Genomic DNA, 56,084 nt, shown 5'->3' with positions numbered 1-56,084 from the left:
GCCGGGTTGGTCGCCGCCGGGCTGCACCCATCGCCGGTGCCGCACGCCCAGGTGGTCTCGACCACCGTGCACAAGACCCTCGGCGGGCCGCGCTCCGGGCTGATCGTCGGCAAGAAGGAGTTCGCCAAGCAGATCAACTCGGCGGTCTTCCCCGGTCAGCAAGGCGGTCCGCTGATGCACGTGATCGCCGCCAAGGCCGTCGCGCTGAAGATCGCCGGCACCCCCGAGTTCGCCGAGCGCCAGCAGCGGGTGCTCTCCGGCGCCAGGATCATCGCCGAGCGGCTGCTGGCCGCCGACGTGGCCAAGGCCGGGGTGTCGGTGGTCAGCGGCGGCACCGACGTGCACCTGGTGCTCGTCGACCTGCGGGACTCGCCGCTGGACGGCCAGATGGCCGAGGATCTGCTGCACGAGGTCGGCATCACCGTCAACCGCAACGCCGTCCCCAACGACCCGCGCCCGCCGATGGTCACCTCCGGGCTGCGGGTCGGCACCCCGGCGCTGGCGGCCCGCGGTTTCGGCGACACCGAATTCACCGAGGTCGCCGATATCATCGCCACCGCACTGGCGGCTGGATCGGGTGCCGACATCTCGGCGCTGCGGTCCCGGGTCACCAAGCTGGCGCAGGACTTCCCGCTCTATGACGGCCTGGAGGACTGGAAGCTCGCCTGAGCGGGTGCGCGCGGTTCCGGACACGCCGCACCCGAGTTGACAAGATAGTGTGAATTCGGGTTACAGTTACTTTTATGGCTGAACGTCCCGTTGCTAACGCGCTGATTCGCGAGCTGGAGCCGGTTGTCGCCGCGAACATGGTCCGCCACATCGACACCGTGGACCCCTGGTACGCGCACGACTTCGTGCCGTTCGAGCAGGGCGAGAACTTCGCCTTCCTCGGCGGCAAGGACTGGGACCCGTCGCAGGTGAGCCTGCCCACGGTGATCACCGACGCCTGCGAGATCCTGCTCATCGAGAAGGACAGCCTGGCCGGCTACCACCGCGAATTCGTCGAGCACTTCATCCTCGAGGACAAGTGGGGGCGCTGGATCGGCCGGTGGACCGCCGAAGAGCACCTGCACGCCATCGCACTTCGCGAATACCTGATGGTCACCCGGGAGATCGACCCGGACGCCAACGAGCGCGTCCGCATGGAGCATGTGCAGAAGGGCTACCGCGCCGACCGGTACAGCCAGGTCGAGACGCTGGTGTTCATGGCCTTCTACGAGCGCTCCTGCGCCGAGTTCTGCCGCAACCTGGCCGAACAGATCGAGGAACCGGTACTCAAGGGCCTGATCAACCGGATCGCTGGTGACGAGGAGCGCCACGAGGAGTTTTTCGCCAACCTGGTCGCGCACTGCCTGGACTACGTGCACGACGAGACGGTGGCCGCCATCGCCGCCCGGGCCGGCGAGTTGAAGGTCATCGGCGCCGATATCGACGCCTACGCCGACCGGCAGGCCGGAATCGCCGAAGCCGGGATCTTCGGGCCCGACCAACTGCGCCGGGTGATCTCGGACCGGATCAGCGCCTGGGGCCTGGCCGCGCACCCCGATTTGAAGGCGTTCGCCGTCAGCTGACGGGCTCCGGCGCGCCTGCGCGGCGCGCACGCGCCGACGGGGGTACCGTCGCAAGCGATGGCTAGCCACACGCTCTGCCGTCTAGGCGGCACCACCGGTCGTGACCACGACAGGACCGGCCCCGGTTCTGGTGCTGCGTTCCCCGTCGATCTGCTCGCGCGGGGTCGCGCGCGCCCTCACCGCTGGAGCGCTCAGTGCCTGATATCCGGACGTACGTGCTCGACACCTCTGTGCTGCTGTCGGACCCGTGGGCCTGCACCCGGTTCGCCGAACACGAGGTCGTCGTCCCGCTGGTGGTGATCAGCGAGCTGGAGGCCAAACGCCACCACCATGAGCTCGGCTGGTTCGCTCGCCAGGCGCTGCGCCTGTTCGACGACATGCGATTGGAGCACGGTCGTCTTGATCAGCCCATCCCCGTTGGGACACAGGGCGGTACGTTGCACGTCGAACTCAACCACAGCGATCCTGCGGTGTTGCCCTCAGGGTTTCGCACCGAGGACAACGACTCGCGGATCCTGACCTGCGCCGCCAACCTCGCCGCCGAGGGACGGCGAGTTACGTTGGTGAGCAAGGACATTCCGTTGCGGGTCAAGGCCGCTGCGGTGGGTCTGGCCGCTGACGAATACCACGCCCAGGACGTCATCGTCTCCGGCTGGACCGGGATGGACGAGGTCGAGGCATCCGTCGACGACATCGACGCGCTGTTCGACGAGGGCGAGATCGACCTGGCCGCGGCGCGAGACCTGCCGTGCCATACCGGGGTACGGCTGCTCGGCGGCAGCTCGCACGCCTTGGGCCGGGTCAATGCCGCCAAGCGGGTGCAGTTGGTCCGGGGTGACCGGGAGGCCTTCGGCCTGCGCGGGCGCTCCGCCGAGCAGCGCGTCGCGCTGGATCTGCTGCTCGACGAATCGGTCGGCATCGTCTCGCTCGGCGGCAAGGCGGGCACCGGCAAATCCGCGCTGGCGCTGTGCGCCGGCCTGGAGGCCGTCCTGGAGCGGCGGACCCAGCGCAAGGTCGTGGTGTTCCGTCCGCTCTACGCCGTCGGCGGCCAGGAACTGGGCTACCTGCCCGGCAGCGAGAACGAGAAGATGGGGCCGTGGGCCCAGGCGGTGTTCGACACCCTGGAGGGCCTGGCCAGTCCGGCGGTGCTCGAGGAGGTGCTGTCGCGCGGCATGCTCGAGGTGCTGCCGCTGACCCACATCCGGGGCCGCTCACTGCACGACTCGTTCGTGATCGTCGACGAGGCACAGTCGCTGGAACGCAACGTGCTGCTGACGGTGTTGTCGCGGCTGGGAACCGGGTCGCGGGTGGTGCTCACCCACGACGTCGCCCAGCGCGACAACCTTCGGGTCGGCCGCCACGACGGCATCGCGGCGGTGATCGAGAAGCTCAAGGGTCACCCGCTGTTCGCGCACATCACGTTGCTGCGCAGTGAGCGTTCGCCGATCGCCGCACTGGTCACCGAGATGCTTGAGGAGATCAACGGCCCCGATCTGCGTTGACGTCCCGGCGGGGCCCAGGACAGTTGTCACGCACATCGGGCGGCGGGAAAGCGCAGCGGCACCCGCTGAATGGCCCCGGGTATTGATCCACATGTTGGGCGGTTACCCAGCTGAAATGCGATCATAGGGGCGAAGATCCATTTCCGTACCGGGCAGGGGCGCAACTGATACCGACCGCTCACTGCCGGACCAGTGATTAACGGAGGCTGCATGGCCCGGTCTGACATCAAGCATCGACTGGGCCCTTACCGTGACCCGGAGATCGACCCGGCAGTGTTTGCAGCAACGCGCCGACTGCTCATCGAACGCGGTTACCGCGGAACCTCAATCGATGCGATCGCCGATGCGGCCGGGGTTAGCCGACCGACGATCTACCGACGGTGGCCGTCAAAGGCCCACGTTGTCTATGACGCTGTGTACCCTGCCAGCGCTCCGCACGTAGAGCCTTCAGCGGAACCGTTCTCGGAGATCACCGGCGCGATCGCCGGCATCCTCGCGTTCATGTCGCAGCCGGAGGCCAGGGAGGCGTTTCCGGGTCTCTTGGCCGACATGCGCTCCGACCCTGAGCTGAAGTCCAAACTCGGTGAGCGACATTCGGTCGGCGTCAGCGCGGCATTCGAATCGCTCGTGGAGCGCAACGCCGAAACGTTACGCCACGTTGACGCAGGCACGTTGCTCGACGTCGTCTCGGGTGCGGCGATCCACGCGATGTGTATTCGAGACGTGTCCGATCTGGATGCCTACATCGATTCGCTGACCGACCTTCTTTTGTACGGCATCCTGAAACGCTGATTCGGTTGTGCGGCACATCAACTCCGCGCCGCCAGGTGCGCTAGAAGCCGAGTAACTGATCAACGAGGTCTATCCCCATCGCAAAGTCATGGCTGAACATCGCGGTGATCTGGGCCAGAGATTCCTGCGCTTCCGTCGCCAGCTGCCAAAGGCCGGGGGTATCGTGCACGCCGGTTACCAAGGCGAACTGAATGGCGTCGCGCGCGTTCAGAAGACCCGCCGTGATGCTGGTGCCGGGATCGAAGAGGGTCTGCGCAAACACCGACGCCAAGCCGTCTGGGTCCGCGAAGGATTGAATCAACGCGGAGAACAGATCGAAGCCGTTGCCGGAAGACATACCGCCGTCCATCGACTGCAGGGTGTCGGCTAGTGCTTTCGCGCCACGCGCCATGGCCAAAATCAGGGGGTACTCGAGCTCCTTGAAAGCCTGCGGTAGGGATTGCACGACCGCGCTCATACTGCCCAGCGGGTTGTTGATGATGTTCTGCACGGCAGTCGAGGGATCGAAGACATCGGTGAATCGCTCGGCCAGCGGGGCGTAGGAATCTTGTGTCCCGAACAGCTGATCGAAGGTTCCCGACCCTATTGCAGCCTTGATGTCGTCGATCTGGAGAGTGGTGGTGATCCAGCTGGAGTCTTTGCTCAACGACAGCAGGTTTTGCAGGGAGAAGGCGCGCAAGTCGAGTTGCGCAGCGAACTGCTCCGGTGTGACGACTGGAGTGTCGGTCGGCAAGTAGTCCCTGATGTCGGCTACCGGAACCAGTTCGGCTTGAAGTGGGCCGGTCGGTATCGGGCCCTCCGGTCCTTGTATGCGGAGGAATATCCCGCCACTGCTGAGGCCTCCTGTGTCCAGCCAGTTCGGGACACCCGGATTGGTGGCGCTGATTACGTAGTAGGTGTTTCCATCTGATGCTTGGAACGATTGGATATCGTTAAGACTGGTCTGCGCGTATTGGAATGGCAACAAACGACCCAGCGGGTCAGAGAGTTGGATGTTGTAGTACGTGGCATCAATCTCGGGGGCCTTGAGGATCAGGGCTTGCCCAGGTTCCAGATTGAAATTTCCGAATGACATGAATTGCCCTGGCAGGCCACCATTGATGTTCGTCGGTATAAACGGAATAACGCCGTTGTCGGGGGTGGGCAAGTTGGGAGGAGGGGTGTAGAAGACCTGCGAATTGAGGTTGTGTTCGGGCAGTTCGTCGGCGATCCGGCTGAGTAGGGCTGCGACGTCGCTGTCAGAGAGCGGGGTGTAGATGGGATCGGTTGCGGCAATGTCGGTGCGGTCGATGGTTACGACGCCAGGACTGGTAGTCCAGTCGTGGACGGTATCGCGAATCCAGATCCCGGTGGCGCCGTCAGAATCAATCCAGTTGCCCTCATGCGGTGTGGGGCTGACGGTTATCGTATAACTTCCGTCGGCATTCGGGGTCAGATCGGCAAGCTGAAGCCCACCGCCGGGCGGTGAGTTTACATTGCTGGGTGAGAAATCGTACTGTGAAGTGATGTTGAAGTCGACGGTGCCGGACCCCGGAGCGAAGTGAATGACATAGGTTCCGTTAGGTTGGGTGAAGACGAAATTGAATATGTTGTCCGGGTTGGCCTGGCCTTCGATCTGAATCGGGTTTCCGCCGACTTCGGTGGTGATGTAGGGGAACCGCACCGTGGGGTCGGTCGGATTCATTTGGGCGAGAGTGCCAAGAAGTTGAAAATACGATATGTCCTGGATGTAACTGGGCAGTCCGGCGATGCGTTCGGGCGTCATGAACGGCAGCGCACCATTGACGCCGATGAGTTGATTCTGAATCTCTGCGATCACATTGCTCACGTCGATCGCGGACATCGATCCCGCTGATGCCAACATGACCGGCGGACTGGTGGTTTGGCCGGCGAGTGCCGGTGGCGGACTCGCGAGCGCGAGAGAACCGACCACTACGGCGATCAGGGTGCCATGACTACGACTGCCGCCGCGAGTTCTCGTCTCTGCCGCTCGTAGGACTGCCATGGTCGCGACCTCCTGTGCAATAGAGTTATCGGATTGTCATTACAACCTGTAACGTCATGTGACTGTAACCACACTGTGGATCCCGGCGCAAGGGGAAGCTGAGGAAACTATCGGAAATGCCCGTGAGTCCGGCGGACCCACCGTTGCCTCGGTCCGCGTTGACCGCCTCACCGCCGCGACCGCGGTAGACAAGTTCCGCCAGGCCGGCTGATATGTCACCAAGGGGCTGTTCCGCTTGATGGTTAAGAAGTGGGGCCGTAGTCTGCGTGCTGGCCAAGCCGACCTGCGGACCGAGGAGTGGTTCAACGGGGGCGGCCTGCACCGGGTTCGCGGCACCATCCGTTACCCGAAGGCAGCGTGACAATGCATGAAGATCATCGGTGAGCCATGTGCGGGAAAGCCGCACGCATGAATTGAAAGGGGACGGGGAACCGGGTCTGCTCTGCGGACGCCGCGCCCCTGACTACTAATGGCAAAACGTGTGCGTGCCGGTGTCATTGCGATGGTCGTTGCGGTGCTCGGCGCCTGCACCAGTCACGCGCACCAGGCCGCGGCGAACCCGGTCGACTGCGCCGTCGTCAAGTGTGTGGCACTGACCTTCGACGACGGGCCCTCGCCTTACACCGACCGGCTGCTGCGGGTCCTCGGCGACGCCGACGCGCACGCCACCTTCTTCTTGATCGGCAACAAGGTCGCGGCCGACCCCGCGGGCGCCAAGCGGATCGCCGAGGCCGGGATGGAGATCGGCAGCCACACCTGGGAACACCCGAACATGACCGAGATCCCGGCCGCCGACGTGCCCGCGCAGTTCGCGAAGGCCAACGACGCCATCCGCTCGGCCACCGGGGTCACGCCGACGCTGTGGCGCCCACCGGGCGGGCTGACCGACGATGCGGTGAATCAGCAGGCTGCCAGCTTCGGGCTCGCCGGCATCCTCTGGGACGTCATCCCATTCGACTGGATCAACGACGCCGACACCGCCGCCACCCGCTACATGCTCATGACCCAGATCAAGCCCGGCGCGGTGGTGCTGTTTCACGACACCTATTCGTCCACGGTCGATCTGGTGTATCAGTTCCTGCCGGTGCTCAAAGCCAATGGCTACCACATGGTTACCGTCGGCGAGCTGCTCGGCCCGCGCGCACCCGGCAGCGTGTACGGCGGCCGGGAGAACGGGCCGCCGGTCAATGACCTACACGACATCCCGGCCGCCGACATCCCGTCGCTGCCGGCGACGCCGTCGCCGCCGCCGATGCCGAACTTCCCGATCACCGATATTGCCGGGGCGAATTCGGGGGGCCCGAACAACGGAGCGTGACAGAATCGGCACGCATGACTGGCTTCACCAGACGTGCGATTCTCGGTCGTTTCGCTGCCGTCGGCGCCACCGCTGCGGCAGCGTCCGCGCTAGCCGCTGCATGCGAGGACAAATTATCTGTCGGCGGGGCCGTGATGACCGACAACAAGGTTAAGCCGGCCACGGCGGCGACCAAGGCCGCCAACGCCGGGGTCAGCAACGCGCTGCCGTTCAACGACCGCGGCGACTTCGAGGACGCCCAGCGCAATCTCATCGCGCGCCCCGAAACCCTGACCATCAAAGATGCCGACGGCAGGGTCGTCTGGGAGTTGGAGAGCTACAAGAAATTCATCGGTGACGACAAGCCGGCGCCCGACACCGTCAACCCCAGCTTGTGGCGCAATGCGCAGCTGTGCATGAACTACGGCCTGTTCAAGGTCGTCGACCGCGTCTATCAGGTGCGCGGCTACGACCTGTCGAACATCACCTTCATCCAAGGCGACACCGGCTGGATCGTGTTCGACACGTTGATCTCCCCGGAGACCGCGCATGCCGCACTGGATCTGGCGAACCAGCACCTGGGGGAGCGGCCGATCGTCGCCGTCGTGCACAGCCATTCGCACACCGATCACTACGGAGGGGTGCGCGGCATCATCAGCCAGGGCGACGTCGACACCGGCAAGGTCAAGGTGATCGCGCCAGCGAACTTCGTCGAAGACGTCGTCGACGAGAACGTGATCGCCGGCAACGCCATGTCGCGCCGCGCGGTCTACATGTACGGCGCGCTGCTGCCGCGCGACGCCCAGGGCGGGGTCAATGCAGGCCTGGGGCAGACCATTTCGACCGGCAAACCCACCTTGGTGATCCCGACCGACATCATCAGCACGACCGGGACGAAGCTGACCGTCGACGGCGTCGAGATGGTGTTTCAGATGACGCCCGGCACCGAGGCGCCCACCGAGATGAACACCTTCTTCCCACAGTTCAAGGCGATGTGGATGGCGGAGAACACCACCAACACCATGCACAACCTGCTCACGTTAAGGGGCGCGCAGGTGCGCAACCCGCTCATCTGGGCGGCGTTCATCGACGAAACGATCCGCCTTTTCGGCGCGCAGGCCGAGGTCAAGTTCCAGAGCCACCACTGGCCGATGTGGGGCAACGCCAAGATCATCGACTACTTCAAACGCCAGCGTGACCTCTACAAGTACACCCACGACCAGTCGGTAAGGCTGATGAACCACGGATACATCGGCTCGGAGATCGCCGAAGAGATCGCGCTGCCTCCCGAACTGAACGAGTTCTGGCCGAACCGCGGCTATTACGGCACACTGCGCCACAATTCCCGTGCCGTCTACCAGCGCTACATGGGCTGGTATGACAGCAATCCGTCCGACCTGAACGACCTCCCGCCAGCCGACGCCGCCGTCAAGTACCTCGAATACATGGGCGGAGAGGACGCCGTGCTCCGGAAAGCCAAGGGCGACTTCGACGCCGGCAACTACCGCTGGGCGGCAACGGTGCTCAAGCACGTCGTGTTCGCCAACCCCGACAGCGTCGACGGCAAGAACCTGCTGGCGGACTGCTACGAGCAACTCGGCTACCAGGCCGAGTCCGGGCCGTGGCGTTCTGAGTATCTGCAGGGGGCGGCCGAACTACGCAACGGGGTACCCGACATCGCCGCCACCGACACCGCCAGCCCGGACACCATCCGGGCGATGCCCCCGGAGAAGTTGTTCGACTATCTGGCGGTCCGCCTCAACGGGCCCAGGGCCGCCGGCAAGAAGATCACCCTCAACATGAAGTTCACCGATCTGAAGTCCGAGTACGGCCTCACGGTGGAGAACGCGGTGCTCAACTACGCGCCCGAACCGGTACCCGGCGCCGACGCCAACTTGACCCTGACCAAAACGACGCTCGATGACATCGAGCTGGGGTACCTCACCCTGGACGAGGCCATCGCGACGAACCGGATCACCATCGACGGCAACCGCGGCGCCTACGACGAGTTCATGGGGCTGCTGGATACGTTCCCGTTCTGGTTCAACATCGTCACGCCTTGATCTCCCCAGCACCGCGCGACCCTTGACACTTTGACACAAAAATATAGTCTTTGTGTCATCAGAGTCGAGGAGGCCTCAGATGACGGCAGTGGCCGGCAAAGTCACCAGCATCGACCGCGCCACCCGCGTTCGCCCCAACGTGATGGCCGAGTTCCGCCGGCATTCCGGCAGCGTGCTCACCGGGCTGTTCGGCGCCGCGGCCTTCGACGAGGTGGCGCTGGTTCCGGTGGCTGCCGCGGTCGACAAGACGGGGCGCTTCGAGCGCAACTTCACCGATCGCGCCATCCGCAGCGGATTCTCTGCGCTGCTTGCCATCTGGGGTGATGCCGAGGATCGCGCCGCCGAGGGGGAACGGCTCAAGCGGATGCATCGTGAGGTCCATGGCCACGGCAAAGGCGACTTCGCCGGCGTGCGCTACAGCGCGCTGAGCCCGCGGCTGTGGAACTGGATCGCCGTCAGCGGCATGTTCGTGACGCTCAATTCGTTCACCCCCGTCACCGGAATCGAGTGGAACGACGCCGAACGGGAGGCCGCCTACCAACAGTTGCTGGAGGCGTTCCGGGCCATCGAGCTACCCGGCAAAGCCGCCAAGTTCCCGCCGACCTACGCCGAGGCCGCCGCCTACTACGACGAGATGGTGCGGACCGGCCTGCAGGCCAACCCATTCCTGGACCGGGTCACCGCCGGCCTGGGCAGGCTGCCGCTGCCGTCGGCGCTGCCGGCCCCGGTCCGGGCCGCCGCAGGCCCGCTGTGGTCGGTGGTCAGCGCGGGAGCCGGCCGGGTGGTGAAGATCTGTTCGTTCGGGATCATGCACCCCGGCGTCCGCGAGCTGACCGGCTTCCGTTGGCAGCCCCGCCACGACGTGGAATTCGACTTCTACACGCACTTGGCGCAATTGGCGTGGCGGGTGCTGCCCGATCGACTCGTGCTGGTGCCGCTGGCCTACAACCGTTTGCAGTACGAGAAGCTGGTGAAGCTGCACCGGTCGGTGGCGCTGGACTCTTTCGCGGCACCCGGCTGCCCGATGGGATGACACACTGGTTCCGATGTCATCGCGACGAAGTACCGCGAGTCCGGCCGAGCAGGAGGCCGCCATTCTCAAGGCGGCCGCAGAAGAGGTGGGCCTGGTCGGGGTGGGGCGCGCCAGCCTCGACGTCATCGCCCGCCAGGCCGGAGTCAGCCGCAGCACCCTGTACCGGCGTTTCCCCACCCGGGACGCGCTGATCACCGAGCTGGGCCGCCGGGCCTTCGACAACGCGATGACTCAGCTGCGCACGGTCGCGGTGGACTCCGGGCCGCGCGATGCCGCGGTCGCGGCGTTCTGCGCCGGATTGCGATTGCTCACCACCGATCCTGTGGTGCGAAAGCTGCTCCGGCTCGACGGCGGCGTACCGATGATGGCCGGGATGTACCGGGAGGCGGAGACCTTCCTGTCCGGCGCCTCGAGCGCGATGGCCAAGGCGTTGCGCGCCGCCGGTGCCACCATGCCCGACGCCGACCTGGTGGCCGCCGCCGAACTGCATGTGCGCCTGGCCGCTTCGATCGCGCAGGTGTCGACGTCGGTGCTCGATCCGCGAGATGACAAGGCGGTCAGCGGTTACGCGATGAAGTTTCTGGCACCGCTGGTCTGGTAGGGGCGGAACCGAGCGCAACCACCATCGCGGCCGCGGCGAGGGACATCGCCCCGATCACCCACAATCCGGCCTTGCTGTCGCCGGTCAGATCGGTCAGCCAGCCCGTCACATATGGGCCGCCGAAACCGCTGAGGTTGCCCAGCGAGTTGATCAAAGCGATGCCCCCGGCCGCTGCCGCTCCGGTCAGGAACGTCGACGGCAGCGCCCAGAACACCGGCATGGCACACATGATCGAGCAGGTCGACACCGTGATTGCGGCCATCGCCAGATACGGGTTGGCCATGTAGAGCGCCGCGGGGATGCTGACGCCGCCGATGATCGCCGGGATCGCCACATGCCAGACGCGTTCGCCGGTCCGGTCGGCGTGCCGTGCCCACGGCACCATCACGACGGCGGCCACAGCCCAGGGGATCGCGGTCACGATACCGCGCCCGATCAAACTCAGCCGGCTGCCGTACTGCTGCTCGAACCCGGCGACAATGCTGGGCAGAAAGAACCCGACGGCGTACAACCCGTAGACGATCCCGAAGTAGACGAACGCCAGCGCCAGCATCCGGGGATGACTGAGTGCCTTCTTGAGCCCCCAGTGCCGACCGGCCTCAGTCGCGGCGCGCTCGTTCGCCAATGTCGTTTCCAGCCAGTGCTTCTCGTCGTTGGAGAGCCAGTGTGCGTCCGCCGGGCGGTCGGTGAGATAGAACCAGCACACGAACGCAAGAGCGATCGCCGGCAGGCCTTCGGCCAAGAACATGAAACGCCACCCGGCGAGACCGAAAACCCCTTGCCCCCAGTCGATGACGAGCGAGGACAAGGTCGATCCGATCGCCGTCGAGACCGGCACCGCCACCATGAAAAGTGAGATGGCCCGCGACCGCTGCTTCGCCGGGAACCAGAACGTGAGATACAGGATGATGCCCGGGAAGAAGCCGGCCTCGGCCACCCCGAGCAGGAACCGCAACACCACCAGCGTTGTCGCGTTGGGGACGAAAGCGATTGCGGTGCTCACGATCCCCCACGTCAGCATGATCCGGGCCAGCCAGCGCCGGCCGCCGAACCTATGCAGCGCGATGTTGCTGGGAACCTCCAGCAACAGGTAGCCGAGAAAGAAGATCCCCGACGCGAACCCGAACATCGTCGCGGTCATGCCGAGCTCGTCGTTCATGCCGTTGGGGCCGGCGAAGCCGATGTTGACGCGGTCGAGGTAATTGATGAAGTAGAGCAGCGCCAGAAACGGGATCAGGCGACGAGTCACCTTCGCCATCGCCGCCCGGCCCACCACGGGCCCAGCGGACCCGACCGGTTCGGCGGCCATGAGGTTGCTTAGGCGTCCTTCACCTTGGCCATCGCCAACACATCGAGACGCTTGTCGAGCTCGGCCTCCGACAGCTTGTCGCCGATCAGGCCGCGGTCGATCACGGTCTGGCGGATCGTCTTGCGCTCCTTGAGCGCCTGCTTGGCCACCGCGGCGGCCTCCTCGTAGCCGATCGCGGAGTTCAGCGGCGTCACGATCGACGGGCTCGACTCGGCCAGCTCGCGCAAGTGCTCCTCATTGGCGACCAGCCCGACGATGCAGCGCTCGGCGAACAACCGCGAGACGTTGGTCAGCAGCGTGAAGGACTCCAGCGTGTTGCGGGCCATCATCGGGATGTAGACGTTGAGCTCGAAGGCGCCGTTGCCACCGCCCCAGGCGATCGCTGCGTCGTTGCCGATCACCTGCGCCGCCACCTGGGTGACCGCTTCGGGCAGCACCGGATTCACCTTCCCCGGCATGATCGAGCTGCCCGGCTGCAGGTCGGGCAGCTGAATCTCGGCCAGGCCGGTCAGCGGGCCCGAGCCCATCCAGCGAACATCGTTGGCGATCTTGGTCAGCGACACCGCAATGGTGCGCAGCGCCCCGGACGCCTCGACCAGGCCGTCGCGCGCCGCCTGGGCCTCGAACGAGTTCGCCGCGGTGCGCAGCTCGGGGATCCCGGTCTCGGCGACCAGCACCTCGACCACCTTGGCGCCGAAGCCCTCCGGGGCGTTGAGGCCGGTGCCGACGGCGGTGCCGCCGATCGCGAGCTCACCCAGCCGGGGAAGGCAGGCGCGCACCCTTTCGATGCCCGCCTCGATCTGGCGGGCGTAGCCGGAGAACTCCTGGCCCAGCGTCACCGGCACCGCGTCCATCAGGTGGGTGCGGCCCGACTTCACCACGGTGCGCCACTGCGTGGCCTTGGCAGCCAGCGCGTCGTGCAGCTCCTGCAGTGCCGGGATCAGGTGGCGCACCGCGGCTTCGGTGGCCGCGATGTGGGTGGCGGTGGGGAAGGTGTCGTTGGACGACTGCGACATGTTCACGTCGTCGTTGGGGTGCACCGTCACCCCGTTGGCGGCCGCGATCGAGGCGATCACCTCGTTGGTGTTCATGTTGGAGCTGGTGCCCGAACCGGTCTGGAACACGTCGATGGGGAACTGGTCGTCGTGTTTGCCGTCGGCGATCTCGGCGGCCGCGGCCTTGATCGCGTCGGCCTTCTCCCGGTCCAGCAGGCCCAGGTCGGCGTTGACCTGCGCGCACGCGCCCTTCAGTAGGCCGAGCGCCCGGATCTGGGTGCGCTCCAAGCCGCGGCCGGAGATCGGGAAGTTCTCCACCGCGCGCTGGGTCTGTGCGCGCCACAATGCGTTCACCGGCACCCGGACCTCGCCCATGGTGTCGTGTTCGATGCGGTATTCGGTGTCGCTCATAGGTTCTTCAGTCCTCGCTTGACGTCGTCAGGGCAGGGGGTAGGCGGCGTGGGCGTCGCCGGTGAAGTCGACCGCCGAATACTCGTTGAGCTTCGACAGCCGGTGATAGGCCTCGATCATCCGGACGGTGCCGGACTTCGAGCGCATCACGATCGATTGGGTGGTGCAGCCGCCGGGGTAGTAGCGCACCCCGTTGAGCAGGTCGCCGTCGGTGACCCCGGTGGCGCAGAAGAACACGTTGTCGCCGGAGACCAGGTGTTCGGTGGTCAGCACCTCGTCGAGGTCATAGCCGGCATCCAGGGCCTTCTGGCGTTCGGCGTCGTCGGTGGGCGCCAGCTGGGCCTGGATCTCCCCGCCCATGCAGCGGATCGCCGCGGCGGCGATGATGCCCTCGGGGGTGCCGCCGATCCCGGCCAGCATGTCGGTGCCCGACTCGGGCCGGCACGCCGCGATCGCCCCGGCCACGTCGCCGTCGGTGATCAGCCGGATCCGCGCCCCGGCGGCCCGCACATCGTGGATGAGCTGCGCGTGTCGCGGCCGGTCCAGGATGCACACCGTCATATCGCGCGGGGACAGGCCCTTGACCTTGGCGACGGCCTTGATGTTCTCGGCGATCGGTTTGGTGATGTCCAAGACGTCGGCGGCTTCGGGGCCGACCGCGATCTTGTTCATGTAGAACACCGCCGACGGGTCGAACATCGCGCCGCGCTCGGCCACGGCCAGCACCGAGATGGCGTTCGGCATGCCCTTGCTCATCAAGGTCGTGCCGTCGATCGGGTCGACGGCGAAGTCGCAGTCGGGTCCGTCGCCGTTGCCGACCTCTTCGCCGTTGTAGAGCATCGGCGCGTGGTCCTTCTCGCCCTCGCCGATGACCACCACGCCACGCATCGACACCGAGTTCACCAGTTCGCGCATCGCGTCGACGGCCGCGCCGTCGCCGCCCTCCTTGTCGCCGCGACCCACCCACCGGCCGGCGGCCATGGCGCCGGCCTCGGTCACCCGCACCAGCTCCAAGGCCAGGTTGCGGTCCGGAGCTTCTCGTCGAGATGGTCCCGTCATGCCAGTCACGGCTGTTGATTCTCCCAGAGCCGGATCAACACCACTGAGCTGGGATACTGGCAACGTGACCTCTGAGCCCCCGCAGCCGGCCGTTCCGGCATCCCGCCCTGGCCCAAGGCCCGCCAAGCCCCGTCTGTTGCAGGACGGCCGCGACATGTTCTGGTCGATCGCCCCGCTGGTCCTGGCCTGCTTGCTGCTGGCCGGACTGGCCGGGACCTGCTCCTTTCGCCCCGGTGGCATGTCGGCCGGACCGGTGCCGTCCTACGACGCCGTCGCCGCGCTGAACGCCGACGCCCAGACGCTGGGATTCCCGGTCCGGCTGCCGGCGCTGCCGGAAGGCTGGCAACCCAACTCCGGCAGCCGCGGCAGCATCACCGACGGGCGCACCGACCCGGCCGGCCAGCGGCTGCGGGCCGTCACCTCGCGGGTCGGTTACGTCGGCCCGACCGGGATGTACATCAGCCTGACCCAGAGCAACGCCGACGAGGCCGCGTTGGTCGAGTCGATCCGTCCGGGGCTGCATCCGACCGGCACCGAGGACGTCGACGGCACCCGCTGGGTGGTGTACCAGGGTGACGGCGACCCGGTGTGGACCACCCGACTGACCGGAAAGGCCGGAGCCGCCCAGCTCGCGATCACCGGCGCGGGGGGAGCTGAGCAGTTCCGCGTGCTGGCGGGCGCCACCCAGTCGCAGGCACCGTTGTCCGACCACCGAAGGGATCGCCCGTAACCGCACCCGAAGCCGACCTGACCGGCTGGACCCCGACCCCGTTCACCGGCGGCGGATTCACCCACGACGTGTACCGCAAGGGGCAGGGGCCGGGCGTGGTGCTGATTCCCGAGATCCCCGGCATCCACCCGGCGGTGCTCGGGTTGGGTAACCACCTGGTGGACAACGGGTTCACCGTGGCGATTCCCTCGCTGTTCGGCACGCCGGGCAAAGCGATCACCCCCGGCTATGCGGCGTCCACGCTGGCGCGGGTCTGCGTGACCCGGGAGTTCACCGCGTTTGCGACCAACGCGCAACGCCCGGTGACCGCGTTCCTGCGGGCGCTGGCCCGCGACCTCAACGAGCACACCCCCGGCAAGGGCGTCGGGGTGATCGGACAGTGCTTCACCGGGGGCTTCGCGTTGGCCGCCGCCGTCGACGACGCGGTGTTGGCGCCGGTGCTCAGCCAACCGTCGGTACCGTTTCCGTTGACACCCAAGCAGCGCCGTGACGCCGGACTCTCCGACGTCGAGTTGGGGGTCATCGCCGACCGCGCCGCCAATGAGGGACTGTGCGCGATCGGGTTGCGGTTCAGCGAGGACTGGATGGTGCCGCGGGACCGCTTCGGCACGCTGAAGGCCCGTCTCGGTGACGCATTCGAAGTCATCGAGATCGATTCGTCACCCGGCAACCCGGACGGTATCTCCCGGTTGGCGCACTCGGTGCTCACCGATCAGGTACGGGAGGTCGAGGGGCACCCGGCGTACGAGGCCCGCAAGCGGGTCGTCGAGTTCCTCACCGAGCGGCTGGCTCCGTAGCGGCCTTGCGTCGCAGCCGCCACTTTCGGCGGCTCTTCGGCTCCTCGTCGCCGGTCTGCATCTCCACACCGTGATACACGGCCAGATAGACGTCGATGGTGGTGACGATGATGATCATCAGCACCGGACCGATCACGATGCCCCAGAAGCCGAACATGCCGATCCCGGCGAACACGGCCAGCAGCATCAGCGCCGAATTGAGCCGGGCATCGCGCGGCACCAGGATCGGGCGCAACACATTGTCGATGTTGGTGACCACGATCAGGTGGAACGCCACCACGAACACCCCGCCGACGACGTTGCCGAACAGCGCCATGCCGATACCGAACGGCATGGTCACGATGCCCCCGCCCAGCGGAATGACCGACAACGCGGTCAGCAGGATCGCGAAGATGAAGAACGCCTGGTGGAATCCGCCGATGTAGATCGAGGCCGCCCCGGCCACCCCCTGGCAGAACGCGATCACGAACTGCCCGCCGACGGTGCCGCGCACCATCGACCCCATCTTGGCCAGGTACAGATCGGTGACCTCGGCGCCGAGCGGGTTGAGTTGGCGGATCAGGGTCTGTAGTTCCTCGCGGTGGGTCAGCAACGCCAGGAACACGTACAAGAAGATGATCGCCGCGGTGATCGCCCCGACGACGCCCCCCACGGCGCCCTGCAGGACCTGCAGCAGCAGCTCCCCGCCGCGCTGCGCCACGTTCACCATCGCCTCACGCAACGTGTCCATGGTCAGCTGGACGTGCACGAACGGAATCCGCTCCAGCAGCCCGTTGACGAACTTGAGCACCTTGTCGCCGAGCGCGTTGGGGTCGGTGGCCTGCACCCAGTCCGCGACGTCATTGGCGGTGCGGGTGATCTGCACGACGGCCAAAAAGATCGTCAGCCCGACCGGCACGATGACGGCGACCAACGCCGCCAGCAGCGTTCCGGTGGCCGCCAGCCCCGCCGGCAGTCGCCGGCACAGCACCCGGAACAGCGGAGTGAACAGGTAGGCGCCCACCGCGGCCACCACGATCAGCACGAAAAAGGTGCGCAGGAAATACGCGCCGAACGCCAGCGCGATGACGGTGAAGACCGCCAGCGCACGTCGCTGGGTGGGGCTGAAGTCGGAGTTCACGGGCGCGGGTCACCCCACTTGGCGGTGATGGCTCCCCACGGGTCGGCGAACTTCTTGCCGGAGCGGTAGTAGGGGGCCCGCCACCCCAGTACCAGCCGGGCCAGCGGGGCGACCACCCGCAGCAGGTAGCGCGCCGGGCCGGCCTGCGCCGCCGTCTCCGCCAACATCTGTGGCCACGAGTGGTGTTGGAAGCCGAGAACGTCCTGGGCGCGACTGGAATCCATCCAGTCGGTGCTGAACCAGTCGTCGTCGCTGTCGGGGTCGCCGGGCAGCCCCGCGGGCAGCCCGTTGACCAAGCCCATCGCGGCGGCCATCGCCGGTGCCACGTCGCGCTGGAGCCGGCGGTGGGTGTCGTCACCGCCGATCAGCAGGGTCTCGCCGATGACCGGTGCGGTGGTGGCTGCCACGAATGCCGCGGCGACGTCACGGACGTCGACGGTTTGCAGTCTGCCGTCGGCCGGCAGCAACTGCTCGAAGTAGAGGTTGTCGAGCTTGGCGTAGGGCCCGGGGTCGGCGGTGAGCACTCCGCCGAGCCGCAGGATCACCCAGTCCAGCTGCGAGTCGCGGACCAGCCGCTCGGCCTGCACCTTGTGGTCGCCGTAGCTGTCGGCGGGGTCGGTAGGGGTGTCGGCGGTCAGCACCCCGGAGACCGTGTGCGGGTTGCGCGAGCCGTACACCGCGATGCTGGAGGCCTGCACGAAGCGGGGCGGGTCGGGCTGGGCGGTCGCCGCGGCCAGCAGATGACCGGTGGCCTCGACGTTGACTTTGCGGGCCAGCTCGCGGCGCAGATAGATCAGCGGCGGGATCACCGCGGCCAAGTGGATGATCGCGGCGGGCTGGACGGCGCTGACCAGGTCGTCGACCGCTGCCGGGTCGGTGAGGTCGGCGTAGCGCACTTCTACCGACTTCGGCAGCTTGGCCGCTGCTTCGCGGTTGGCCGCGATATCGAGATCGGTCGCCACCACGCCGCGGCCGTCGGCAGCCAGCCGTCGTACCACCGCCGAACCGACCAGGCCGAATGCGCCGGTCACCAGCACCGTATTCACGGGCACCTCCTCAACCCACGCGATCTTTCCGTGAAAGTGCGGTCGGCGGTACCTGTTGGGAGAAACTGGCCGGTGAGCCGATGGTTACTCCGGATGCGGCTCGGCCACCACGGTCGCCAGGTGCGGATGCGCTTCGGCCTTGACCCGCTCGAAGAGTTCTTTGTAGTAGGGCAGGCAGTCGGCCATCGCCTGCTCGGTGGTGAACAGCGGCTGATAACCGAGCTCGCGGCGGGCCTTGCCGATCGAGAAGTAGTTGTTGAGGTAAAGCCGTTCCACCGCACCGGGTTCCAGCAGCGGTTGCGGAAACCCGAACCGGAAGTGCAGCCACTGCCACGCCACCATCACATCGCGCACCATCCGCCCGGAAACCCGCAATCGCGGCCAGCGCTCGCCGCACGCCTCCATGACCGGGCGGGCGAACTCGAACATGTTGATCGGTTCACCGTCGTTGACGAAGTAAGCCTGGCCGGGCGCCGTTCCACCCGGAACAAGATGTTGTGCGGCCAGAATGAAACCGTGAATCAGGTTGTGCACGTAGGAGTTGTCGAGTTTGGCGTTCTTGCTGCCGATGAGCACCTTGACGTGACCGGCCACCACGCTTTCGAACAGCTTGCGGAACATGGTCTGATCGCCGTTGCCCCAGATGCCCGACGGCCGGATCGAACACGTCAGCATGCCCTGGCCGTCCGGGCCGCCGTTCTCGCCCAGCACGAACTTCTCGGCGACCACCTTGGTCTCGGTGTAGAGGTCGTTGAACTTGGTGGTGTAGGCCATGTTCTCGTCGCCACCGGAGATGGCTTTATCGCCCATCACGACACTGTTGGACGCGGTGTAGACGAAGCGCTTCACCCCGGCCCGCTGTCCGGCCTGAACCAGATTCCTGGTGCCGTCGACGTTGACCGCGAAGCTGCGGCGCCGGATCTCGTCGGTGACCTTGGCGCCGCCCTGCAGATCGATGATCGCGGCGGTGTGGAAGACGGTGTCGATGTCGGTGACCGCCTGGGCGACGGTCTGCGGGTCGCAGATGTCGCCTTGGAGCTTCTGCAGGCCGGGGTGGTCGGGCAGCGGCGACGGCGCCCGGTCGAAGGACCGCACCTGGTAGCCCTGGTCAAGCAGCGTCTTGACGAAATTGGTCCCGACGAAACCGGAGCCCCCGGTGACCAGGACCCGGCCGAGCTCGGTCGTCAGCGATGGATCACCCATCGGGCGAGCATAACTGAACGTGTTTCAGTTCTTGTGGGCTTCCCGCGCGCAGGTCATGTCGCTTCGTCCTCGCCGTTCTCGGCGGCCAGGGCGTCCTGCACCCGGCGGCGGGCCCCGGCCAGGTGCTCTTCACACCGCTTAGCCAGCTGTTCGCCCCGTTCCCAAAGGCTCAGGGAGGCATCGAGATCTAAGCCGCCCTGCTCCAGCCGTTGCACCACCTCGATCAGCTCGTCGCGGCAATGCTCGTAGCCGAGGTCACTAACGGGCCTCGTGGCGGCGGGTTCCTCAGTTGTCATCGTGGCGCCCTTCACTGGTAGCGGCGATCGCTCCATCGGCGACCCGGATCCGCAGCCGGGTGCCGGCCGGAGCGCTTCGCACCGACCGCAACACCTGCGGCGGCCCGTCGGCGCCGCTGACGGTCTGGACGACCGCATAGCCGCGGGCCAGGGTGGCGGCCGGGCCCAGGGTAGCCAGCCGCGCCGACAGGTGCCCGACCCGCTCGGTCTGTACGGCGATCAATCGGGTGATATCGCGGCGCACCGCGGCCAGGGCGCGCCCCACCTCCTCGGCGCGCTCGGTCAGCGCCCGCAGCGGATCGGCCAGCACCGGGCGACTGCGCAACTGCGCCAGCACGCGCTCCTCGCGCACCACCCAGTTGCGCACGGCCTGTGCGCTGCGCCGGCGCAGGTCATCGACCAGTGCCTGCTCGGCGGACGCGTCCGGGACGATCATCTTCGCCGCGTCGGTGGGAGTGGCTGCCCGCAGGTCGGCGACCAGGTCACACAGCGGGTTGTCGGGCTCGTGGCCGACCGCGCTCACCACCGGGGTGCGACAGGCCGAGATCGCCCGGCACAGCGTCTCGTCGGAGAACGGCAGCAGATCCTCCACGCTGCCGCCGCCGCGGGCCAGCACGATCACGTCGACGTCCGGGTCGGCGTCCAACTCGCCTAGTGCTTCGACCATCTGGGCGACGGCGCTGGGCCCCTGCACGGCGGTGTTGCGCACCGCGAAACGCACCGCCGGCCACCGCGTGCCGGCGACCGTCAACACGTCCCGCTCGGCGGCACTGGCCCGGCCGGTGATCAGGCCGATGGTGGCCGGCAGGAACGGCAGGGGCCGTTTGAGCCGCGGGTCGAACAACCCCTCGGCGTCGAGCAGTCGACGCAGCCGTTCGATGCGGGCCAGCAGCTCGCCGATCCCGACGGCGCGAATCTCGCTGAGCCGCAAGCTGAAAGTGCCCCGTGCGGTGTAGAAATTGGGTTTCCCGCAGACCACCACCTGGGTGCCCTCGGTGAGTTTGACCGGGGCGCCGGCCACCAGCTCGGGGGTGCACGTCACCGTCAGTGACATGTCGGCGGCGGGATCGCGCAACACCATGAAGACCGTGCGGACCCCGGGGCGCAGGTTGATCTGGGTCAGCTGGCCTTCCACCCACACCGAGCCGAGCCGGTCGATCCAGCCTTTGACCCGGATCGCAACCGCGCGGACCGGAAACGGGTGCTCGGCGGAGTTGCCCGGCGCGGGGGCACTCACTTCGTGGTGGTGCGGGTGATCCTGTTGGCCAGCAGCGTCTGGAACGGTGCACGCGCCTTGGTGGCCTCCTCGTAGCCGAGCAGGGTCTCCAGCTCGTCGACGCTGAGCGAGGCCAGCCGGGCCCGCAGCTGGGCCAGGGTCAGGTTGCCGTAGTCGAGCTCGTCGACCAGGTCGGGGGTGGGCACGGCCGCGTCCGCCTTGCCCCCGGCCGGTGTGACGTCCGTCTCGCCGCGAGAGGCGGACCGGTCATCGCCGCCCTCGCTGAACGAGTACAGCGCGAAGCGCCCCTCGGTACGCGGGCCGGAATCGGCGTCATCGAAACCATCGAAAGCCGCCGTGTCGGCGAAGTCTGCGCCGTTGACGCCGTCGTCGGTGTCTTCGTCGAAGGTGGCCCACTCCGGCTGCTCGTCCTTCGGCGGGAACAATGATTCGAGGGTGGAGTCGCCCTTGTTGACCAGCTCAGCGATGTTCTGCTGCCAGCGCATCACGGCGTGCGCGGCCTGGCTGGCCAGTGTCATCGGGTAGGTCAGGATGGTTTGCGGCAGCTTCATCGTCTCCTCGACGGCGACAGTTGCCGCGCCGACCAGAAGCCGGACGCCAAAGGGTGCAGTAGCCATGGCCACCAGCCTGCCTTACCTGCCGTTCATCGCCAAGTACCGAGGGGGCGTGCGTGAGCTGGCGGTCGCGCGACGCCAGACCGTACCCTGGTTGCCATGTCCCCCTCCCTCGATTTGGAGACCGCTAACAGTCCAGGCAGTTCCGCCGCGTCGCTGGGCGCCGCCCCGGCCGGTAAGCGGGTGCTGCTGGCCGAGCCCCGCGGCTACTGCGCGGGCGTCGACCGGGCCGTCGAGACGGTGGAGCGGGCGCTGGAGAAGCACGGTGCACCGGTGTATGTCCGCCACGAGATCGTGCACAACAAGCACGTGGTGGACACGCTGACCAACAAGGGTGTGGTCTTCGTCCACGAGGCCGACGAGGTGCCCGAAGGCGCGATGGTGGTGTTCTCCGCGCACGGCGTCGCACCCGGCGTGCACGACTTGGCGGCCGACCGCGGCCTGCGCGTCATCGACGCGACCTGCCCGCTGGTGAACAAGGTGCACAACGAGGCCAAACGGTTCGCCCGGGACGGCTACGACATCCTGCTGATCGGCCACGCCGGCCACGAAGAGGTCGTCGGGATCATCGGTGAGGCCCCCGACGATGTCCAGCTGGTCGACGGTCAGGACGCGGTGGCCTCGGTGCAGGTGCGCGACGAGAACAAGGTGGTGTGGCTGTCACAGACCACGTTGAGCGTCGACGAGACGATGCAGACCGTGGTCAAGCTGCGCGAGCGGTTCCCGAAGCTGCAGGACCCGCCCAGCGACGACATCTGTTATGCCACCCAGAACCGGCAGACCGCGGTCAAGGCGATGGCCCCGGAGTGCGAGCTGGTGATCGTCGTCGGATCGCGCAACTCGTCGAACTCCAACCGGCTGGTCGAGGTGGCGCTGGGCGCCGGCGCCGACGCCGCCCATCTGGTCGACTACGCCGACGACATCGACCCGTCGTGGCTGGACGGGGTGGAGAGCGTCGGGGTCACCTCCGGGGCTTCGGTGCCCGAGATTCTGGTCCGCGGCGTGCTGGAGCGGTTGGCCGGGCACGGCTACGAGACCGTGTATCCGGTGACGACCGCCAACGAGACACTGGTGTTCGCGCTGCCCCGGGAGATCCGGCCCGACCGACGCTAGCGCGCCATCAGCTGGGAGCCGCTCAGATGTCGTACTCCCAGGAGTCGAATTCTCCGGTGCGCGGCTGACGGGATCGGGTACGGGGCTCCCGGCCACTGTCGTCGCCGCCGCCGGTGCGGTAGCGCACCCGGGAGACCGGGTGGTGGGTGCTGTCGGCGCCGTTGCCGCGACCGGTCGGCGGTGGCTGGCGCCGACGGGGTAGCGACTCGGGTGCCTCGGCGGGCCGATAGCCGCGCGCCCGGGGATCCCGGTCGGCCCTCGATCGCGGCTCAGGGCGTCGCCGCGGCGGCGCGTCCTGCCAGTCAGGGGCCGGCCGCCGCCGCGGCAGCGGCTCATCAGGTGCCGGTCGCCGCCGGCGCGGGCGTTCGGTCGCCGGCACGTCGTCCATCGGTGGCCGCACGTGGCGGGAGCGCGACGGGACAGCTCCGTTCGCCCCACGACGACGCTCGCCGGAGCGGGCGGCCGGACGGCCCGCTGCGGTCTTTCGAGCGGCGCGCCGAGCTTCCGGGGTGGCCCGCCGCGGACGGTCGCCGGGGCGCCGCTCGCGCGGGCCGCGGGCCGCCGGCGGCTCGATGGCGTGGGCGGCGTCGCGGCTGAGAGCCGCAGTGAGCAAGGCGCTCAGCTTCTCGACGAGCGCGGGTCGTCGGCGTGGGGCGCCATCGTCGGATGCGGGTGTCGTCGCGCCGCTCAGCATGCCCAGGTACCAGCGGACCATTCCGAGCAACAGCACGGCAGCGGCGGTGAACAGCATCAACGGGAATCGCTCGATCAGCGGGTATCCGCAGTTGATGAGGATGGCCTTCACGCCCGGGAATCCGCCGCCGCGGAACAGCCAGTACGCGGCCGGCACGGTGCCGAACAGGATCAACGGGGGTTGGACGACGGCCGTGAACACCGCCGATTGCCGCACGGTGAGCACCGCGGCGATACAGCCCATGGCATACAGTGCGGAGAAGACGATGCTCAGTTCCTTGTCGCCGGAGCCGGCGTCGAACGCCACCCCGACCGCGGTTGCGACCACCGCCACCGCCACCGCGCCCCACCACGGAAAACCGGCGGCATTGGGCAGGATCGAACGGTGGTCGGCCGCTACTGCCGACGTCTGCCGCTGCGCTGCCACACACTGACGGTACCGGCTGGCGTCAGCGGCTGTGCATCGTGGCACGCTCTACACTTGGCTCCCTGTGAGCTTGAGCCTGGGAATCGTGGGGTTGCCCAACGTCGGGAAGTCGACCCTGTTCAATGCGTTGACCCGCAATGACGTGCTGGCCGCCAACTACCCGTTCGCCACGATCGAACCGAACGAGGGCGTGGTGCCGCTGCCGGACCCGCGGCTGGCCAAGCTGGCGGAGATCTTCGGCTCCGAGCGGATCCTGCCCGCGCCGGTGACCTTCGTCGACATCGCCGGCATCGTCAAGGGCGCCTCGGAAGGGGCCGGACTGGGCAATAAGTTTTTGGCCAACATCCGCGAGTGTGACGCGATCTGCCAGGTGGTGCGGGTGTTCTCCGACGACGACGTGGTGCACGTCGACGGCAAGGTCGATCCGGAGGCTGACATCGAGGTGATCGCCACCGAGCTGATGCTGGCCGACATGCAGACCCTGGAGAAGGCGGTGCCGCGCCTGGAGAAGGAGGCACGCAACAACAAGGACCGCAAGCCGATGCTGGAGGCGGCGGTGGCCGCGCAGCAGATCCTCGACAGCGGCAAGACGCTGTTCTCGGCCGGGGTGGACCCCGCGCCGCTGCGTGAGCTGAACCTGCTGACCACCAAGCCGTTCCTGTATGTGTTCAACGCCGACGAGTCGGTGCTCACCGACTCCGCGCGGGTGGCCGCGTTGCGCGAGCTGGTGGCGCCGGCCGACGCGGTGTTCCTCGACGCCATGATCGAAGCCGAGCTGGCCGAGCTGGACGACGAGTCGGCGATGGAGCTGCTGGAATCGATCGGGCAGACCGAACGCGGCCTGGATGCGCTGGCTCGGGCGGGTTTTCACACCCTGAAGTTGCAGACTTACCTGACCGCCGGCCCGAAGGAGGCCCGGGCCTGGACCATCCATCAGGGCGACACCGCGCCGAAGGCGGCCGGGGTGATCCACACCGACTTCGAGAAGGGCTTCATCAAGGCCGAGGTGGTGTCCTACGACGACCTGATCGAGGCCGGTTCGATGGCCGCCGCCAAGGCCGCCGGCAAGGTCCGCATGGAGGGCAAGGACTACGTGATGGCCGACGGCGACGTGGTGGAGTTCCGGTTCAACGTGTGACGGTTGGACAGCCAACGAAGTAGGTGGCCTTGCCATCGGCTTCGAATTCGTGGCCGGTATGGGCCTCGTCTGTGACCGAAGCGCTACTGCCGCAATGGACGCTCGTCGTCATGGCGGTGGTCGAAGTGATCTATGTGGTGGCGGCGTCACTATGGATTTTGGTGGTGCTGACGGCCTTGGGAATCGGCTGCTACCTCATGGTGAAGTTCCGCAAGAGCCGACGCCGGATGAACCGGCTATTCGGCCTCGTGCGGGTGCCCGTCCAGTTTGGGGCGCACGCTGTCGTGTTGCTACGTCGGTACGAGAACGTGGGCAGGTCTTATGGTGCTACGGCACGCGACACAGTCGGGCCGCGACTGCAGATGCTGATCAGTGAGTCGCGTTCAGATCGTCGGGCGGCACTCTGCCCGGGGAGTCGACGACGGTAGGCAGCGTGGTGGGCCGTCAGGATTGCGGTCCCGGTTTGGTCTGCTGGGACTACCTCGGCCGTTCAGGCATCAGAACCGCCACAGGAACTGGGGGCATTGTCCGGCGACGACGGAACGGATGTACACCCGTGCGTCGGCGTCGGTGGCGTCCGGGCCGAGTACCTGCCGCACGGTCACTGAGTTTTCCAGTCCATCGGGCGTGTTCCCGGCGGCGAGTAGTCGGCAGATCGCGTTGCCGGCCGGATCTGCGTGTGCGGTCGGGACAACGATGAACGCGAGGGCCGCGAGCACGGCGAGGATGATGCGTCGCTTCATGCGCGAACCGTACTCCCGTCGGCCGACAGCTCAGGGCCACCGCCCTGACCCTTGACGGGGGCAGCAGAGAACCCGTTCAGTTGATGATCTCGTCGCGCCCGTCCGCCCGGAGCGAGGCCAAGCGGTCGTGCCATTCTTGGAATGCCTCGGGAGAAAGTCGCGTCCAGTCGTCGACTTCTTCGACGATCCGGAGCGGGTCCCTGCTGCGGTAGGAGCGGGTCGGATTGCCCGGAAACTTCTTATCGGTGACGTTCGGATCGTTCTCGAACGCACCGGTCGGTTCGACGAGATACACCCGCGGCGTGCCGGCGCCGGCCGCGAGCTCGGCCGCCAACCCGGCACCGTCGCGCAGGGCGGTGAAATAGATGTGATTCATGATGGTTTCCGGCCGGTAGTTGGACCGGAAGCCCGCGGTGAGTAGCTCTCCAACAGTCAATTCGGCTTTAGTGCCGTGGAAGAACGGACCTTCGTCCAGCACGTCGTTCATCGGCCATAGGTTATCTGTGCCCTCGCTGCGGCGTGATGTCGTTGTCGGAGGTCACCGCTAGCGTGCCTGGTGCAAACCGCACCTGCAAAAGCCCGGGAGGCCTGTATGAAGTTCATCTCGACCCGGATCATCACGGCCGACGTCAAGCGACTCGTCGGCTTTTACGAGATGGTCACCGGCGTCGCCGCGGTCTGGGGAAACGAGCTTTTCGCCGAGATCCCCACGCCCATCGGGGCGCTGGCCATCGGCAGCGACAAGACGGTACCGCTGTTCGGAGAAGGATCCGCCAAGCCGGCAGCCAACCGCAGTGCGATCCTGGAGTTCATCGTCGATGATGTGGACGCTGAATACGAGCGGCTCCGCGGCCATGTGACCGAGGTCGTGACCGAGCCGACGACCATGCCGTGGGGCAACCGTGCCCTGTTGTTCCGTGATCCGGACGGCAACCTCGTCAACCTCTTTACCCCCGTCACAGAACAGGCTCGCGCCAAATTCGGCGTGTGACGGAGGCTTCACGTCGTCCGTCATCTGTACTACTTTACGTAGTAAGGCGGCCTTGAGGGGTTCAGATGCGGTGGCGAGGTGTTAGTCACGTCGAGTTCGCGGTGTTGGACTATGACGACTCCATCGCGTTCTACGACGCGCTGTTCGGCTGGCTCGGATACAGCAGCTTCTCGTCGCTGAACATGGAATACCAGTCGGTGTATTACATGACGCGTCAGGTCAGCCCGCACAGTTACATCGGCATCCAGCCGGCCGAGACCGGCGGAAGGCTGACGCACCGCGACCAAGAGGTCGGGATCAACCACATTGCGTTGTGGGCGCGGAGCAGGAAAGAGGTCGATCGCTTTCATCGTGACTTCTTGATCGCGCGGGATATCCCGGTCACCGACGAACCAAAGGATTATCCGCAGTACTGGCCCGGTTACTACGCCGTGTTTTTCGACGATCCGATCAACGGGATTCATTGGGAGCTGGCGTGGATGCCGACAATCCCTACCCCCCGCCAGGTCTGGTCGTTCTGCCGCGCGGTTCGTGGCTTCGCGAAATCGCGGTCGGATCTGGCGAACACAGTGCCCGGCATCGTCCTACAGGCGAAGCGAACTCTGCCGCGCGGACAGCTCAGGAGATGACCTGGTGAAGTCCGTTCAAGGTGCCACGCCGTCGTCGGTCACCCGGTGAGCGGGACGATCGCGTTGCCGGCGATATCGGGTCGGCCACTACCCTTGACCGCCATGACCTCCTCGACAACCCGACTGGCCGCCGTCGTGGCCGCCACCAGCGACCCGGCCGCCGCCGACCCGGCCGGCTCCCAGGTCGTCTTCCGGGCCTCCGCCGTCGCCCACGACGCGGTGGCCAGCACGGTCACCATGGGCCGCTACAGCGTCGAAGTCGACGAGCCCCCGACGCTCGGCGGCGAGAACACCGCCGCCAACCCGGTCGAGTACTACCTGGGATCGCTGCTGTCCTGCCAGATCGTCACCTGGCGGTACTGGGCCGAGAAGCTGGGCATCACGGTCGACGAGATCACCGGGCGTGCCGAGGGGGATCTGGACGTGCGCGGCTTCTTCGGCCTGGACGACTCGGTCCGCCCCGGCTTTTCCGAGGTACGGGTGGTGATGACGGTGACCGGCCCGGAGACCGCAGAACGCTATGCTGAACTACATCAGATCGTCGAAAAGCACTGCCCGGTACTGGATTTGACGACCAACGTCACACCGGTGCGCAGTAGCTTGGAGATCGGGTAGCCCGGATCCGCCGGGCTCAGGCCAGGTCGATCCGCACGGTCAACAGGTCGGTGCCGAATGCCCGGACCAGGGTGCTGTTGAAGCGCGGCAATGTCGCGAGCCGCGCCCGCGCGTCGTCGTCCGGCAGCAGGTGTGCGGTTCCGCTGTGCCAGCGGCCGCGGATGCGAACCCGAACCGCGTTGTCGGCCTTGATGTTACGGATATAGTTCGCCGTCTGGCCGTGCTCGGAGACCAGCCAGAACTGCGCACCGTCGCGTCGGCCGCCGATCGGGGTGCGACGGCGCTGCCCGCTGACCCGGCCGGTGGTCTCCAACAGCACCTGGGTCGGCAGCCGCCGGGTGATCGGGTTGGCAACATGCCGCTGGAAGAAATCGATCACGTTTCGCTTGCGCAGTGGTGCCTTGGACATGTACACCGATTCTGGTCGACCTCGGGCACGCTGTCAGCCGATCAGTCACAGCGGCAGGCGCACAACCAACAAGGAGCAGCGGTGATCTTCATCGTGGTCAAGTTCCACACCAAACCGGAGTGGGCGGAGCGCTGGCCGCAGCTGGTCGCGGAGTTCACTGAGGCCACCCGGGCCGAACCGGGCAACCTGTGGTTCGACTGGTCGCGCAGCCTGGACAACGCCTGCGAATACGTCCTGGTGGAAGCGTTTCAGGACGGCGCGGCCGGCAGTGCGCATGTCAACAGTGACCACTTCAAACGGGCCATGGCGCAGCTGCCGCAGGCGTTGGCGTCGACACCGAAGATCATCAGCCAGCCGATCGAGGCGACCGATTGGTCGCCGATGGGGGAGCTGACGGTCGACTGACCGGGCGAGTCGCGGGTGAAGTGACGGCGACCGTAATACGATTTAACATCGTTGTATGACGATGATCAGTTTCCGGGCGGACGACGCCGACCTGGCCGAGGCCGAGCAGTGGGCCCGGCGACTGGACATCGACCGCTCTGAACTGCTCCGCAACGCACTGCGACGCCACCTGGCTGCGCTCGCCGCCGATCACGACGCGCAGGCATATACCGAGCAGCCCATCACCGACGAGGAGACGGCCTTCGCAGGGGTTGCCGATTGGGGGCCGGCGGAGGGTTGGGCGGACTGGGCCGATGAGAAACGGTGAGCTGTGGTTCGCGGCGACGCCCGGCGGTGACCGGCCGGTGCTCGTGCTCACCAGGGATCCGGTCGCGGAGCGGATCGGCTCGGTAGTGGTTGCGGCACTGACCCGCACTCGGCGCGGCCTGGTGTCGGAGGTGGAATTGACCACCGCGGACGACGGCGTGCCCAGCGACTGCGTCGTCAACTTCGACAACATTCATACGTTGCCGCGCAGCGCGTTTCGCCGCAGAATCATCCGCTTGTCCGCGTCGCGTATGCAACAGGTCTGTCGCACGCTGCGGGCGAGCACCGGGTGCTGATCAGAGCGTCACCGCGATCTCCCGGCCCAGCTGATATCCAGGGGTCAACGGCAGGATGTCGCCGCTCCAGAACGACCCGGGGTCGAACCAGTTCGCATTCTTGTCGGTCGACAGCAGGCCCATCTCCTCATAGGTGACGGCCACCGTCTCGGCGCAGTAGGCGGTTTGCAGCGCGACTTTGCCGTGGCGCGCCTTGCGACGCTCGGTGACCTCACGGACCTTGCGGTCCAGGATCGGGATGCCGCGAGTCCAGTCGCCGGCGGTCGGGAGTCGGCCCCGCAGCCACCGGCCGGTCAGCCGGGCCGTGGTGGGAAACGCGGTGCCGGCCATCCGGGCGACCGCTTGTAGCAGCCGGTCCTCCTGTTCGCGGGTGACGGTCCCGCTGAGCTGACGGAACCAGCAACGCTGCTCATAGCGGCCCATCCACTGTTCGACGGCGGCCCGGGTGTCGTTGAGCTGCACACCGCGGTGGTTCGTGCCGGTCCAGAAGTCGAGCAGCTTGTCGCCGAGCTCGGCATGCCAGATCAGCGGGGGCAGGTCGTCGAGGGCCACCGTCATCCCGACGTGGTTCACCGGGGCGTTGGACAGGGTCTGGATGGCGCGGTCCGGGCCGGAGCGGCCCCGGAACAGCCAGATGTCGCCGGTGCGGGTTTCGGCCAGCGCGCGCTCCAACGTCACGGTGTGTTCGTCCACGACAGCACCATAAGGTGTGATGGTGCGCAGCATCTGGAAATGGATCGGCCTGGCGGGCGTGGTCGGGGTGGCCGCCGGGGGAGTGCTGGTGGCGCGGGATCAGCGCCGGCGACGGGCCTACACGCCCGACGAGGTTCGCGCCCGGCTGCATCAGCGGCTGGCCGAAGCCGGCGGGTAGCCGGTATCCACCGCGTAGAGGCGGTGAGTGCCGGCGAAGCCCTTCAGTTCGACGTCGCGGCCGGCGCCGACGGTGATGTCGTCGCAGTCCGTGACCGCGTCACGCACCGGTCCGCTGATCAGGATCTCGGCTCCCTCGGCGGCGGCGGCCACCCGCGCGGCCATCGCGACGTTGCGTCCGAACAGGTCGTCGCCGCGGCGCACCGAGCGGCCCAGGTGAACGCCGATCCGGACCCGGATCGGGTGCTGCGGTTTGCGGCCGCGCCGCCCCAGCGCGCGTTGGATGTCGATGGCGCAACGCACCGCCTGCTCGGGTCGGGCGAACGCGATCATGTAGCCGTCACCCTGGCTCTTGACCACATGCCCGGCGTGCTCGCGTACCGTGCGCTGCACCATCTCGTCATGCCGGGCGATCAGCTTCACCCAGGCGCGGTCGCCGATCCGCTCGTTGAGCGCGGTGGATTCCTCGATGTCGGTGAACAGGACCACCACATGCCCGTCCGGAGTGAGGCGGGCCAGGTCGGGTCGCTCCACCTCGGCCCAGTCGGCGAGGTCTTCGATCGAACTGCGCATGGCCGCCCCGAAGCCCTGCTTGCGCACCAGGTTTGCGGTCTGCCATACGGTTTTGACGGCCTCTCGACCGCCGGTCAGCAGCAGGTTGCGGGTGTCGACCCGTTGCCGCAGTGCCTCGGCCTCGGCCTGGGTCCGGCGCAGCCGTGCGGTCAGCACCGCCAGCGCGAGCGCTTCGGCGACCACCACCGCCGCCAGCAGGTAGGCCGCGATCATCGGCGGTGCGAGCCACCCGGTGAAGGCTGGGACGCTCAAGGTCCGGACACGAACTCGACGACGGCCGCGCTGAAGGCATCGTTGTCGTCACCGGCCGCGGTGTGCCCGGCCTCGGACAGTTCGACCAAGCGCGCACCGGGAACCTTGGCCAGGAAATCCGCAACACCCTCGGCGCTGACCACGTCGGACAGTTTTCCGCGGATCAGCAGGATCGGGATCTGCAGGCCGATGGCGGCCCGCTCCATCTTCTCGGTGCGCAGACCGGGATCATCGCCGGGTTTGGTCATCATCGCCGGATCCCAGTGCCAATACCACCGGCCGTCGCGTAGCCGCAGGTTCTTCTTCAACCCTTCGGGGCTGCGGGGTTTCTTCCGGTGCGGCAGGTAGGCGGCCACCGCATCGGCGGCCTGCTCCAGCGAGTCGAAGCCTTCCACGCCGGAGAACATGAAGTCGCGGATCCGCGCGCTGCCCTCCTTCTCGTAGCGCGGCACCACATCGACCAGCACCAGTTTGGTCACCCGCTGCGGCCCCGCCTGATCGGCGACCAGGATCCCGGTCAGCCCGCCCATGCTCGCCCCGATCAGCACCACCGGCCGGGCGATCGTGTCGATCACCGCGACGGCGTCGGCGGAAAGCGTCTCGATGGCGTAGTCGGCGTTCGGTGCGCGGTCGCTGTCGCCGTGGCCCCGGGTGTCGAGCGCGACGACGTGATAGCCCCGGTCGGCCAGGACTTGGCCGGTCTTGTGCCACGAGAACCGATTCTGGCCGCCCCCGTGCAGCAGCACGATTGACGGACGTCCGTCGGCGGCATCTGCAGCCGAGTGCCGGTTCCATTCGTCGGCGACCAGTGTGACTCCGTTGACACCGTCGAATTCGACGGTCTTGGCTGTGCTGTTAACGCTGCTCACGGGCGTCCTCTCAGTGTGGCTCCAGCCTGACGTTACCCAGCGCGATTGGCGTCGTCGCCGAGCAGGGCGCCGGCGCGGCACGCTCTAGCAAGCAAGGGTGACGGCAAAATCCTCACTTGTCAGCACGCTGGGGCTGTCGGTCCTGAAGCCGCCGGCTTTACCACTGAATCATGTAGGTCCGACTTTGATTGTGACTTCAGCGTTGCCTTGCAGGACGTTCAACTAGCTGCCCGTGAATCCGCCGAAGTTGTCGATGCTGACCGACGTGACGCTGAGTGTCTCGGCGTTGTCGACGACGACCGTAGACGGCCTGCGGCGTCGTCGCCGATGGTAATCGTCACCACCGGCTGGCGAGGAGCCGCCTGCCATGGCAGCAATGACCACTCCTGCTGCACAGGAACCCCGTCCGGGGCCGACAGCATCTCGTCGATGAGATGCTCGGCGATCCGCGCGGGGTCGCCGTGGCGAAACGACGCTCGAATGGCGGCCACCTGGTCCGGCCAACCGTGCAACTCGACGAGCGAGTCATAGGTGCAGCCCGCTCGACTTGGCGCCGCGGGCGGTTTCTGGGTCGACGCCCTCGCCCCACCAGCGATCGGTGAGCAATCCGCGGCCCAGTACGCCCTCGGCGCTGCGGCCCGCCGCGCGCAGCATGACCTTGTTGAACGCCCCGACAAGGACTGGCAATGGCTGCAGCGGACGTGTACTCGACCGGGGTCGGGTAGCCCAGGGTTGAGTGGCGATGCCGGTGATTATGGTCGTGCTTGAAGTCGCCGATGACCATCGCGGAATGGATTGTGTCGCCATCACCGTGCTCCCGGGGGCAGCAGCATCGATTGCCATGTTTGGTGTTCTTGGGCGCCGCGGGCCGGGTTGGATTGCGTGTTTTTTACACCTTCTCGTCCGGCCCTACATACATGCTCGCCTGTATAACAGGCGGCGCACCTACGGCGGCATGGATGTCGATGCTGCCAACGAACTCAAGGAGGCGCCCGCAGGTCGGCAGTGATCTCCTCGGTCGGCATACCCGACGCGGCGAGCTCATCAGCACGGCGCAGCTTGCGCACGATGCGCTCGGCGGAATGCCTCTTGTGGCCAGCCATGTTCTTCATCGCCCCTTCCGACCCCACCAGGGGCTACAGGACTCTAAAACAGGGCGGACTCATCTACTGGGGCACGCCAAATGGTGCAGCGGGACTGAGGCCGGCGGAGACTGGAAGTGTCTAATCCGCAGTCCATGCTGCGACGAGCTCGTCGACCGTCGTAAGCCGACCCAGCAGGGCCATCGTGTTATTCAGCACTTGTTCGCCGTAGCTTGCCGGGGTACCGGCCACGGCGTCCCGAGGAATGGTCAGGTGAAATCCCGCCTGGGCCATCTGACCGGCGGTATGGGGCAGTGCCAGATTCAGCGACACTCCGCTGAGGACGACCGTGCCTACGCCAAGGCCGTTCAGCACCGGCAACAATTCGGAATCCAGGGCGGGAAACAGTCCGTGGTGCCGCGGCAGGACCAGATCACTCGGCGCCAGCAGTTCCGGAACCACCTGGGTGGGCGCCGTGCCGGGTGCCCATCCGGCGGTGGCCGGGCCCAGTGCTCGCCATAACCGGGCGGTACCGGTGTGGTTGGCACCCAGCGTTCCTTCGTAGGTGGCGTGAACCACCCGCACTCCGGTGGCGCGTGCCGCGTCGAGCAAACGCCGCAGATTGGAGACGAGGTCCCCGGCGTCGTCGGACAGGGCTGGTAACACCGATTCTGGACCGAGAACACCGTTTTGGCATTCCACGCAAACCACGGCGACAGCATCAAGGTTGTCAGACAGCTTTGACATGGTGATGGAGCGTAGCATGTCTTTTGACACAGATGACAAAAATCGTGCCGGAAACCCCTTAGCGCAACGTCGAATTCGTTTCCGACCCTGTTCGCAAGGCCATAAGGTGAGACGATGCAGATCCGCGAATACGCCGACTCCGATAGGCCCGCCATCATCGTTCATCCATCGGGAACGGTGATCGGTTTCGCGGAGCTGGAGGCCCGTGCCAACCGGTTGGCGCACTACCTCCGCGAGGCCGGGCTTCGCGAAGGGGATATCGTGGCCACAACCCTGGAGAACAATGAATCGCCCATTCGGTTATGTGGGCCGCGCGGCGCAGCGGCCTGTACTACGCTCTGATCAATACCCAATCTGACCGCCGCCGAAGCCGCCTACATCGTCGACAACAGCGGGGCCACCGCTGTGATCGGATCGCGGGCTACACGTAACGTGTGCGAAAATCTCGCCGAGCACCTCCCGGGCCGCATTCCGAAGGTCCTGCTGCTCGTCGGGGACTACCGGGCGGCCCAAGGGTATCCGTCGCCCGCTGCCCCACCTTTCCCCGGCCGAGGCGCCCGACATCTTGATGCCGTTGATGGATGCGGTCGGGATTACCGGCGACGCGGTATATCTGAGTCCTGCGCCGCTCTATCACACCGCCCCGTCTTTCTGGTCGATGACCGTGCAGGCGCTTGGTGCCACCACCGTCGTGATGGAGAGGTTCGACCCCGAGCAGGCGCTGGCGTGCATCGAGCGCTACCGCGTCACGCACGGCCAGTTCGTCCCGGCGATGTTTGTGCGCATGCTGAAGCTGCCGGAATCCGTGCGTGCTTCCTATGACGTGTCCAGCCTGCGGCGGGTGGTGCACGCAGCGGCGCCGTGCCCGATGGCGATCAAACGTCAGATGATCGACTGGTGGGGCCCGATCATCGACGAGTACTACGCTGCCTCCGAAGCGGTCGGCGCCTCGTTCATCCGGGCCGAAGACTGGCTGGCCCGCCCCGGTTCGGTGGGACGGCCATTGGTCGGTGTGCCGCATATTCTCGATGATGAGGGTGCCGAGTTGCCGCCCGGAGAAGTCGGCGAAATCTACTACGAGGGCGGTCATCCGTTCGAATATCTCAAAGACGAGGCCAAGACGGCGGCATCACGCGACACCCACGGCTGGGTGACGGTGGGCGACGTCGGCTATCTCGATGAGGACGGTTATCTGTTCCTGACCGACCGGCGCCACCACATGATCATTTCCAGCGGAGTCAACATCTACCCCCAGGAGGCCGAGGATCTGCTGGTCACCCACCCGAAGGTTCTCGATGCGGCGGTGTTCGGCATCCCCGATCTCGAGATGGGCCAAAGCGTCAAAGGCGTAGTGCAGACTGTTGACCCTGCCGAGGCCACCGAGCAGTTCGCCGACGAACTCCTGGCGTGGTTGCGGGATCGCTTGGCGCACTACAAGTGTCCGCGGTCGATCTCGTTTCAGTCGCAGCTGCCACGCACCGATGCGGGCAAACTGTACAAGCGCGACCTGATTACGAAGTACTCCAATGATCAGCCATAGCGCAGGGGCAACGTAGCGAGTGCGAAGGTCTGCGCCGGGAAGATGATCTCCGGAACATAGCCGGGCGCCAGTTCGAACTCGGGGACCTGCCGCAGCCATTCCTCGACGATCAGCGTCAACTCCATACGCGCCAGATGGGAGCCTAGGCAGCGGTGCGGACCGCCGCCGAATCCCCAGTGGCGGTGTACTTTGCCGTCCATAACGATCTCGTTGGCGGATATCGCGTCGCTGTCGTCGCGGTTGATCGCGGCCAGGCATAGCCGTACCTGCGATTCCGGGGGCAGCGTCACGCCGGCCACGGTGACGGTGTCGGTGGTCACTCGAGGCACGATCGGTGCCGGAGCTTCAAGTCGGACGATCTCCTCGACGAAGACCTTGATTTGTGCGGGATCGTCACGTAGCACAGCGCGCAATTGGGGGTTACGCGCGAGTTCCAGCAATGCTGACCCCATCGCGGAGGTGACGGTGTCCAATCCTGCCAGGACGAACAGATAGCTGAGGCCGATAGCCTCGGCATCGTCGAGCGCGTCCTCGCCGGTGAGCACCTGCGACAAGATATCGCGCTGGGGGTTCTGCCGGCGTTCGTTGATGGCTTCGGTCAAGTAGGTGAACAACTCCAGCGCCGGGGTGAGGTCGACGCCGTCGAGAGTGGGCCGGTCGGCCAGGGCGATCACGGCATCTTTCCATCCGATCAGGCGCTCGCGATCGGCCAGTGGGAGGCCGAACAGCGTCAGGAACACCTGCGAAGGATAGGGAATCGCGATGTCGGCCATCACGTCACAGCCACCCTTGCCGGCTACCTCAGTGATGATGTCGACCGCCTGTTGCTGCAGCGCCGGCAGGGTCTCACTCAGCGTGCTCGGGCTGAAGAAAGGCTGCAGAATCCTGCGGAACCGGGTGTGTTCGGGTGGGTCAAACGCAATGGGTACCAGCGGAAGCGGACTGCCCAGTACGTCGAATGCCTTCTTCGACGAGAACAACTCGGGATTGCGGAGCGCGGCGAGAACGTCATCGCGGCGCGTCAGGTAATACCAGCCGTCCATGAACACTACGGGGCCTGCATCGCGCACGGCTTTCCACCCGGCACCGCGATCGGCAGCCATTGGCAAAGTGGCATAGGTGAGTACGGGGGCGCCGTGGCTGTCGGGCCGGCCTTCCTGCTGGGTGCTTATCAAATCTCTTCTCCATCTTGGTTTTTCCGGGGCACCGCTTCGCGGCGGTCAGAAAGCGGACCGGTGCAGCCCGCCGTCGACCTCGATCCAGTTGCCGGTGATATAACCGGCTGGTTCGGAACACAGATAGGCGATTAGAGAGGCGATCTCGGACGGTTTACCCATCCGACCTGCCGGCACCCGTGCCTGAGTCAGCATGAATTCGCGCCGTTGTTCCTGGGTTCCGGCCCCGAAATTCTGCTCGAGGTAGGCGATGGCGTTGTCGGTTTCAATCCAGCCGGGCGCAACGGTGTTCACGGTGATACCGAACCGAGCGTATTCGTCGGAGACCGTTTTGAGCAGGCCGACTGTCGATGGCCGACTGGTGTTGGCGACCGCGTGATGGATGTTCCCCGCCGGCTCCTTCGCGGTGGCCGACCCGACGTGGACGAACCGGCCCCAACCCGCTTCCCGCATACCTGGCAGCACGGCCCGCAACAAAAAGATCTGGCTCATCGTGTGCAGCTCGAACGACTCACGATAGATGTCGGCGTCAGTGATGTCGGCGAAGTCGCCGGGCCGTTGATATTTGGTCTGACCCACGACGATCAGGGGTGGGCTCAACTCGATGGCAATTTGGCGGACGGCCTCGTCCACCTCCTGCGACTGGCTGATGTCAGCACAGACGCCGATTGCTGTGCCTCCCGCGGTGCGAATCGTTTCCACCGCGGCGTCGACGTCTGCCTTGGTTCGTGCCACCACCGCCACCCGGCATCCTTCAGCGGCCAATAGTTTGGCCACCTCGAAGCCGATGCCTTTGCTGCCTCCGACGATCAGCGCCGATTTGCCGGCAATTCCGTAATCTATCGTCATCGCCGGACGTCCATACCGGCGTCGATCTTGAGCACGCTTCCGGTAAATGATCGACCCAGGTCGGAGATCAGGAACAGGATGGCGTTGCTGACGTCTTTCGGCTCGATCATCGGATAGTCGGGCAACGCAGTCTGCATCGCATTGACCAGGTGCGGGTTCTCCTCGATCACCTTGAACAGTGCCGGATTCTCGGTGACCATCGGTGTCGCGCAGTTGGTCGGGGCTACGGCATTGACCCGGATGCGTTCGGGTGCAAGAAAGTTCGCATATGCCCGGACCAGACCGGTGATCGCGAGCTTGGACATCAGGTAGGCATCGCTGCCACCACGCCCGTCGGTGAGGTCCAGCAGCGCCGCCATGGAACTGGTCGCAATCAGGTTTCCGCCGGCCCCTCGTTCTTTGAGGTGGGGAATAGCGACCTGGAAGGCGTTCCAGACACCGACCAGCATAACGTCGATACCTAACCGCAGGGCTTCGGAGGCGTCGCGCTCGTCGGCGTTCGACAGGATCACACCGGCGTTGGCGATCACCGTGTCAATATGACCGAACTGCTCCACCCCGGCGTCGAACGCCTTCTGCAGGGCAGCCTTGTCACGCACGTCAGCCTGGTGGAAGAGCATTTCCTGCCCCGTCTTCTCCACGAAACGCGCGGTTTCCTCCAGCTGCTCGGCAGTGCCCAGCTTGTAGGGCACCACGTCGAGATCTTCGCAGATGTCGACGCCCACGATATTGGCGCCTTGTTCGGCACACATGATCGCGTGCGACCGGCCCTGGCCGCGTGCGGCGCCGGTAATGAAAACGACCCGACCATCGAGTAGAGCCATGATGACCTGTTCCTCTCGTTCCCGCTGATTGAGGTGGAGGGTCCCCGTGGAGGCTGATCGAGTCCGGTTAGCCGGTATGACCTACGGAAGGATGCTACGCCAACAGTTTCGAATCATACAACTATTTTGATAATTCGACCGTCTGGATCGTTGACAGTTGGTGAAAGGAAGTCCTACAAGTCCGACACATCGAATTCCGCTCCTGCGCGGCCCCCGTGAACTGGTCTGCGGCTACCGTTGAGTGGTTTATCGGGAAGGAGCGGCGATCGCGACCTGGAAGCACCCGGACCTGCAGGCAGACGGCCGCCATTGTGGCCGATCGAGGGTCCGAGCCGCCGTCCACGTGGAGGTCGGCCCGGGTGGGATTAGGTGTTGCGGCGCGAACCCAGCACGGTGATCATCGGCGCGATCTCGTTTGGCAGACGGCCCGGCCCAACTGGCCCAACGCGTCGCCGAACATCTCCTGCCGGACCGCGGCGTCGTCGACCGCGGCGTCGGGATCCATTCCGCCTCGTGCCGCCGGTGACGACGACATGGACATTTTTCAATCCGAGAACCATATAGTCGGTTTCTCAGTAGAAGGTGCGTCGAGACCCGGGCTGGCGGCGGCAGGGCGCCGCCAGCCCGAGACATCCAGGAGCGCTTCTTACTTCGGGGTGAAGCGCTGCGCGCCGTCGAGGCGCATCACCTCACCATTGACGTAGCCATTGCTCAGCAGGAATGCTGCGGCGTCTGCGAACTCGGCGGGTGTGCCGAGTCGACGAGGAAACGGCACATTGGCTGCGAACTTGGCAATCGCCTCCTCGCCGACGGACTCCATGATCGGGGTCTTCATGGTCCCGGGCGCAATGGTGTTCACGCGGATGCCCGCCGAACTCAGATCGCGGGCCGCGGCGATGGTGAGCCCGATGACGCCGGCTTTGGCTGCGGCGTAGGCGGTTTGCCCGATCTGTCCCTCGTAGCCGGCGATGGAAGCGGTGAGTACCAGCGCTCCGCGCTCGCCATCCTCGCCCGGCTCGGCCTTGGTCACCGCCGCCGCCACCAAGCGGGCCATGTTGTACGTCCCGTTGAGGTACAGATCAATCGTCTTGGCGAATCCGCCGAAATCTGCTGGGCTGCCATCTCTTCCGACGATGCGCTGTGCTACGCCGAAGCCGCCCTGCGCGACCACCGCGTAGCGCAGCACTCCCAGTCGGCTGGCCTGCTCGATCGCGCCCAGCACGCTGTCATCGCTGGTGACGTCGGTGCGCACGAAGGCGGCTCGGCTGCCCAGCTCGTCGGCCAGCGCCTTGCCCTTGTCTTCGGCCAGATCGGCGATAACGACGCCAAGGCCTTCGGCATGCAGGCGCCGAACCGTCGCCTCACCCAAGCCGCCCGCGCCGCCACTGATGATGGCCGACGCACCTTCGAATTTCTTTTCTGCCACGAATCCTCCTTTTGATAACATTTCTCACTAGGCGTTTTTGCCGATAACTACGTCCCATGGGTTGTGTGCCGCTAAAGCCGCCCGTCCCAGCTGCTGTGCATAATGTGCGGTACTGCCGTAGTCGGCAACCCAGCTTTGTGCCCGCATGGTCGCCAGCCAGAGGGGATGTTCCACGGTGACGCCGATCGCACCATGTAATTGGTGGGCAGTCGTAGTGACCGCGCCGGTTACCCGGCCAACTGTGACCTTGGCGACCGTAACCGCGAAATCCGTTTGTGTGGCGTCGAAGCCGTAATCGGCGGCCGCGGCAACCGCCAGGGTGGTCGCCGCGCGGGCGCGTTCGATGTCACCGGCCATTGAGGCCAGCGCGTGCTGTACCGCCTGAAACCTGCAGAGCGGGCGACCGAACTGGACCCGCTCGCGGGTGTGGTCCACCGACAGCGCGGCTGCCGCATCGAGCGCGCCGACGATCTGCGCACAGCGGGCCCAGGCGCCGCGCCGCACCAACTCGTCGGCAACAGCCGGGTCGACAGCTGCCAGTCGATCGGCAGGGACGTCGAAGGTGACGCGATCGCGTGGTTCGCCGGCGAGGTTGTGACTTGCGTGCAGTTCGATGCGTGTCTCCGGATCATTGGCGTCGAGGATGCCGACTCGCACTTCGTCGCCGATGCGGGCGGCCAACAGCAGTGCCGCACACGTTCGCGTCCACGGTGCATCCCGTGCCACGCCGCTCACCCGGCCGCCGGCATGATGGGCGTCGGCGATCGCAACGGTCAATGGCCCACGCGGAAGCTCGATGCCGGCCCGCTGTGCGAGCCACGCCGCCAGCAGGTCCGTCTCGGCGATGGGGACGGCACCCGCGTAGCGGGCCAGGCCGTAGAGCACCACCGCGGACTCGACCGGCCCGGCGTCCAGGTCCGGGGTACTTGTCAGTCGCGCCAGCCCGGTGTCTTCCAGGGCTTGCCACAGGTCGCCGTCGAATTGGTCCGGCACGCCGCGTTGGCCCTGCCGTGCCTCGAAGGACCGTCGGCCAATGTTGTCGACCAGCTCACGTAACTCGGCGGTGTCATCGTCCGGACGGCTCGAGTCGAAAATCCCGCCGCTAAGTGCGCTCACCTCAACCCCATTCCCCGGGCCACCACGCCGCGCAGCACTTCGTTGGTGCCGCCGCGCAGGGTGAACATCGGCTTGTGTAGAAACCCGGCGGCGAGCATCCGCGCCAGCTCCGGGTTGTGAGCTGTCTGGTCGAGGAGGTCGGCGACCACGCCGACCGATTCCTCCTCGAACCGGGTGCCGAGGTCTTTGACCAAGGCGGCCTGGTTGGCGGCGTCCCCGCCGTCGGCCAGCGTGCGGGCGACCGAAATAGACAGCTGGCGCAATGAGATCAGCCGGGCCACCAGGTCGCCGATGTCGGCGGCGGTGCGGTCGTCGGGAGCCCGACCGCAGCCCAGTACCCGGATTGCGGCGATGATCAGCGGCGCGGTGGACAGGATCCGTTCGGACCCACTGCGTTCGAACGACAATTCGGATGTCACCTGATGCCAGCCGTCTCCGATCTTGCCGAATACATCGGCATCGGACACAAACACCTCGTCAAACGTGACCTCGTTGAAGTGATGCTCGCCCGACATCAGCACGACCGGCTCGATCCGAACGCCGTCGGCCTCGCAGGGCACCAGGAACTGACTGAACCCGGCGTGGCGACGTTCCGGATCGGCCGGGCTGGTGCGGGCCAGCACGACGACCTGATGGGCCAGGTGTGCGCCGCTGGTCCACACCTTCGTGCCGCTGAGCAGCCAGCCGCCTTCGGTCTGGGTGGCCCTACTCTCTACGGCCGCTAGATCAGAGCCGGCGCCGTGCTCGCTCATCCCGATCGACGAGTAGAACCGACCCGCGGCGATGCGCGGCAGCAGTCGTTGTCGCTGTTCCTCGCTGCCGTATGTCAACAGCCCGGGTGCGACCTGGCGATCGGCGGTCCAGTGCGCGGCTACCGGAGCTCCCTGCACCAGTAGCTCCTCGGTCACCACGTAGCGGTGCAGGTGTCCCAGCCCGTGGCCGCCGTATGACTGCGGAATGGTCAGGCCGACAAATCCGGCGTCACCCAACCGGGCGCTGAATTCGGGATCCCAGCCGCCCAGCCATGAGTCCACGGCCGGTGACCAGCCGAACTCGTCGCGGTCAGCGCGCAAAAATTCACGGACCGATTCCCGCAACTTAGCCAGTTCGGGTTCGTTCACGCACAGCGCCTCGAAGGAAGTCGTCAAGGTGGTCATCTCAGTAGCCGGCCTACACCGTCGGTAGCGGGGTGGACGCTAGATAGAAGTTTCCGGTCAGGTCTTCTTCGCGGGCGGCGAGCCGGTACTGCGCCAGGTCATCGATGCCCTCGTCACGCAATACCTGTTCATCGGTGTAGAAATGGCCGCTGCAGTCCTCGGCGGGGCGGGTGACCAGGGCGTGCACCGCGTCGGCCATGATTCGCGGGCTACGCGCCTGCGCCCGCACCGTGTCCTCGCCCATCGCGACCATCATCCCGGTGCTGGCCACCGTGGTGGCCGGCCACAACGAGTTGACAGCGATGGGCACCGAAGCGAACTCCGCGGCCCAACCCAACGTCAACAGACTCTCGGCGTATTTGCCGACCGTGTGCCCGGCGTGGGCACCGAGCCAGGCGGGATCCAGGTTCAACGGTGGTGACACGTTCACGATGTGGGCGTTGGTGGACCGGCGTAGGTGTGGGTATGCGGCCTGAACGACCGCGAACGGGCCCTGCACGTTTATCTCCAGCAGCCGGGCGAAGTTCTTGGCAGGCAACTGGGGGGTGCGTCGCAGGTCCAGCGCGCCCGCGTTGTTGATCACGATGTCGATGCCACCGAACTCTTCGGCCGCAGCAGTCACCGCCTGCTGCACCCCGGCGGCGTCACGCACGTCGCACACCAGGGGTAGGGCACGGCCACCCGCAGCCCGCACCGCATCGGCGGTCTCAGCCAGAGTGCCCGCGATCTTGGGATTAGGTGTTTGGGTCTTGGCCAACAACGCCACGCTCGCGCCGTCGGACGCGACCCGGACCGCGATGTCGCGGCCGATGCCGCGGCTGGCGCCGGTGACGACGACCACTCGATCTTTCAAGGTACGAGCCGCTGGGTTTCTTGCCAAAGCCATCTCCCTCGCCGTCATCTTCTGGTAAATGCTATAACTATATACCTTATTGTGGCCTGCAAACCGAGCGGGACGGCCCCGCGAATCGAGGCGAGCCCGCAGACGAGCGCCGTCTCGACCAGGGAAGGAGGCTCGTGCCTGCGTCCTCGCGCAGACCGGGGGATCGAGCCTGGCCGTCCCGGTGACCAGCGCCGATGGGGCATAACAGGGATCGTCTGAAGTTCGAGCAATCTCGGCTTGTCAACCGCAGGCCCCTCATCTAGTGTAATCGTCCAACCAAATAACTGATTTAGGTCACATCGTCACGAGTAGCGTGACGGCCATCACAGTGCGCCCGCGGGCGTGCCAGCAGCAGGGGGACGTTTCATGCGATCGTGGCTCCAGACCAGATCCGCCGTTGGATCGGATCCGACACCGAAACCGCCACGCCGGGCGAGCTACGCCTACCCCCGGATGGTGGGCGCCGGCGGCGGGGGCCCGTCAACGCTGGGCGAGCACGGGCCCATGGCCCGGACTCAAATGGATGGTGCCAACGACATCTCGCGAAGGCGGTTCGGCCGCGCCGGGCAGTACGGGGATCGACCCTTCCAGCAAGGCTATTGGCATGCAGGCTAGCCCGCTGCTGCTAATGCCGATCCCCGTTGGCCCACCGGGGTACGCCCGTTCCCACGACCATCCTGGCGGTGCCTTATGACCACCAGCGTCGACAACGACCAACTGCAGGATGGCCTGACTTTGGAATCCAGCACGACGGGCTCGAGCGAGGTGGGTCGGAGCAACGTGCGCGCATTGCTCCGAGGCCTTGATACCCACCCGCGCCGCGCTGCGCGGCATGTGGGCATGATTCCGCGGCGGACGGCAGCCACGACCGGCCGCGGTCTGCAGCTTTTTGTCGACGTGCTGCGCTACATCGTCGCCGATGTCGTTTCCTTGAGGCTGGCGGTCGGCGACGTGGTTGTGCAGGCGTGGATCTTATTTAAAGTAACGGCGACGCCCGCGCTGCTGATGGCCATTCCGATCGGTGCAATCGTCACCGTGGTGACGTCGGGGCTTGTCAATCAACTGGGGGCAACTTCGCTGCTTGGTGCAGCCGCCGGGGTAGGTGTCGTTCGGCAGGGAGCGCCGATGACCGCGGGGCTGCTGTTGGGGGGGGCTGCGGCAGCGGCGATCGCCTCGGACTTTGGCGCGCGCGCCATCCGCGAGGAACTCGACGCCATGCGGGTCATGGGTGTCGACCCGGTCCGGCAGTTAGTCGTGCCGCGTTTTCTCGCACTGCTATTGATCGCGCCTATTCTCTGCATATTAATTATCGTGTCCGGAACTGCGTCGTCATTTTTGATGGCAGTGGGGGCATCCGACGTGGCCCCTGGAAGTTTCTGGATGTCGTTTGGCACGTTCGCGAAGCTGGTGGACATATGGTTCGCCATCGGCAAGACGCTCGTTTTTGCGGTAATCGTGGGGATCGTTTCATCGCTACGTGGGATGGAGGCGAAGGGTGGCCCGCGCGGTGTAGCGGACGCCGTTAATTCATCGGTCGTGGTCAATGTTGTTTGGATAGTCTTCGCGAACCTCGCGATAACACAGTTGCAGTCGATGTTTGCTCCCATGGCGGTGGCGTAGTGACTGACGGACGCCATGTAGCAGCACCGAGCGCTTATTTCAGCACTCGATTGGCAACCGCGGCAGTGCAGCCGATCGGCGGGCTATTCCATAACGTCGGCCACTGGGTGGTGTTTATTGCCAAGGTCTTCAGTGCCGTGCCGGTGGCGGTTATTAAATATCGCCGGCAAACATTGCAGCAGATGAATAGCCTGGCATGGGGCAGGGGTTCGCTCATCGTGGATGGTGGGGCGGTAAGCGTACTGCTGCTCCTCGGCATCGCGGTCGGCGCTTCGCTAGCCGTTGAAGCGTTTTCCGTCTTGAACATCATTGGATTTGGTGGCCTGTCGGGGATTGTTGGTGGGATCGGAGGGGTTCGAGAGATCGGGCCTATCGTGGCCGCTGTCGCTTTCGCCGGGCAAGCGGGGTGCCGGATGACAGCCGAGATAGGTGCGATGCGTATCGCCGAAGAGATCGACGCCTTGGAAGCGTTGGGCCTCAGGTCGATACCGTTTGTGGTTGGCACTCGACTGGTCGGGGCCATGACCTGCGTGGTGCCGGGGTTCCTCGTGGCGCTGATCGCTAACTTCGTCGTGATGGACCTCGTTATCCGGGTCTTCCACAATCAGCCAGGCGGTACATATAATCACTATTTTGTCGAATTCTTGACGCCGAGAGATCTGTCGTACTCAGTGCTGAAAATAGCTGTCTTCTGTGCAGCGGTCACCTTGATCCACTGCTATTACGGATACTTTGCTTCAGGTGGTCCGGTTGGTGTAGGTCAAGCATCAGGTCGTGCTGTGCGGACGAGCTTGATCGCCATCATCGTCTTGGACTTGATAATGACCGTGGCGCTGTGGGGCCTTCATCCAGTCTTCGTATTCAAAGGTTAGGTGAGCGGGCATGCTACTGCACGGCTCGGAAGAAGCTGAGAAGCGAGCGCTGACCACCGTCGGCGCAGTGCTCGTGCTCTGTGCTGCGTTCGTCGCCGGCCTGGTGATGGTGTTCAAACCCTTCGGAGGTCGATCGGCTGACGAAATTTCTGTCAGCATCCAGACGCCGTACATCGGGCCGGGGGTCGCCAAGGGTACGGAACTGGTCCTGCACGGCGTAAAGGTCGGGGCCGTCACGGCCGTTGCCAATTTGCCCGGCGGAGGCGTCCGCCTCAATGCTGATCTGCAGAAAGCGCCGATAGCGGGATTAACTGACGCGTTGGATATAGATTTCCGGCCCATTAACTATTTCGGCGTGACTGGTATCAATCTGATCGCACGGGAGGGTGGCAGCCCACTCCACGATGGCATCCACCTGCAGATCGCGCCGAAGGGGAACTTTGCGCTTCAAGCGCTGCTGTCCCGCCTTGGAAGACTTGCCACAGGTACGTTAACCACGCGGCTGATCCAGGTGGTCGACAAGGCCACTCGGTACACCGATGCGTTGAATCCGCTGATCGAGACCATGATCATCTCGGCGAATGCGCTTGCCGACACGCAAACGGTGAGTACCGAGCAACTTTTGAGAAATACGACGGGGGTGAGCGTGGCGTTCCCATCGTTTACCGATGCGCTGCTCGATGCCAGCTACGCGGTGACGCACGGTACTAATAAATTAGGTAGGGGTGTATGGAACGCCACTGAGCACGAATACTCAGATATTATCGAGCCATTCATGAGCTTCGTAGCGGACAACCTTTTTGGAGCTATAGGCAAGCTAGAGTACTCGCATACGGAGGATTTGTTGCCCGTGGTGGACAGTATCACTGCTCTGACCGATGTCGTGCCATCGTTGATTAGGCCCGTGGGGATTTCGGAGATGCTCGTGGAACTGCGTTCCCGGATTGAAAAGATGTACGAAGGCGGTCCTGAGCAGCGGGCCATGCAGGTTCGTATTGTCCTTGACAGCCTTCCAGGTATTGCGGCGCCGCTAGCAGCCGTCGGTGCGCCCTGATGAAGCCCAGAGCCGCATTTTGGCGACTCGCTATCAGCGGGGCGGTCGCTATCGTCCTGTTGATCTTGATTGCCAATGTCATTAGGCAGCCCGTAGCGGCGGATACGCGGTCGTATAGCGCCGACTTCACGGACGCATCGGGATTGCATCTGGACGCTGACGTGCGGGTCCGAGGAGTCCGCGTCGGGAAGGTCCACTCGGTTGAGCTCGAGCGAAAGGGCGGTCAAAGCCTCGCCGTGGTCGGATTTACACTTGACAAACGGTATGGCGTGGTCGGCAGCACTCAACTTGCGATCAAATACCAGGCTTTGACCGGTCTGCGATATGTGGATGTCGTGGGCCCCACGGAGAATTATTCAAGCGCCGAGCTCGTCAGTCATGTGACCACCGCGATGACGCAACCCTCTTTCGACGTCACCACACTTTTCAACGGGCTCCAACCCGTGCTTGCGACACTCAACCCTGAGGAGCTAAATACTTTTACGACGAATGCGGCGACTTATCTCTCGGGTGATGGCGGCGGGCTGGCGCCGATGCTGGACAGCATCCGCAAGCTCACGCGGTTCGTATCGGACCGCGAGCACGTTATTGCGACGTTGATGCAGAACTTGAAAGATATTTCGGAGTCCATGGGTGGGCATGGCAAAGACCTGACCCAGATTTTGGATTGGCTTAATGAAGGGCCCGTGGATGGCATTCTGACTAAAGCGTTGGACGAGTTTCGTAAAGCTGATCTCTACGGGTCGTTTACTGGTCAGGTCGACCAATTGCTGACCAACTTGGGATTCCCGTCCGCCATTAACAGTGGTGATTATTTCACCTACGGCCCAGATGCCTCCGAGCCGAATGGTACCGACATGGACGAGGCACTGGACGTTGCCTTCACGAACCTTGAGGACTTTATAGATGCCTTCAAACTCGTTCCGGTCATGTGGGAAAATATCCCACCACCGCCGGAGGCCGGTGCGCCCCTGCCCTGCTCTCGGGGGCGGGCCCAGTTGCCGGAGCAAATGGATGTGCTCCTCAATGGACGAAGAGTAGTGCTGTGCAACCGATGAAAATATTACGTAACCCAACTGCGTGGGGTGCTGGTGCTCTTGTTCTTGCGACCATTGTGGCGCTCGTGACGGGCATGGTCTATGTCAACCCTCCCGGGGAGAAGATCGTCACCTTCTATACCGACGACGCGGCGGCGGTCCGTCCAGGTGATCCGGTACGCATCGCCGGGATCAACGTCGGAAAGGTAAAGGATCTGGCATTGGAGGCGAACCAGGTGCGGGTTCGAGCAGGGGTCGACGGCAGTGCATTCGTCGGTGATCAGTCACAGGTGCAGGTCCGCATGCTCACCGTGGTCGGGGGCTATTACGTGAACATCGTGTCACTGGGCAGTAGCGCCTTAAACTCTAAGCCTATTCCGGTAGAACGCGTAACAATGCCGTACAGCTTGATACGGACCCTGACCGATGCGACGAAGATCACTGACAACGTCGACCCGAAGCCCGTGAAGGCGTCCCTCGACGAGGTGCAGCAGGGACTGGCCGGCACCAACGTTGACTCCGTGGCCGCGGTTATCGATGCGGGCAATACGATTATGTCGACGATTGAAAGACAACGGGGGCAAGTGAGTGCCATCCTGGATCTGTCTAATGAGTATGTCCGGGATCTAAACGATTATAGTGACAAACTCCAAGACATCGTTCGCAGGGTAGCGATTATAGAACAGACCATTACGCTCTACAGCGAGGGTCTCGCTGCGGCGCTTCAGGGCATGGGTAATGTCTTGGACAGCCTGTCGCCGATCTTTATTTTCTACCAAAATCACCGGGATAAGGTTCTCACCAGGCTGCGCGATTGGGTCGAGAAAGCGACAATGTGGGCGGAGCGCAATGGTGTGATCGTACGGGGGATTCGCTTGGGGCGCAGAAAGATCGAACGGATTCTGGATGCACAGCAGGCGACACCGGAACTCTTGGCCACCGACCTATGTATGCCGATACCGGGGAGTGGGTGCTAATGGCCCGGTCAAGATTGCGTCGCCTCTGCGATGTCGGCGCGGTAATGCTCACAGCGGTGACAGTGATGACTGCTGGCGCCTCCTGCGGTCGGCCGCAGGAAAAAAAGTCCGCTTCGGAATACTGCGCGATCATGCCTGACAGCGTCGGGCTCTACGTTGGTAACCCGGTCACGCGGATGGGCTATGAGGTCGGTAAAGTCACGCGCATCAGTCCCAGTTCCACCGAAGTGCGTGTCGATTTCAATGTGACTGAGCCGCGTCCGTTGCCGGGCGATGTCAAGGCCGTCGTTAGGTCAACGTCGATCCTTGCTGACCGATCGTTGGAGCTTGTCGGCAACGTTGAATCCGGACCGTCCTTGGTCGCCGGTGAGTGTATTCCGCTTAGCCGGTCATGGACTCCGAAGAGCTTGTCCGAAGTGATCGGCTCGGCGACCACCTTCGTCAACGGGATCAACCCCGACGGGTCGACGAACGTGGCCGATGTCGTCCGCCAGATCGATCAGGCGGTCCACAACAACGGGGCCGGCGTGAGTCAGCTGTTGACCACGTCATCGGCCGTGGTCGACAGCCCGGATCAAGCGATCAGCGACATCGGATCGATTATCAGCAACCTCGCTCAACTGACTTCAGCGCTGACCGATATCAGAGGGCCGTTGAAGGAAATTTTGCTCAACGCGGAGCAGAACATGTCGGATGTCGCTTTAACGTTGGATGGTGGGCACCGCATGATCGGAGGTTTTATCGGGATGCTCCTAGCTGCGATCGACGTGGAACAAAACCTCGGTGAGGAGATCCAGTTCATGCTTGATGCAACCTCGGTTGCGGTGCGAAAGCTGAGTGCACATGCGCCATGGCTGGCGAATCTCATGAACCCGGTGCCTTGGTGGATTAACACGATAGCCAATCACTACAACAACCGTGAGTTCCACATTACGTACCGGCCGCCGTTGTACCGCATCCGCACTCCTGATGGGCTTGCGCAGTGCGGTTTCATGAACGCTGCTATGCCTGGCAGCTGTGCCGACGTGGCCGGGCAGCCGTACGCGGTTGACGTTGCGTTACTGCAGTACGTGCTGAGTGAGGCGAGCCGATGAAGCCCCCGATGTGGTGGTTGGCCGGGGTCGTTGCCGGTGTCCTTGCACTTTCCTCGTGTACCTCGCTCAATGTGAGCTCACTGCCGCAGCCGGGCAATAGCTATCGTGGGGGATATGACATAACCATCGAATTTGACAATGCGCTCAACTTGCCAGAGCGCGCGAAGGTGGTGATGGACGGAACCACGGTGGGCGTCGTCACCGGCGTGACACTCTCAAGCCGCGCCGCCGACGTCACGTCGAGGATCGATCCCGCTGTCGCCGTGCCGTCGAACATCGAAGCCGTGCTGCAGCAAGACACGGTCTTGGGCGACATTTACGTCGCCCTCGATCGCCCGCGAGACCAACCGGGAGCACCCGCGTTGCGTTCGGGCGACCGTATTCCGCTGGCGCAGACCTCGTCTCCTCCGCAACTGGAGGACACCATCGCGAACATGGCGAACTTCGTGTCGAGCGGGTCCATTCAGCGCATACAGAACACGATCGTCCATATCAACAGGGTCCAGCCGCCGGGTGGGCGGGCGGCGATCCGCAAAATGGCTTCTCAAGTGGCAGCGGACCTCGATGACCTGTCGGACAACATGAATTTGGTCGACCAATGGCTCGACGGCGTGTCCGGAACGGTCGACGTTATGCACCGCAGGATCCTGGTAATCCAGGATATGTTCTCCGAGAAAGGCATGACGGCTTTTCAGCGGTTCATGGAGATATTTTCATATGTCGGAACGCTCCTTCCGGCCACGGGAAGTATCTACAGTGGCGGTTTCTGGCTGATGCCGTTACTGCGATCCCTCACCGAAACGGCTGGTGCCATGCAGCAAACTAAATGGGCATTCGAGGAGGAGTGGCCTGCGTGGCGCAGAGTATTTACCGATTTCTTCCTCCCTCAAGATAAATATCCGGCGATCAATATTACGTCGATAGTCGGGCCTGACGGTCGGGAATTGTCCGGGAATGTACAAGAAGTGCTACGGATCTTAGGTGCGACACCATGAGGGGCCGCGATTTCCTATCATTCGTTGTGTTTGGCTTGATGATCGCGTTTGCGGTGGGCTATATCGGAGCGCTTGGGGTTCGGGTTGGGCCACCTTCTGATCGCATCAATCTCTCCATGACCGTGGCAGATATCAATGGCCTCGTTGTCGATTCGAATATTCTGCTGCGTGGCGTGCCAGTCGGCAAAGTCAGGCATATCGCGTCATCCGTCGACGGAGCCACTGTCGACTTCTACGTTGACGGCCGTTTTCAGGTTCCTGCCGACACCGAAGTGCGGCTCGAAAACTTGTCTGCGCTCGGTGAAACGTACATCGGGCTGGTTCCGCGGCGTGAGGATGGCCCGATGTTGCGCGACGGCCAGCACATCGCAACGGAATCGGTAGTACAACCTCCGTCGATAACCGAGCTCGCAGTAAGCGTTGGACGGGTGCTCAGCCAGGCAGACCCCGAGGCGGTTGAACGCATCCTAATTGAAGGTGACGCCGCATTGCCAGATCCGAACCTGGTCCTACCTAATCTGACTCATGCTAGCGAGCTGCTGAGAAATACGGCTGCGGATATGCACGGCCACGGGCGAATGCTCCTGAGCAACTTCCAGACGCTGTTACAGAATGCCGGGTGGGTCGGGCCCACACTGGCGAACATGGTACCCGGAATTCATGATAGTGCCGTAGCTGCTCAGAAGCTCATGCAAGAATTTTCCTCGGGCGGTCTGGAATTAGGTCCGGAGGGGATGGTCACAATGGGCGACCTGTTGCGCCGGTTCCAGAAGCTATTGGACGATAATGGCGGTGATTTGAAAGTGATTGGCGAAGCTATTCTGCCGAAAATGAAAGGCATCGCCGGGGCCCTATTGACCTTCGACCCTAGCCAGATCCTGGCCAACATTGTAGGTGCCCTGCCGGAGGACGGCGCAATTACGTTGCACGTGACGATCCCCGAGAACTGACGAGCCAAGTATGACTGTGCGCCACCAAGAATTGAGGAAGTTGCATGATGGTTGATCCCGAACCGGGCACCCCCGAACCTGACGCCGCCGAGATCGATTCATCTGGTTCGGCGCCGGCGGACGAAACGCCCACCGCGGCTCCGTCGGCGACCGCGGACAAGCCCGAGGGCAAGCGATCCCGACGGCTGCAGCTCTCGGTTTCGCTTCGTGGCTTGACAGTTGCTCTGGTGATTACCGCCCTTGTCCTCGGTGTCGGCGTGTTGGGCTGGCTATACGTTGGAGCGCAACGCAAGGTCGATGAACAGGTCCGGCTATCCGAAAACAAGACGCACGCCGAAAACGTGGCGCTGAATTATGCGGTAGAAGCGGCGGCGATGAATTACCGAGATCTTGATGCGTGGAAAGTCAAGCTTGTGGCAGGGACGAGTCCGGAGCTTAACGAGAAGCTGGCCAAAGCCGCCACCTCGATGGAACAGATCTTGGTGCCCCTCCGCTGGGAGTCAACGGCGCGGCCGCTTGCGGCCAAGGTTCGTACTGTGACCGGCGAAATCTATATTGTCGACTCTTTTGTGAGCGTTCTTACGAAGACCGCGCAGGCTCCGGAACCGCTGCAGTCGACGGCAACGTATAGCGTGACGATCGACAGCAGTAGAGATTGGCAAATTACCGAAGTAGGCGGGGTCGGCGACGCGCTCGAGCCGAAATAGGCTCCCTCCGGGAAGGAGAAATCATGATGGTGACGCGAAAAAGCCTTGTCCGCTGGATCGTCGCCTTGGCATGCGCGACGACGGCGTTATCCGGTGCCGTGGTCGTTACCGGGCCTTTTGCTCAAGCCGATCCGTCCGATTATGCCCGGCCTCCGGAGCCATTGCCGATGGTCATTCCGACGCCGTCGAACTGGGAGCCGAAGTTTCCTTTTCCTTATGACGAAACGAGGGGAAGCGTTACCGATGCGGACATCAACGCCGAACGGGAGATGTGCCAGTGGTTCAATAGCCAATATGACGAGTTAATGCGCCAGATCGACAGGTTCCAGTTCAACCGGATCACGCCGAATGGGCCGGGGGTAATCTCGGGCGCGGGTTCCGACTGGGACTATAGCATCGGCGATCTTCAGCAGCAGGCTGACATAGTCACCGCGAACATCGACCAGTCCGTGGAGTTCCTGGCCCCGCGCGCCCAAGCGCTTACTCAGTCCACTAACCACGCCGGCGACGTCTACTTCCCGCTCTATCAAGCCAAAGAATTCTACTTGCTGTGGCAGCACCTGTCCAACGTGAATGCCGGGATCAAAAGTCATCAACCCGACTGGTTTACAGGCCCATCGGTAAAGCGAGTATTACGTTGGGGCACGAGAATCAAGCGTTCGCACGTATGCCGGTAGAAGCTAGTCCGGTAAGCGGTCCGAGATGGCGAGCGTGCGATTCTTCTGGCTGTCCGGCGGTATTTGGTGCCGGCCCCGAACGCGTCCGCTCAGCAGAGGAGGATCAAAGAATGCGGTACCGTATCAGCGGTCGGCGGTGGTGGGTGGCCGTTGCGTCTGCCTTCGTATTGGTGTTCAGTACGGTGGCCCCCGGAAGTGCGGAACCGCTTGGCGATGCCCCGGCCGACCCATTTCCAGACGTGTCGCACATGACGTCGTGGTACGACGAGCTCGAGCCAGATCGGTTTGTCGTTCCGGGCCGTCCAGGCATCTGGTTCTTGACGCCCTCTGGACTCAACTGCGGCATATGGGATAAGGGAAGCTTTGGGTGCGCCGGCGACATTCCGGGTGCGCCCCCTGGAACCAACCACATTGCCTGGTTCAACGGAAACCGTTCGGTCCACTACGGCTGGACTGCGGGCATCCAGTTTCCCGCCGGGCAGGCCAATCAGACCCTGCCGCCGCGGAGCTACGTGACCTACAATTCAACGATGTGTGCGATCAAGCCGGACAGTAGCGCATATTGCGGGCATGGCGAATTCAAATTCATCATGACGCAGGCAGGGACTTGGTTCAAAGGCTACGACGAGACCGCAACGCGAGTCTGCCTAAGCTACGGGTCGTGTTGATGGGAGAGTTCTGCGTTCGCTCAGTGAGGCTGCATATCCTCGGTCGCATGGCGTGAAGCTGTTACTTGACTTTCCCGCATGGCGTCATCGTAGATTCATTCGTTGAGAAAGGAGTGCTGGGTGCTAGGGCAATCACTTGTTCTACTCGGCGGTTGGGGGAGGGCGCCGGAGGATTTTCGCCGGACCGGTTCGATCCGGTCCGTCCTCGTGATGGCGCTGGTTTTTTCTGGGGGTGTCGTGCTGGCGCCGTCGGCTCTTGCGGATGCAGCGGACGTGAAAGCCGTATTGGCGTCGGCCCGTGGCGGTACTTCCTGCGCGCCGTTAACCGATAACCCGATAGTCACCCACGCAGCCGAAATTATTAACAAGTCGACCGATGACTATGTTGAACATACGGCGAGACATGTCCCGATCGCTGACCCACTTCCTGGGCTAAGAGATCTCGGCTACAGCGGGGATAAAGCTATTCTGCTGCAAGGCGCTCGCCCGAACGAAGCTGACGCGATCAAGGGCATGTTACTGCAAGGGTACGCCGCGATCCCTGATTGTTCCTACACAGATTTTGGCGTAGACGTGCGACGAAACGAAACGACTGGGTATAGCTTGATTGCGGTTGTATTGGCGGGGTCGTAGTTTCCATGTTTGCAGTGGGTATGGCGTCAGCGGTTTCCTCGTCGGCGTTGCGGATTGCGGCCCTCGGGCCGTTCACGCTTGAGTTCGATAGTGCTACTTATAGGAAGTGTCGATGACTCGTATCCAGCTCCTAATGCTAACTCTGATTACCGGTATTTCTGCCGTGGCCTTGGCTCCGGCTGCGCGGGCCGAGGATAACGTCACGTACGAGGTCCTCTCGAATGTTGTCCCCTCGGCAACTATTGAGTATTTCGACTTCTCTGAGCGAAAAGTAGTGGAGAATGCGGCGCTTCCATGGCGAGCCACCGTGACGGTAGTTGACGCTCACGCCGCCTCCACAGATGGCGCGGAGGTTCGCGCCGATTGGCGCCCCCGTGCGTGCGATGGACGAGCGTGGTGCCCAGAAGCCAGGCCCAACAATTGGGTAACGGTCCGGATCCTCCTTCGCGGGAAGGTGATCTGCGAAAGCACCCTCGATGTGGGGAATGCCGCATGCTACGGGAGCACACCGTTTAAGTCCTGACCTGACTGTCGACGCGAGAATTTTCGTAACGCGGCAACTTCGGACGGATCTGCTGCATGAATTGGCGACGGGCTTCGTATTCGATTGGGGTCAACCGGCCCAGAGCGATCTGGTGCCGCCGGCGGCGGTGGTTAGGTGCGTTCGATCCAGGTGACGAGGGCGATCCGCAGGTCTTCGCGGATGGCCCTGCGGTGGCGGTTGAGGACGTTTTTCTGCAGCGGGCTGAAGAGCATCTCCATTGCGGCGTTGTCCCCGGAGGCCCCAGCGCGGCCCATGGAGGCGATCATGCCGTGGTGGTGGAGTGCGGCAACGAATTTCCTGCTTCGAAATTGCGACCCGCGGGCGGTGTGAAGCACACATCCAGCGACATCATCGCGACGGGCTAGCGCGTTACGCAGCGCGGCAACAGCCAGCTGCGATTTCATGGCTCTTCCGGTTTCAGAGTGCGTTGATCCGGTCTTGAAGTTGGCCGGAGTGGATCAGGGATCGCAGGATGTAGTGGTTGAGGTTGCGAAATCCCAGGGCGATGCCGCGTAGGTGTTCCAGGCGGCCGTTGATGGCTTCGACGGGGCCGTTGGAGATGCCGACGTCGAAGTATGGCTATGACAGCCTGATTTGGCCCCAGTGGGACGGTTCGAAGTGGCCCCACTTGGTGTGGCGGCGGGCTGTCGTTGTGACGGTCTGATTTGGCCCCACCTGCTCGACACGCCGGGGCGGTTATGACGGCTTGATTTGGCCCCACCTGACCGTGGTCAGTGTCCGGATGTTCCGGACTGCTGGACGGTGGAGGTGGGACTAGATGGTGAGGTCACGGGTGGAGCTGTTCGCTGCGATTCGTCACGATGATCGGGTTGAGGGCCTGTCGATTCGGGCGCTGGCTGATAAGCACCGGGTGCACCGTCGAACGGTACGCCAGGCGTTGGGCTCGGCGATCCCGCCGGAGCGGAAGGTCCCGCAGCGGGTTGCGCCGCGGCTGGAGCCGTTCAAGGCCGCCATCGATGCGATGTTGGTCTTGGATCTGGAGGCCCCGAGAAAGCAGCGGCACACGGCCAGAAGGGTTTTGGCCCGGCTGGTCGATGAGCACGGCGCTGGTGATCTGTCGTATTCGACGGTGCGTGACTACGTCGCCAAGCGTCGCCCGCAGATCCTTGCCGAGGCCGGCAAGCCGTTGGAGCTGGGCTATGTGCCGCAGACCCATCCGCCGGCCGCCGAGGCCGAGGTTGACTTTCATGACCTATGGGTCGTGATGGGCGGGGTCAAGATCAAGACCGCGCTGTTCACCATGCGGCTGTCGTACTCGGCGCGGTCGGCGCATCGAGCGTTTTTGACCCAGGGGCAGGAGGCGTTTTTGGAAGGCCATGTCTACGGATTCGATCGCCTCGGCGGGGTGCGAGCCTGTCACGAATTCTGTGTAAGTCAGAGATGATTTGACTACGAGTTGTAGTCTAGCACAACGGGATTCGACCGG

At 64.6% G+C, this 56,084-nt stretch carries 57 protein-coding genes and 5 pseudogenes (1 of these 62 running past the window's edge); 33 read left to right on the top strand and 29 right to left on the bottom strand.

The features are described 5' to 3' along the window. The 4 genes from glyA to BST10_RS17405 all read left to right on the top strand — a co-directional run. Positions 1-669 carry the 3' portion of a serine hydroxymethyltransferase gene (gene glyA, locus BST10_RS17420; protein ID WP_013827981.1) on the top strand. The gene continues 606 nt to the left of window position 1, outside the view, so only the last 669 of its 1,275 coding nucleotides appear in the window; its start codon lies off the left edge, out of view; it ends in the stop codon at positions 667-669. A gap of 74 nt (positions 670-743) precedes the next feature. Continuing rightward, positions 744-1,571 carry an acyl-ACP desaturase gene (locus BST10_RS17415; protein ID WP_083039384.1) on the top strand — a complete coding sequence of 276 codons (828 nt, stop codon included), beginning with the start codon at positions 744-746 and terminating at the stop codon, positions 1,569-1,571. A gap of 194 nt (positions 1,572-1,765) precedes the next feature. After that, complete coding sequence (locus tag BST10_RS17410) at positions 1,766-3,073, top strand: RNA 5'-3' helicase PhoH2 (RefSeq protein WP_083039382.1); 1,308 nt, start codon at positions 1,766-1,768, stop codon at positions 3,071-3,073. A gap of 210 nt (positions 3,074-3,283) precedes the next feature. After that, entirely contained in the window at positions 3,284-3,865 is a 582-nt protein-coding gene (locus tag BST10_RS17405) for a TetR/AcrR family transcriptional regulator (RefSeq protein WP_083039380.1), read from the top strand. A gap of 40 nt (positions 3,866-3,905) precedes the next feature. On the opposite strand, the gene BST10_RS17400 is transcribed toward BST10_RS17405, so the two are convergent. Continuing rightward, positions 3,906-5,708 (bottom strand): DUF1214 domain-containing protein, encoded by a 1,803-nt coding sequence (locus BST10_RS17400; RefSeq protein ID WP_083039378.1) that lies wholly within the window; start codon positions 5,706-5,708, stop codon positions 3,906-3,908. A gap of 631 nt (positions 5,709-6,339) precedes the next feature. On the opposite strand from BST10_RS17400, the gene BST10_RS17390 reads away from it, so the two are divergent. From BST10_RS17390 to BST10_RS17375, 4 genes are all read left to right on the top strand, one after another. After that, on the top strand, positions 6,340-7,188 hold the full coding sequence (locus BST10_RS17390) for a polysaccharide deacetylase family protein (protein WP_083039376.1): 849 nt from the start codon (positions 6,340-6,342) through the stop codon (positions 7,186-7,188). A gap of 134 nt (positions 7,189-7,322) precedes the next feature. Beyond that, positions 7,323-9,230 (top strand): alkyl/aryl-sulfatase, encoded by a 1,908-nt coding sequence (locus tag BST10_RS17385; RefSeq protein ID WP_235673542.1) that lies wholly within the window; start codon positions 7,323-7,325, stop codon positions 9,228-9,230. 79 nt (positions 9,231-9,309) lie between these two features. After that, positions 9,310-10,263 (top strand): oxygenase MpaB family protein, encoded by a 954-nt coding sequence (locus BST10_RS17380; RefSeq protein ID WP_083039372.1) that lies wholly within the window; start codon positions 9,310-9,312, stop codon positions 10,261-10,263. Positions 10,264-10,276: 13 nt separating this feature from the next. Next, positions 10,277-10,864, top strand: a complete 588-nt coding sequence (locus tag BST10_RS17375; RefSeq protein WP_083039370.1) for a TetR/AcrR family transcriptional regulator — start codon at positions 10,277-10,279, stop codon at positions 10,862-10,864. Here the strand turns inward: BST10_RS17375 and BST10_RS17370 are convergent. The 3 genes from BST10_RS17370 to glpX are packed head-to-tail and all read right to left on the bottom strand — an operon-like array spanning position 10,821 to position 14,638. After that, the gene (locus BST10_RS17370) at positions 10,821-12,173 is read right to left on the bottom strand and encodes an MFS transporter (RefSeq protein WP_083039368.1); all 1,353 of its coding nucleotides are present in this window, start codon (positions 12,171-12,173) and stop codon (positions 10,821-10,823) included. The two genes, BST10_RS17375 and BST10_RS17370, sit on opposite strands and share 44 nt — an antisense overlap. Positions 12,174-12,181: 8 nt before the next feature. Further along, entirely contained in the window at positions 12,182-13,579 is a 1,398-nt protein-coding gene (locus BST10_RS17365) for a class II fumarate hydratase (protein ID WP_083039366.1), read from the bottom strand. A 27-nt stretch (positions 13,580-13,606) separates the two neighbouring features. Continuing rightward, positions 13,607-14,638 (bottom strand): class II fructose-bisphosphatase, encoded by a 1,032-nt coding sequence (gene glpX, locus BST10_RS17360; protein WP_174813628.1) that lies wholly within the window; start codon positions 14,636-14,638, stop codon positions 13,607-13,609. Positions 14,639-14,702: 64 nt separating this feature from the next. On the opposite strand from glpX, the gene BST10_RS17355 reads away from it, so the two are divergent. Continuing rightward, positions 14,703-15,368: a DUF4245 domain-containing protein gene (locus BST10_RS17355; RefSeq protein WP_083039362.1), complete on the top strand. Its 666-nt coding sequence runs from the start codon at positions 14,703-14,705 to the stop codon at positions 15,366-15,368. Positions 15,369-15,385: 17 nt separating this feature from the next. Further along, positions 15,386-16,165 carry a dienelactone hydrolase family protein gene (locus BST10_RS17350; protein WP_083039360.1) on the top strand — a complete coding sequence of 260 codons (780 nt, stop codon included), beginning with the start codon at positions 15,386-15,388 and terminating at the stop codon, positions 16,163-16,165. Here the strand turns inward: BST10_RS17350 and BST10_RS17345 are convergent. The 6 genes from BST10_RS17345 to BST10_RS17320 form a co-directional block, all read right to left on the bottom strand. Further along, on the bottom strand, positions 16,143-17,285 hold the full coding sequence (locus BST10_RS17345) for an AI-2E family transporter (protein WP_083039359.1): 1,143 nt from the start codon (positions 17,283-17,285) through the stop codon (positions 16,143-16,145). The two genes, BST10_RS17350 and BST10_RS17345, sit on opposite strands and share 23 nt — an antisense overlap. Further along, entirely contained in the window at positions 17,282-18,331 is a 1,050-nt protein-coding gene (locus BST10_RS17340; RefSeq protein WP_083039405.1) for an NAD-dependent epimerase/dehydratase family protein, read from the bottom strand. Before BST10_RS17340 ends, BST10_RS17345 begins: the two co-directional genes overlap by 4 nt. An 84-nt stretch (positions 18,332-18,415) precedes the next feature. After that, the gene (locus BST10_RS17335; RefSeq protein ID WP_083039357.1) at positions 18,416-19,534 is read right to left on the bottom strand and encodes a 3-beta-hydroxysteroid dehydrogenase; all 1,119 of its coding nucleotides are present in this window, start codon (positions 19,532-19,534) and stop codon (positions 18,416-18,418) included. Positions 19,535-19,587: 53 nt separating this feature from the next. After that, on the bottom strand, positions 19,588-19,830 hold the full coding sequence (locus BST10_RS17330) for an exodeoxyribonuclease VII small subunit (protein ID WP_083039403.1): 243 nt from the start codon (positions 19,828-19,830) through the stop codon (positions 19,588-19,590). Next, on the bottom strand, positions 19,820-21,067 hold the full coding sequence (gene xseA, locus BST10_RS17325; protein WP_083039355.1) for an exodeoxyribonuclease VII large subunit: 1,248 nt from the start codon (positions 21,065-21,067) through the stop codon (positions 19,820-19,822). Before xseA ends, BST10_RS17330 begins: the two co-directional genes overlap by 11 nt. Then, positions 21,064-21,684: a lipid droplet-associated protein gene (locus BST10_RS17320; protein WP_083039401.1), complete on the bottom strand. Its 621-nt coding sequence runs from the start codon at positions 21,682-21,684 to the stop codon at positions 21,064-21,066. Before BST10_RS17320 ends, xseA begins: the two co-directional genes overlap by 4 nt. A 96-nt stretch (positions 21,685-21,780) precedes the next feature. Here BST10_RS17320 and BST10_RS17315 point away from each other — a divergent pair, with 96 nt between their 5' ends. Further along, positions 21,781-22,794 carry a 4-hydroxy-3-methylbut-2-enyl diphosphate reductase gene (locus BST10_RS17315; RefSeq protein WP_083039353.1) on the top strand — a complete coding sequence of 338 codons (1,014 nt, stop codon included), beginning with the start codon at positions 21,781-21,783 and terminating at the stop codon, positions 22,792-22,794. A gap of 22 nt (positions 22,795-22,816) precedes the next feature. Here the strand turns inward: BST10_RS17315 and BST10_RS17310 are convergent, their stop codons facing one another. Then, the gene (locus tag BST10_RS17310) at positions 22,817-23,914 is read right to left on the bottom strand and encodes a DUF6542 domain-containing protein (protein WP_083039351.1); all 1,098 of its coding nucleotides are present in this window, start codon (positions 23,912-23,914) and stop codon (positions 22,817-22,819) included. 64 nt (positions 23,915-23,978) lie between these two features. Between BST10_RS17310 and ychF the strand changes: the two genes are divergently transcribed. Both ychF and BST10_RS17300 read left to right on the top strand, forming a co-directional pair. After that, positions 23,979-25,052 carry a redox-regulated ATPase YchF gene (gene ychF / locus BST10_RS17305; RefSeq protein WP_083039349.1) on the top strand — a complete coding sequence of 358 codons (1,074 nt, stop codon included), beginning with the start codon at positions 23,979-23,981 and terminating at the stop codon, positions 25,050-25,052. Positions 25,053-25,123: 71 nt separating this feature from the next. Next, positions 25,124-25,480, top strand: a complete 357-nt coding sequence (locus BST10_RS17300; RefSeq protein WP_083039347.1) for a hypothetical protein — start codon at positions 25,124-25,126, stop codon at positions 25,478-25,480. 69 nt (positions 25,481-25,549) lie between these two features. On the opposite strand, the gene BST10_RS17295 is transcribed toward BST10_RS17300, so the two are convergent. Together BST10_RS17295 and arr are read right to left on the bottom strand one after the other, a co-directional pair. After that, positions 25,550-25,795, bottom strand: coding sequence for a DUF732 domain-containing protein (locus BST10_RS17295; protein ID WP_083039345.1), 246 nt, complete (start codon positions 25,793-25,795; stop codon positions 25,550-25,552). A 76-nt stretch (positions 25,796-25,871) separates the two neighbouring features. Continuing rightward, positions 25,872-26,282, bottom strand: coding sequence for an NAD(+)--rifampin ADP-ribosyltransferase (gene arr, locus BST10_RS17290; protein WP_083039342.1), 411 nt, complete (start codon positions 26,280-26,282; stop codon positions 25,872-25,874). Between the two features lie 105 nt (positions 26,283-26,387). Here arr and BST10_RS17285 point away from each other — a divergent pair, with 105 nt between their 5' ends. The 3 genes from BST10_RS17285 (at position 26,388) to BST10_RS17275 (ending at position 28,030) form a co-directional block, all read left to right on the top strand. Next, positions 26,388-26,786, top strand: a complete 399-nt coding sequence (locus tag BST10_RS17285; RefSeq protein WP_083039340.1) for a VOC family protein — start codon at positions 26,388-26,390, stop codon at positions 26,784-26,786. A gap of 65 nt (positions 26,787-26,851) precedes the next feature. Further along, positions 26,852-27,415, top strand: coding sequence for a VOC family protein (locus BST10_RS17280; RefSeq protein WP_083039337.1), 564 nt, complete (start codon positions 26,852-26,854; stop codon positions 27,413-27,415). Positions 27,416-27,517: 102 nt separating this feature from the next. Then, a complete protein-coding gene (locus BST10_RS17275; protein WP_083039335.1) occupies positions 27,518-28,030 on the top strand; it encodes an OsmC family protein in 513 nt (170 codons plus the stop codon). Positions 28,031-28,046: 16 nt separating this feature from the next. Here BST10_RS17275 and BST10_RS17270 read toward each other — a convergent pair whose 3' ends face one another. Beyond that, positions 28,047-28,439 (bottom strand): nitroreductase/quinone reductase family protein, encoded by a 393-nt coding sequence (locus BST10_RS17270; protein ID WP_083039399.1) that lies wholly within the window; start codon positions 28,437-28,439, stop codon positions 28,047-28,049. Positions 28,440-28,520: 81 nt separating this feature from the next. Here BST10_RS17270 and BST10_RS17265 point away from each other — a divergent pair, with 81 nt between their 5' ends. The 3 genes from BST10_RS17265 to BST10_RS17255 all read left to right on the top strand — a co-directional run bounded on the left by BST10_RS17265 (position 28,521) and on the right by BST10_RS17255 (position 29,446). Continuing rightward, positions 28,521-28,844: a putative quinol monooxygenase gene (locus BST10_RS17265; RefSeq protein WP_083039332.1), complete on the top strand. Its 324-nt coding sequence runs from the start codon at positions 28,521-28,523 to the stop codon at positions 28,842-28,844. A gap of 61 nt (positions 28,845-28,905) precedes the next feature. Next, positions 28,906-29,151, top strand: coding sequence for an antitoxin (locus BST10_RS17260; RefSeq protein ID WP_109559565.1), 246 nt, complete (start codon positions 28,906-28,908; stop codon positions 29,149-29,151). After that, positions 29,138-29,446: a type II toxin-antitoxin system PemK/MazF family toxin gene (locus tag BST10_RS17255; protein WP_083039329.1), complete on the top strand. Its 309-nt coding sequence runs from the start codon at positions 29,138-29,140 to the stop codon at positions 29,444-29,446. The genes BST10_RS17260 and BST10_RS17255 overlap by 14 nt, the downstream gene beginning before the upstream one ends. Here BST10_RS17255 and BST10_RS17250 read toward each other — a convergent pair whose 3' ends face one another. Continuing rightward, a complete protein-coding gene (locus BST10_RS17250; protein ID WP_083039327.1) occupies positions 29,447-30,139 on the bottom strand; it encodes a guanylate cyclase in 693 nt (230 codons plus the stop codon). 22 nt (positions 30,140-30,161) lie between these two features. Here BST10_RS17250 and BST10_RS22630 point away from each other — a divergent pair, with 22 nt between their 5' ends. Further along, positions 30,162-30,317: a hypothetical protein gene (locus BST10_RS22630; RefSeq protein ID WP_109559564.1), complete on the top strand. Its 156-nt coding sequence runs from the start codon at positions 30,162-30,164 to the stop codon at positions 30,315-30,317. Here BST10_RS22630 and BST10_RS17245 read toward each other — a convergent pair. From BST10_RS17245 to BST10_RS17235, 5 genes and pseudogenes are all read right to left on the bottom strand, one after another. Next, entirely contained in the window at positions 30,290-31,102 is an 813-nt protein-coding gene (locus BST10_RS17245; protein ID WP_083039325.1) for an adenylate/guanylate cyclase domain-containing protein, read from the bottom strand. The genes BST10_RS22630 and BST10_RS17245 overlap by 28 nt on opposite strands. Before the next feature lie 35 nt (positions 31,103-31,137). Beyond that, positions 31,138-32,010, bottom strand: coding sequence for an alpha/beta fold hydrolase (locus BST10_RS17240; RefSeq protein ID WP_083039323.1), 873 nt, complete (start codon positions 32,008-32,010; stop codon positions 31,138-31,140). 416 nt (positions 32,011-32,426) lie between these two features. Beyond that, a pseudogene (locus BST10_RS23900) lies at positions 32,427-32,697 on the bottom strand (LLM class flavin-dependent oxidoreductase); the annotation flags it as partial. 293 nt (positions 32,698-32,990) lie between these two features. Beyond that, positions 32,991-33,113, bottom strand: coding sequence for a hypothetical protein (locus BST10_RS24200; RefSeq protein ID WP_264079576.1), 123 nt, complete (start codon positions 33,111-33,113; stop codon positions 32,991-32,993). Positions 33,114-33,233: 120 nt separating this feature from the next. Beyond that, positions 33,234-33,839, bottom strand: a complete 606-nt coding sequence (locus BST10_RS17235; RefSeq protein WP_083039397.1) for an isochorismatase family protein — start codon at positions 33,837-33,839, stop codon at positions 33,234-33,236. Between the two features lie 114 nt (positions 33,840-33,953). Between BST10_RS17235 and BST10_RS17230 the strand changes: the two are divergent. Next, positions 33,954-35,379: pseudogene (locus tag BST10_RS17230) on the top strand (AMP-binding protein). On the opposite strand, the gene BST10_RS17225 reads toward BST10_RS17230, so the two are convergent. The 7 genes from BST10_RS17225 to BST10_RS17195 all read right to left on the bottom strand — a co-directional run bounded on the left by BST10_RS17225 (position 35,370) and on the right by BST10_RS17195 (position 42,812). Beyond that, entirely contained in the window at positions 35,370-36,482 is a 1,113-nt protein-coding gene (locus tag BST10_RS17225; protein ID WP_109559557.1) for a cytochrome P450, read from the bottom strand. The pseudogene BST10_RS17230 and the gene BST10_RS17225 sit on opposite strands and share 10 nt — an antisense overlap. Before the next feature lie 117 nt (positions 36,483-36,599). Beyond that, positions 36,600-37,397, bottom strand: a complete 798-nt coding sequence (locus BST10_RS17220; RefSeq protein WP_083039393.1) for an SDR family oxidoreductase — start codon at positions 37,395-37,397, stop codon at positions 36,600-36,602. A 2-nt stretch (positions 37,398-37,399) separates the two neighbouring features. Further along, a complete protein-coding gene (locus tag BST10_RS17215; RefSeq protein ID WP_083039321.1) occupies positions 37,400-38,227 on the bottom strand; it encodes a mycofactocin-coupled SDR family oxidoreductase in 828 nt (275 codons plus the stop codon). Between the two features lie 646 nt (positions 38,228-38,873). After that, on the bottom strand, positions 38,874-39,674 hold the full coding sequence (locus tag BST10_RS17210; protein ID WP_083039319.1) for an SDR family oxidoreductase: 801 nt from the start codon (positions 39,672-39,674) through the stop codon (positions 38,874-38,876). Positions 39,675-39,680: 6 nt separating this feature from the next. Beyond that, complete coding sequence (locus BST10_RS17205) at positions 39,681-40,769, bottom strand: acyl-CoA dehydrogenase family protein (protein WP_083039317.1); 1,089 nt, start codon at positions 40,767-40,769, stop codon at positions 39,681-39,683. Beyond that, on the bottom strand, positions 40,766-41,917 hold the full coding sequence (locus BST10_RS17200; RefSeq protein WP_109559563.1) for an acyl-CoA dehydrogenase family protein: 1,152 nt from the start codon (positions 41,915-41,917) through the stop codon (positions 40,766-40,768). Before BST10_RS17200 ends, BST10_RS17205 begins: the two co-directional genes overlap by 4 nt. A gap of 22 nt (positions 41,918-41,939) precedes the next feature. Next, the gene (locus BST10_RS17195) at positions 41,940-42,812 is read right to left on the bottom strand and encodes an SDR family oxidoreductase (protein ID WP_083039314.1); all 873 of its coding nucleotides are present in this window, start codon (positions 42,810-42,812) and stop codon (positions 41,940-41,942) included. A 687-nt stretch (positions 42,813-43,499) separates the two neighbouring features. Between BST10_RS17195 and BST10_RS17190 the strand changes: the two genes are divergently transcribed. The 11 genes from BST10_RS17190 to BST10_RS17140 all read left to right on the top strand — a co-directional run bounded on the left by BST10_RS17190 (position 43,500) and on the right by BST10_RS17140 (position 54,093). Next, positions 43,500-44,429 (top strand): ABC transporter permease, encoded by a 930-nt coding sequence (locus BST10_RS17190; RefSeq protein WP_083039312.1) that lies wholly within the window; start codon positions 43,500-43,502, stop codon positions 44,427-44,429. After that, positions 44,429-45,301, top strand: coding sequence for an MlaE family ABC transporter permease (locus tag BST10_RS17185; protein WP_083039310.1), 873 nt, complete (start codon positions 44,429-44,431; stop codon positions 45,299-45,301). The genes BST10_RS17190 and BST10_RS17185 overlap by 1 nt, the downstream gene beginning before the upstream one ends. Before the next feature lie 10 nt (positions 45,302-45,311). After that, complete coding sequence (locus tag BST10_RS17180; protein ID WP_083039308.1) at positions 45,312-46,355, top strand: MlaD family protein; 1,044 nt, start codon at positions 45,312-45,314, stop codon at positions 46,353-46,355. Further along, positions 46,352-47,413: an MlaD family protein gene (locus BST10_RS17175; RefSeq protein WP_083039306.1), complete on the top strand. Its 1,062-nt coding sequence runs from the start codon at positions 46,352-46,354 to the stop codon at positions 47,411-47,413. The genes BST10_RS17180 and BST10_RS17175 overlap by 4 nt, the downstream gene beginning before the upstream one ends. Then, a complete protein-coding gene (locus BST10_RS17170) occupies positions 47,410-48,369 on the top strand; it encodes an MlaD family protein (RefSeq protein WP_083039303.1) in 960 nt (319 codons plus the stop codon). Before BST10_RS17175 ends, BST10_RS17170 begins: the two co-directional genes overlap by 4 nt. Then, positions 48,369-49,463, top strand: a complete 1,095-nt coding sequence (locus tag BST10_RS17165) for an MlaD family protein (protein ID WP_371869079.1) — start codon at positions 48,369-48,371, stop codon at positions 49,461-49,463. The genes BST10_RS17170 and BST10_RS17165 overlap by 1 nt, the downstream gene beginning before the upstream one ends. Next, positions 49,460-50,458: an MlaD family protein gene (locus BST10_RS17160; protein ID WP_083039299.1), complete on the top strand. Its 999-nt coding sequence runs from the start codon at positions 49,460-49,462 to the stop codon at positions 50,456-50,458. Before BST10_RS17165 ends, BST10_RS17160 begins: the two co-directional genes overlap by 4 nt. Beyond that, positions 50,455-51,408, top strand: coding sequence for an MlaD family protein (locus BST10_RS17155; protein ID WP_083039297.1), 954 nt, complete (start codon positions 50,455-50,457; stop codon positions 51,406-51,408). Before BST10_RS17160 ends, BST10_RS17155 begins: the two co-directional genes overlap by 4 nt. 44 nt (positions 51,409-51,452) lie before the next feature. Continuing rightward, positions 51,453-52,115, top strand: coding sequence for a hypothetical protein (locus BST10_RS17150; protein WP_083039295.1), 663 nt, complete (start codon positions 51,453-51,455; stop codon positions 52,113-52,115). Between the two features lie 26 nt (positions 52,116-52,141). After that, entirely contained in the window at positions 52,142-52,792 is a 651-nt protein-coding gene (locus BST10_RS17145) for a hypothetical protein (RefSeq protein ID WP_371869208.1), read from the top strand. Between the two features lie 878 nt (positions 52,793-53,670). After that, positions 53,671-54,093: a hypothetical protein gene (locus BST10_RS17140; RefSeq protein WP_205277458.1), complete on the top strand. Its 423-nt coding sequence runs from the start codon at positions 53,671-53,673 to the stop codon at positions 54,091-54,093. Positions 54,094-54,605: 512 nt separating this feature from the next. On the opposite strand, the pseudogene BST10_RS17130 reads toward BST10_RS17140, so the two are convergent. Beyond that, positions 54,606-55,041: pseudogene (locus tag BST10_RS17130) on the bottom strand (hypothetical protein); the annotation flags it as partial. 13 nt (positions 55,042-55,054) lie between these two features. Next, positions 55,055-55,213: pseudogene (locus BST10_RS17125) on the bottom strand (transposase); the annotation flags it as partial. 205 nt (positions 55,214-55,418) lie between these two features. On the opposite strand from BST10_RS17125, the pseudogene BST10_RS17120 reads away from it, so the two are divergent. Next, positions 55,419-56,018, top strand: a pseudogene (locus BST10_RS17120) (IS21 family transposase); the annotation flags it as partial. Positions 56,019-56,084 lie beyond the last annotated feature (66 nt).

This window comes from Mycolicibacter algericus DSM 45454, from assembly GCF_002086455.1.
GTDB lineage: Bacteria > Actinomycetota > Actinomycetes > Mycobacteriales > Mycobacteriaceae > Mycobacterium > Mycobacterium algericum.
Note: the sequence above shows the minus strand (reverse complement) of the source record. Positions and strands in the feature narration are given on the sequence as shown.

Bases quoted from the DNA above. Each gene is read 5' to 3' on its own strand.
- BST10_RS17380 (WP_083039372.1), top strand. From the start codon at position 9,310: ATGACGGCAGTGGCCGGCAAAGTCACCAGCATCGACCGCGCCACCCGC.
- BST10_RS17400 (WP_083039378.1), bottom strand. From the start codon at position 5,708: ATGTCCGCGATCGACGTGAGCAATGTGATCGCAGAGATTCAGAATCAA.
- BST10_RS17160 (WP_083039299.1), top strand. From the start codon at position 49,460: ATGAAGCCCCCGATGTGGTGGTTGGCCGGGGTCGTTGCCGGTGTCCTT.
- BST10_RS17190 (WP_083039312.1), top strand. From the start codon at position 43,500: ATGACCACCAGCGTCGACAACGACCAACTGCAGGATGGCCTGACTTTG.
- BST10_RS17415 (WP_083039384.1), top strand. From the start codon at position 744: ATGGCTGAACGTCCCGTTGCTAACGCGCTGATTCGCGAGCTGGAGCCG.
- BST10_RS17365 (WP_083039366.1), bottom strand. From the start codon at position 13,579: ATGAGCGACACCGAATACCGCATCGAACACGACACCATGGGCGAGGTC.
- glpX (WP_174813628.1), bottom strand. From the start codon at position 14,638: ATGACGGGACCATCTCGACGAGAAGCTCCGGACCGCAACCTGGCCTTG.
- BST10_RS17260 (WP_109559565.1), top strand. From the start codon at position 28,906: ATGATCAGTTTCCGGGCGGACGACGCCGACCTGGCCGAGGCCGAGCAG.
- BST10_RS17235 (WP_083039397.1), bottom strand. From the start codon at position 33,839: ATGTCAAAGCTGTCTGACAACCTTGATGCTGTCGCCGTGGTTTGCGTG.
- BST10_RS17195 (WP_083039314.1), bottom strand. From the start codon at position 42,812: ATGGCTTTGGCAAGAAACCCAGCGGCTCGTACCTTGAAAGATCGAGTG.
- BST10_RS17225 (WP_109559557.1), bottom strand. From the start codon at position 36,482: ATGGCTGCCGATCGCGGTGCCGGGTGGAAAGCCGTGCGCGATGCAGGC.
- BST10_RS17370 (WP_083039368.1), bottom strand. From the start codon at position 12,173: ATGGCCGCCGAACCGGTCGGGTCCGCTGGGCCCGTGGTGGGCCGGGCG.
- BST10_RS17170 (WP_083039303.1), top strand. From the start codon at position 47,410: ATGAAAATATTACGTAACCCAACTGCGTGGGGTGCTGGTGCTCTTGTT.
- BST10_RS17145 (WP_371869208.1), top strand. From the start codon at position 52,142: ATGGTGACGCGAAAAAGCCTTGTCCGCTGGATCGTCGCCTTGGCATGC.
- BST10_RS17155 (WP_083039297.1), top strand. From the start codon at position 50,455: ATGAGGGGCCGCGATTTCCTATCATTCGTTGTGTTTGGCTTGATGATC.
- BST10_RS24200 (WP_264079576.1), bottom strand. From the start codon at position 33,113: ATGGCTGGCCACAAGAGGCATTCCGCCGAGCGCATCGTGCGCAAGCTG.
- BST10_RS17405 (WP_083039380.1), top strand. From the start codon at position 3,284: ATGGCCCGGTCTGACATCAAGCATCGACTGGGCCCTTACCGTGACCCG.
- BST10_RS17295 (WP_083039345.1), bottom strand. From the start codon at position 25,795: ATGAAGCGACGCATCATCCTCGCCGTGCTCGCGGCCCTCGCGTTCATC.
- BST10_RS17165 (WP_371869079.1), top strand. From the start codon at position 48,369: ATGGCCCGGTCAAGATTGCGTCGCCTCTGCGATGTCGGCGCGGTAATG.
- BST10_RS17210 (WP_083039319.1), bottom strand. From the start codon at position 39,674: ATGTTATCAAAAGGAGGATTCGTGGCAGAAAAGAAATTCGAAGGTGCG.
- BST10_RS17330 (WP_083039403.1), bottom strand. From the start codon at position 19,830: ATGACAACTGAGGAACCCGCCGCCACGAGGCCCGTTAGTGACCTCGGC.
- BST10_RS17140 (WP_205277458.1), top strand. From the start codon at position 53,671: ATGGCGCTGGTTTTTTCTGGGGGTGTCGTGCTGGCGCCGTCGGCTCTT.
- BST10_RS17255 (WP_083039329.1), top strand. From the start codon at position 29,138: ATGAGAAACGGTGAGCTGTGGTTCGCGGCGACGCCCGGCGGTGACCGG.
- BST10_RS17315 (WP_083039353.1), top strand. From the start codon at position 21,781: ATGTCCCCCTCCCTCGATTTGGAGACCGCTAACAGTCCAGGCAGTTCC.
- arr (WP_083039342.1), bottom strand. From the start codon at position 26,282: ATGAACGACGTGCTGGACGAAGGTCCGTTCTTCCACGGCACTAAAGCC.
- BST10_RS17275 (WP_083039335.1), top strand. From the start codon at position 27,518: ATGACCTCCTCGACAACCCGACTGGCCGCCGTCGTGGCCGCCACCAGC.
- BST10_RS17320 (WP_083039401.1), bottom strand. From the start codon at position 21,684: ATGGCTACTGCACCCTTTGGCGTCCGGCTTCTGGTCGGCGCGGCAACT.
- BST10_RS17270 (WP_083039399.1), bottom strand. From the start codon at position 28,439: ATGTCCAAGGCACCACTGCGCAAGCGAAACGTGATCGATTTCTTCCAG.
- BST10_RS17180 (WP_083039308.1), top strand. From the start codon at position 45,312: ATGCTACTGCACGGCTCGGAAGAAGCTGAGAAGCGAGCGCTGACCACC.
- BST10_RS17385 (WP_235673542.1), top strand. From the start codon at position 7,323: ATGACCGACAACAAGGTTAAGCCGGCCACGGCGGCGACCAAGGCCGCC.
- BST10_RS17335 (WP_083039357.1), bottom strand. From the start codon at position 19,534: ATGGGTGATCCATCGCTGACGACCGAGCTCGGCCGGGTCCTGGTCACC.
- BST10_RS17375 (WP_083039370.1), top strand. From the start codon at position 10,277: ATGTCATCGCGACGAAGTACCGCGAGTCCGGCCGAGCAGGAGGCCGCC.
- BST10_RS17215 (WP_083039321.1), bottom strand. From the start codon at position 38,227: ATGGCTCTACTCGATGGTCGGGTCGTTTTCATTACCGGCGCCGCACGC.
- BST10_RS17280 (WP_083039337.1), top strand. From the start codon at position 26,852: ATGCGGTGGCGAGGTGTTAGTCACGTCGAGTTCGCGGTGTTGGACTAT.
- BST10_RS17245 (WP_083039325.1), bottom strand. From the start codon at position 31,102: ATGATCGCGGCCTACCTGCTGGCGGCGGTGGTGGTCGCCGAAGCGCTC.
- BST10_RS17285 (WP_083039340.1), top strand. From the start codon at position 26,388: ATGAAGTTCATCTCGACCCGGATCATCACGGCCGACGTCAAGCGACTC.
- BST10_RS17390 (WP_083039376.1), top strand. From the start codon at position 6,340: ATGGCAAAACGTGTGCGTGCCGGTGTCATTGCGATGGTCGTTGCGGTG.
- BST10_RS17150 (WP_083039295.1), top strand. From the start codon at position 51,453: ATGATGGTTGATCCCGAACCGGGCACCCCCGAACCTGACGCCGCCGAG.